Source organism: Methylobacterium sp. P1-11 (assembly GCF_008329595.1).
In the GTDB taxonomy this organism is placed as follows: domain Bacteria; phylum Pseudomonadota; class Alphaproteobacteria; order Rhizobiales; family Beijerinckiaceae; genus Methylobacterium.
Genome location: NZ_NPKS01000036.1, coordinates 1 through 48,854, shown reverse-complemented (window position 1 = coordinate 48,854; position 48,854 = coordinate 1). Strand labels below are relative to the sequence as shown.

Sequence of the window (48,854 nt, the reverse complement as noted above, 5' to 3'; positions counted from 1 at the left end):
CATTGCCGTCGTGATGCGGCCCGGGAGACTCGTTGTGCTCGTCGGGATAGCGCCTAACAATCTGTCAGGCTGGAGCAGCCAGAACCCGTCCACTTCCGCAGTCCCGGCGCCAGCCGTGGGGGATCCCATCTGCATGGTATCGCCCGTGTAGCCGTGCAGCCGGGTGATGACGGCCTTCTGCACACCGCCGACGCTTCTCAGCTTAGCGTTGGGCGGTACGATGATCGGGCTATTCTTCGCCAGGATCGGACCACGACCCTGGCCACTCGGCAGAACCTCGGCGCCGTTGAAGTCGCTCAGCATCTGGTTGAGCAGCGGTTCGTTCGCGGTAGAGCCGTCTCGGACAGCCCCGTCGAACATATCGAAGATCGGCACCTGCCCACGCGCGATCTTCGCCAGCGACGGCGAAGGCAAGCTGGAGCCGATGCCGATGGGCAGCGAGACGTTTGGCGCCTGCGCTGCGACTGCGGCAGGCAAGTCCGCAGGCTTGGTGACGCCCGTCAGCCTTGATCCGTCCCCCACCTTGTCCAGTTTGGCTAGATCAAGGTAGGTCGCGTTATCGTTGGTTTTTCCGAAAGCGACGGAGGGGCTGTCTCCCGTGCCGTCGTTCGGGCGCGTGCCCGTATTGACAGGAACGATCGGCATGGCGTCAGCTCAGCGCGGGCCAGGAGATGGCGTCGACAACCGCGCAGGCGTCCGCGATGGTGGCGGCCTTATCGACCGACTGCTTTCCCTTCAGCCGCGCACCCCTAATCGGCGCACCGATCGCAAGCCATGCCTTGGCTTCCTCGCTAGCTGCTCGCGCTTCGCCAGCAATGTCCGACGTCGGCTTGCCTGTGTTCGGGTCTAGGTTCGTCCCGATAGAAGCCGACAGCATCGGAAAATCAGATCCCGATGCCTTCGTCGGGTCGTCTAGCGCTAAGACGGCTTTCGCCTCATCTCGCACCTCTTGATATTCCATGGCCTGACCGGCGCCAGCGGTCATCACCTTCTGGCGCAGGGCTTCGGCCTGCTCGTCCACCCAGCCCTTCAAAACGCTCTGGATTGCAGGAAGAACCTGCGCCTCAGTCAAAGAGCGTGGCGGCGCCATAAGCTGAGCCAGCGTGGTGCCGCGATAGCCGATCCCGTCGATATCCACGGTCAACGCAGTCGCGTTCAGCCGGTCGAACGTGCTCATAGGTGATCCCTCGTCCTAATCGCGACCGGTCAGGCCGAAGTGACGTTGCTGCGGTACTGGAACAGGGTGTTGGGGTTTGCCCCTGCGATAACCCCACGGAACAGATGCCCGGGAGCCCCAGCGTTCAGCCCGATATCGAGGAAGCTATCGAACGGGACCGTCGCCGCAGACGCTCCGAGAAGAAAGCCGGCGTTAGTTTCTGCCACGTTGAGCGTCGAGCCGACGATCAGCACGCCCGTTCCGTACTCGGAACGGATGTGATCGTTATAAGTCTGGCTCGGAGCCTGGGTCGGAATAGACCAGATGATTTGATCGGTAACGAACGTCGGACCGTCGAGCCAGAACCCTGAGCCGAACGTTGAGCCGTCAGGGAGAGGGGAGTTCGTTGCGGTTCCGATAAACTGGATGACTCGCGGCGTTGCCGTCCAGCCCTGCGCATTCCCAGAGATTTGCGCACCATATATCGCTAAAAACGCATAGACGTTCCGTCGCCGGATAAGCTGAGCGTTGTTCAGAAGAATGATGGCTGTTCCGACGTTCTTCTGCTCGTCAAGTACGGTGTCAAGATCCTTGCGGGCTTTTGATGACGTGGTTCCGTCATTGGTTTCGGACCCGTTGACTGGGTCTACAAAAATCTGCTGGACGGGAGGCATGTTCTTGTAAACGGTCGTCGCCACCGAAGTAGCAAGACCGGTCAAAACCGCCTTCAGCCCAAGAATGAAGTTGCCTTCAAGCGTCGCGATGCTCTGGCTGTCGTTCGCGTCAACGGCCGCATTATCGACGATGAACTGGCCGATCATTGAGGCGATGACCGAGGTCTGTCGGTTCACCTTGTTATAGTATTGTGGCGGCAGTTCGCCGACCTGCGCTCCCTGCGTGATCGCATCGCTTGCGGCATAGTCGGCATCATTGAGGACGACGGCGCCGACGCCGGTCGAGTTGGGCAGAAAGCCATTGGTGGGCATGTGTGGATCTCACGCGCAGGCAGCCGCGCGCCGCGGATGAGCGCGACGGCGAGCGGGAGGGATGAGGAAGAGGCTGGTTAGGCGACCAGCGTGGCGGCGACGGTCGCGGGATCTCGGCCCCAGGCCCCGACGCCAAGGCCGCCGATCTGGCTGTTGTTCATGCCGAGCCCGAAGACGGGAGCACCGTCGGTCGAGGTCACGGAGATGCGGGCGTCAACGCCCATCGCCTTCACCGGCAGGAGATCGTTCGCGAGAATGTAGAGATCGGTTCGCGACGGCAGCTTACCGGAGATGCAGATGCTATAGGCCATGCCGACGCGCTTGGGCGTCGCAGGGTATTCCATCTTGCCGAGCCAGCGGCCCTGCCCAAGGCCGGCCCCTGGAACGCCGAGCGAGAAGATCACATCGCCTTGGTGAGGTACGATCGCCCGCGCCCCGTCATTCGCGAACACGATGGTGGACGGGTCCGTCAGGTACGTGCGGACGATCTGCACCGCCATGGTAGCGGTTCCGTCCCACCGGTTCGCGAGGATCTTGGCGTAGAGAAGCGGGCGGTAGAGGCTGTCGGGAAGGGACGAGATGGCATTCTCGCCGTCATAGTTGGTCCGCCAGTACCCTTGCCCGAGACCGCGGCCTTCAATGCCAAGAGCAAAGGTCGTGTCAGGTAGGGGGATAGGCACGTAGCGGTCGCGCCCGATCCACTGCCCGTCGATGTCAAGCTGTACGCCGATGGCCTCGTCAACGTCGAAAGCCTGCGGTAGGCCTGCGACGAAAGCCTGAACGTCAGCCTGAGGCTGCACGTTCGCCCGGACCGTCGCGAGGAAACGGGCCTTGACCGAGTTGGCCTGCCAGGGCGTGATAAGCCCCATGTAGGCATCGGCCGTTTTCGTAATGGCCGGCGGGAGCGCGTAAGGATTGGCATCAGCGGTCGGGAAATCGCCGTTGATCGCGACGAGCGTCGAGTCCGCGGTGATGTTGTAATTGGCCATGTCGGAACGCCTAGGCCTGGACCGTCACGGCGATGTTGGCCGCCGAGCACATGCCGGCCTCATAGAAGGCAATCGGCACATCGGCCTCCGTTGGCGTGCCCCCATCCCTCGCCTGCTTGAACGAGATGATCTTGAACGTCTTAGATCCGAGGCCGTCGAAGTTCTTGGCTGCCGCGAAGGCCTGATCCCATTCCACGTCTTCGCCGATCGCCAGGCCGTTCACGAAATCCGCGAGCGCTGCTTTCCAGATACCCTCGGCCGAGGCCGTATATCCGCCGAGATTGCGCACCGTGACTTGGTACGTGATCGGAACTTGGGTCAGGTAGAAGAACGCCACGTCCTGCGGGATCGTGCTGTTGTCGATAGGCTGAACGGTCTGCACCGTCGTGCCGAACGTTGAGACGCCCGGCCCCTTCTTCAGCTCAATCACGGATGCGATGGCCGCAGGGTCGCCACCATCGACCACGGCCGCGATCATATGGCCCGGGATGCCGTTGACGTCCCGAGCATTGGTCGGGTTCTCGTGGACCTTCAGGCGGTTGACGCCTGCAATGGCGGCCAAGGCGCCGGTCAAGCCGTCGATGAGGCGCTGGGACGGCAGGGCCGTAGAGATGGCTTGGCGCTGCCGGAGTGCGCTGTCCGTCTCTACGGCGAGGCCGACGGAAGCTGCCGCAGTGTTCGTGGCTGTCTGCCAGCCGCGGGTGATGGTCGCGATGGAACCCTTGCCGTTGGCGGTGTCGACGGCGCCTGCAGAGAGGGTGATTGCTCCGATGGTCTGGCAGGTGGCCGTGACGGTGATCTGCCCGATGTCGGGAATGACAACAACAGACGGTAGAGCCCACTGATTGCCAGCCGCATCGGTGACGATGCCGCCGTCGATCTCAATGCCGGCCTGCCCAACGATGAGGAAGGGAGCAGTGGAATAGGTCGCCCGCTTGCGCCGGATGCCGTTCAGCTTGACGTTGCGGTCAAGCCCCGTACCCTGCGCCGTGCTGGGCGAGAACGAGTTATAGGCCGCCAGCGTCTCGCCGTTGGCGTCATGGATTGCGTAGGCGAGAAGCGCGAGGAATTGGCCGTCCTGCGTGGCCGGGTCCAGGTTCAAATCCTGGCCGTAGATCGCCCGATAGGACGTCTGGACGTAGGCGAGGCAGTCCGCGAAGGTCGGGCGGACGCAGCCGGCAGCCGTGATCTGGCAGACAGGGGTAGCGCCCATTAGCGACCGTTCTCGACCTTGACGGTGATGTTGGCGGTGTTGGCGCCCTGCCCCGCGAGGTAGGCGCGCGAGTAGACGGTCTGGATGGTGGCCGAGACGGCCAGAGCGCGGGTCTGGCGATCAAGAACGCTGCTGTAGGCTTCGATCTCGACCACGCCGGGGGTGTCGAGGATGCGAGCCTGCAGGGCGGGATCGCGCAGGCCTTCGGTGCGCTTGCCGAGCACCTGTTGCTCGTAGGGCGTGCCCTCAGAGCGATCCAGCCACCACTGCTCCTGCCAGAGGTTCAGCCGGGCTTCGACGAGGACGCCGACCGCGTCGGGAACGTCGCGCCAGATAGAGGCTTGGTCGCCACCGAAAATGGCGTCGCCTGTCGCGTCGACCTTGCGAATTCTCATCGGTCAGTCCAGCGAGGTCATCGCGGCCACGTCCACCGGGGGCGGCACGACGTGGTCGATCTGAGCCGCCACAGAGGCCGCCATGGTTGCCGCAGGGTCTGGCTGGACGATGGAGGCCAGAACGCCCTGAAAGCCGGTGGCGACCCCTTCCTGACGATACCCGGCGGCATCGAAGGTCGGGGGCACCGCGAGCGCACCCGCGACCGTTGCAACTGTGGAGATCAGCGGGTGCATCTGCTCGCCGTAGGCCAGAGCCGCAGCTGAGCCGGAGGTGATGCTGCCGATCATGGCGATCTGGCCGAGAACGTAGTTGGTCGCGTCGGTCGGGTTCATCGTGCCGGCGACGACCTGCGAGACGACCTGCGGCAGGACGGTGTTAACGCTGCCGAGGAAGCCGCCCTGTGTGAGCGGACCGGTGACGACATCCATCGCGGCAGCGGCTGGCAGGCCAGCGCCCGCCATGTCCGCCGTGTTGGCATGGCCGATCATGGCGAAGAACCCAGTCGCGCCGTTCGTCAGGCCAGCGAGGTTGTCGCCCGACGCCTGTAACTGGCCGAGTGCGTTGCCGAGCCCTGAGCCTCCGGTCAGCGCGGAGATGAGCCCCGCTGGCCCACCGCCAGCCATTCCCTGAAGCTGCGAGACCATTCCGCCGAGCTGGCCTTGAATGCCCTGCGTCAGCCCCGCCATCGGGTTCTGCATCACCGACGACAGGTTGCCGTCCTGCAGCACCTTCTGCATTAAGCCCTGAAGGCCGGGGCCGCCGTCGAGCCGCTTGGTGATGCCGAGCTTTTCGACGAAGACCGTCACGGCCTTCATCAGCGGGGCGCCCCCCTGAAGCTGGAGGTTCTGCCCGAAAGGTACGAAGCCGCCGGCCATCAGCAGTTCAGCAAGATCTTGGAGGCAACGTGCTGGATCGTCTTGGCATCCACCACGTGGCTGGAGCCGTCCTTCTGGCTCTGCACGGCCATGCCGTTGACCTGATGGGCGCTCTGCTCACGGACAGCGGTCACAGCCGCGTGGCTCACGTCGTGGACCGTCTGCTTGTCGTCGGTCCGCGTCTGCGTAGAGTTGGTTGAGACGCCCTTCAGCTTGTTCGGGTCCGACCGGACACCTGGGACGAAGACCGCATCCCACATCGCATGCTGGCGGGTGTCGCCCGGCGACTGCACGCCGCCGTTCTGATGCCACCCGTCGATGCCGAGCGCGGCAGGGACGCTGAAGCCTTCGTCGCCCTGCTTGAGGGCCAGGGTCGTCGTGATGCCGCCTGCGCCCATGAAGTGGACCGGCACATCCGGCATCACAGGCAGTGTCACCTCCTCCGTCGTGCCATCGGGCTTGCGGGTGATCGCCTTGGTCGTCGGCTGCAGCTTCGCGGTGTGACCGTCCGCGCTGTCCTCGGCCAGCGTGACCGGCCCCGCCTTCGGCAGACGCGACAGGACGCCATCAACGACGGTTTCCAGCAGCTCGGTCTCATCCGCAAAGCGCTCGCGGATATCAATTGAACCGTTCGCCATTTGAGCCCCTTTGAAAGGCGTAGGCCGGCAATTATTTTGCCGCAATGCGCTACGCTCTCATCGCCGCCGTGACGGCCTGTCTGGCCCTGCCTTCAATCGCAGCGGCTGAAGGTCTGCCCGTGCCGCCTCACGATGTGGACCGCGCATGCGCCAGCCTGAGGGACAAAGGGCTGATCGCCAGTTGCGTGCGCGATGAGCAGTTCAGCTACGACGTCGTGACCTCGGTGTGGGGCCGGCTTTCACCGGCCAGGCAACGAGAGAGCTACAAGTTCGCCAGCGAGCAAGGCTCAACCTATCACGCCTTCTACAAGTCTCTGTCTCTCTTTGTGACGACGCAGGCCCAGATGCAGCAGCAGGATGACGATGCCGTCCGTCCTGTGCCGCGGTTTCAGAGGTAGCCTCCGCTATGCGCTACGCCCTTGCCGCTGCGATTTTCTTACTTGCCACCGTGGCGAATGCCGCTGGATCCGTGCCGCGGGTGCCAAAGGGCGCGTTCTACTACGAGGCCCGCAACAGTCTGACCGCGCTTGGCTGGCAGCCCGCACCGCTCCCCGCCGACAAGCGCGGTTGCAGTGATGGTCGGGAAGATGTGTGCGACCGATACCCTGAAGCCGCGGCCTGCTCTGGGACAGGGCTCGCGCTCTGCACCTTCTTATGGAAGCGAGGCGAAACCCTTGCCGAGGTGACAACCTACGGCGAGGAGGTCGACATGATCCGCGTCCGATCTGTGCAATGTCGGGCCGGTTGTTAGACCGTCGCCGACTGAGCATTCGCCAAGGCCAGATCGTGCATCCGGCCAAATGCGTTCTCCATGATCCCAGCTGCCTGTTTCGGGTTCTCGGCGCCCGTGATGGTCGTCTTGTTGTGAAACGTCTGCGTGACCGTCTTAGTGGAGTTCCCGCCGCTGTTGACCACCGAGGATGATGCTTCCGGCGCGGGCTTCATATAATCCCTGGCGTCGAAGCCGGGCATCTGCATCATGCGCGGCACCCCTGGGACATGGATCTGAGGCGGTGCGGCCGAGCCGTCCGCACCCTTGACCTCGATTTTAGGCGCCTTGATCTCAATCGGCTGCCGCTCAAGCGGCATGGTGGATGCCTTCGGATCCACCTTCTGCATCAAGGCGACGGCCGTCGCGTTCTTCGCACCGACAAGCGAAGCCCACTCGTTTTTCAGTCCCACAGGGTCGGCGCCGCGTTGCCGGGCTAAATTGGCTCCGATGCGGTCCTGAAGCTTCTCATCATACAGATCTGTCCCCTTCAGGCCCAGCTTCTCGCGCTGCGCTCGAAGGGTTGTCCGCACGACCTGATACCTACCGATGGCGCTGCTGTTCCAGCTGTTTGCAGGGTTCCGAAGCATGCCGGTCTGCAGGGCGTCGATCTCGTCAAGGGTGAGCTTGGTCAAGTCCTGCTCCTTCCCACCAGGGAGAAGTAGGCCGTTCGCCAACGAGGTATTATAACCCCCGCCAGGCCGGTGCGCAGTGCCCTCAGACCGAGCGATGTGATCCAAGACGTCTTTGTAGGCGCCAGGATTGGCCGCGACGCCGCCAGACTGGTCGCCTCGCATGGCACGAGCTGCGCGGGCGCGAAGGCCCCCACGGGTGTCCGTAGGCGCGTTCGGATCGGGCTTGCCGCCCAAGATTGTCGGAGCGTATCGCTGATAGATTGACCGGGTGTCCCGAACCGGACCCGCGGTCGCGCCCGGCGTGACGACGACACCGGGGCCACCGTTGGCTCGTTCAAAGGCGGCAGGCCCGGCTAGGATGCTCGTGATGACCTTGTCGTAGCCGCCCAGGATCGTCGAGAGCTGAGTGACGCTCGCTATCTTTTTCAGCACCCCAAAGATCGTCTCGAACGCACTGGCGATGGCTTTGACGCGATCCGCGAAGGCGTCCCAGCGCTTCATGAACGCATCGCCCTCATTGCCCGCAAACCACGTCACCATGGCGCTGAGCTTTTCAGCGAGCCAGACGACGGCGTCCGAGATGCCGCGCATGATGCGCTCGACCTTCTCGGGGTTTGCCGAAATCCACTCTTGAAACCGCTTGACGATCTGCTCCAGAGCCGGGGCGAGGCTGACCATCAGCTTGTCGCCCAGTGCCGACACCGTCGCCTGAAGGCGCGTCAGCGTGCGCTGGAATGCCATGGAGGCATCAGCCGCCTCCTTGCTGTTGACCCCTAGCGCCTTGGTCGTGGCATCGTACTCGGTCCGGTACTCCTTCACCTTGGCCGCGTACTGCGTCAGGAGCTTGTAGTCCTCCTCCGAGATGCCGAGCATGCCGGCTTCGCGGCTGCCAACCTGGTACTCGTGCTTCGACAGCGCATCGACCGTGTCGAGGAGCTGATCGGCCATGTCCTTGGTCGTGTCGACGCCGAGGCTCTGAACGTAGGCCTTGAGACCATCGTTCTGCCGAAGCGCTTGGGCAAATTTCTCAACCGCGCTGATCGCCTGCCCGGAGGAACCACCAACCTGCTTGAACGCATAGCCGAGTGAGTTCAGGCTCTGCACCGAGGCGCCGGTTCGCGCCGATACGAAACCGAGGTTGTCGAATGCCTGCGTGACCCGGTTCACCGCATAGCTGATCGCTGTCGCAGCGGCTGTGGCGGCGAGTGCCAGCCGGCTCATGCCGGCCATGAACTCCTTGTTTCGCTCCTCGCGCTTGCGAGCCGTTTCCTTCTCGGCCTTCTCCCGCTCCTGCGCGGTGGCGAGAGCGGCGCGCGCCTCTTTCAGGTTCGCTTCGCGGGTAAGCTTGGCGATTTCATCGGCGGTCTTCGCGCCTTCCCAGCGCGCATCCTCAATGCGCTGCTCGGCGTCGCGAACCGCCTTTTCATAGTCGGCGACCGACTTCTTAGCGGTGTTGAGCGAGCCCTGGTTCACATCGAAGCCGAGGGCCACGAGGAACGAGGCGATGGTATTATCCATTCGGCGTGCCTATGCCGCGCGCTGCCATGGCCGGCGAGATGGAGCCCGCCGAGGTGGCGACCGCCACGAAATTGGTGAAGAACGGCTCGCCGCGCGTGTCGCCGAGATGCCCGACGTAGAAGACCTTGTAGGTGCCGTCCGCCGAGATGCCGAACCGCTGGAGCTGGGCATTATTCGGGGCGCCCGTGATGCTCGGATCGAACTCGGCTTGCTGGATGGCCTTCTGGTCGATCTGAACCGTGCAGCCCGGCACGATCTGACCGTTGAGCAGTGCGACCCCCTCAATGCCCTGGATCGTCTGGACCGGCAGGCCAACCAGCCCGGTCCGGCTGTTCAGGACTATGACACCGCCCGGAAGCGGTTTGTCGTTGGCGAGGATCTGCAGCTTGCCGTTCTGGATCGACCACGAGGTTTTGGTTGCTTGCGCCGTCTGCCGCAGCCAGTCCTTGGCGTTGCCGAACAAGGCGCAGCCCCGCGGGAACTTGACCTTGGAGAGCGCGTCATTGTCGATATAGCCGAGGCCGATGCCGAGCGCCTTCATTGGCTCGTAGCAGGCCATGGCGCGGTCGTAATGGGTGTGTCCGCTGGAGAGCGTCTTGTTCACCACCGCGTAGTTACGGGGCGTGCTCCCGTCCGTGGCTAGGATCGCCAGAACCTTGTCGGTCACGTCCGCCCGCAGATTGCGAGCCTGCCGGATCTCCCCCTTGAACAGGACGTAGATCGGCTCGCCGACGTAGCCAGCCGAGAGCGTCACCGTCTTACCGACGAAGAAGGCCGGCTGCGTGCTGCTGTCCGCCAGATTGAAGATGCCGATGCGCGCCACGTTCGGCGTGCTGGCATCCTTCTGCGTCGTCTCGAACGTGATCCGGAGGCCCTGGCCGCCGTTTTCGTCGCCGACATAGGTGAAGGTCTTACCGCCCTCGATCTCGACCGAGACGGTGCGGAGGTACTGCTCACCCATCGGTCAGGGCGCGACGTAGTAGAGGTGGGACGTGACGCCGAGGCCGTCGAAGGTCGGCACCTCGCCCGCGCCCCGGTCCGTGGTCACGAGCAGCGCGCCGGGGATACCGAGGTAGCGGTACTGCGAGAGCAGATCGACACCTGTCACCATCGGAATGCCGCCGACGAGCATCGCTCCATTCGCGTCGCCGATGTCGAGCACCCAGCAGCCATCCTGCGCGACGTTGTAGGTGAGCCGCATGTTGTAGAGCGTGCCGCTCAGCGTGATGGTGAAGCGCTGAGCCTGCGACGGCTTCAGTGGGATCTCGACAGCCGTTGTCACGTCAGAAACCGGGGTTTCCGCCACCGAAGACGTTGAGCGGCAGGGCTGGCTCCGGACCCTGGTTCAGGATCTCGCCTGTCTCGCCGTCCTGAATGGTCATCTCGCCGACGTCGACAGAGTAGTTGGATGCGCTGAGCCCGCTCAAGCCTTCACCGACCGCGCCGCCGAGGCCGAGGTCGCCGGGCTGAGCCGTGCTACCGGGGCTGAAAGCGCCCGAGAAGGCCTGCGGGCCGACATCTACGGCGGAGACGCTGCCGCCGTTGGTGATGCTGCCGGTAGAGGCCGGGTTAACCTGGTCGGCGTTGCCGCCCGGAGTGCCGCTGCTGCCTCCTTGCCCTGACCCCGCACTCGTCGTCTGGGTCGAGACGATGACGATCTCCTGCAGGGCGACGGTCGCCATCAGGATGTTCTCGGAGTGCGGGTCCGTCACGACGGACAGGCCTCGGATCAGCATGTTCCGGTAGCGGCGCTTGCCGGTGTAGACCGTGAACGGCTGCCGAGCGAGCTGCAGCGCCAGCAGGGCGCGGTACTGCTCCTGCACGTAGCCGACGTAGCCCGCCGACGAGTTGGAGAAGCCGCAGCGGATCTCCAGCTCGGCCGGTCGCTTAAAGGCATGGTCCGTGATGACCCCGCCACCCTCGACCGGGTGCTGGGTGATGATGACCTCATCCCGATGGCTCTCCTCGACCGTCACATCAGCGTAGATCTGACCGATGGCGCGGGCGCTAGGCTGGATCAGCGCGTAGGAGAGTTCGCCGAGAAGGGACATGCACCGCCCTCCCCGGCCGGTAGCGTCAGGTTCGTCGTGGCTTCAGCAGATCGCGCAGTGTGTCGGGCGCATCGCCGATCGGCAGCAGGGGCTTGGCGAGGGCCAGAGCCTCGGCAGCGACGGCTTTCGGATCGTCTGCGCCGGCCGCGATCTGGCTGAGCGCGGCGCCGTATTCCTCAAGGGCCTGAGCCGCCTCGCCGCAGACGGTCTCCTGCGCCGGAATGCCCTTCAAATCTTGGGCAAGATCCTCGGCCTCATCGCGCAGTTCCTCAACCAACTCGTCAACAGAGCGTCGGTCGGGATGGCGCGGCGGCATCGGCATTCAGAAGGCGTAGCACCCAAACGCGAGACACGGAAGCATCACCCGCCGCTGGGCTTGTTGGCTTCGTGCAGCCGCCAGCGGTTCTCCGCGTTGGCGCGCATCATGTCATTGATCTCGGCGATGTCCTCAATCTGGATGACGCCGGTCTTCAGATCCGCGTAGCTGTAGTATCCGAACTCGATGGGCTGGAGATACCACTCCTCGCTGTCCGGCATCTGGACTAGTTCGGTAGCTGGAACTGGCCCCCGCCGCTGAAAAGCAAGGGGGCTTCGAGAAAAAGCGGGTAGTAGTTGTCGTAGAGGACGTAGGCGCTGATCGTGAGCATCAGCAGGCCGTTGCGCCCGATCTCGTCGAACATGAACGCCATGCCGTTGGTCGATTTGATCTTCGCCCAGCGCTGATCGTCCTGCTTCATCTCCACGACCGCAAGCGTGTGGTCGAGGATGTAGTTCATCTTCTCGTCGGGCAGCTCACCAAGCCCCTCAATGATGGCACCGGCCACATCAGGGGTCATGCCGGTCGCCATGCCGGAGAACAGCGGCTTGATGACGGGGGCGGCGCGGCGCAGGACGTGGATCTGCGTCAGGCCGACCATCTTGCCAGAGCGGTAGGTGACGCCCTTGATGTCGAACTCAGCCATGGGTCAGGGCCTTAGACAGCGGCCAGGGTGCCATCACCGAGCTGCGGGTCGATCTCAATGAAATTGAACGCCCACTCCATGACGTTCCCGTCCTTGGCGTTGACGTTGTCCGGCAGCTTGACGAAAGCGCCGTACTTGCACTGGAAGTCGTCGCCCCAAACCGGGTTGGCGATGGAGATGACGTTCTGCCCGGTATAGGCCGAACTGGTCGTCTGGTAGTTATAGAGAGCCTGGAGCTGGCGATGCTTCGGGCTGTTCTTCAGATAGCGGACCGTCACCCGACCAGACTTGGCGGCGTGCAGCGAGTGCATGCCATCGCCGCCAGCGCCCGTGATCATCGTGGTCTTGTCATCGGTCATGGCGATGGTGATGCCTTCGTCGGCAACACCGCCATCCGACAGGGAGAACGAACCACCTGGCCCCGAGATGGAAGCCACAATGTCAAGAAACGAATAAGCGATAGGCCCGGCCATAGTGTGCCCCTAGATCAGCGGTCGAGGTCAGCGGAGATGGAGACGCGCATGACGCCGCCGCGAAGCTTTGCGCAGATCTGGAAGGGCACGCTCTTGCGCGCCGCGCGATCCGCCTGTGATTGCGTGGCGATATCCGGAACGAAGATGTAGAAGCCGGACGGCAGCGGGTCATTGGTCTTCAGGATGCCGGTCGGCGGACCCAACCAGATGCCTGGCCCGACCGAACCGTTGCCAACCGCGACCGTGCAAGAGCCCGTGATCACGCCCTTGATGGTGTTCATACCATCGTTGTCCTGCCCGATCTTCGTCTGGGTCTCGTAGAGCAGGTTATAGACGTCGGTCTGGATGCGGTTCTGGAACCAGTCCGCGATGACACGTTCGTCGATATAGTCACCGTTGGACATGACACCCGGCCAAACGATGGAGGTGCCATTGCTCACGATGATGTACGAGTTGCAGTTCTTCGCGACTAGCGTGTTGAACTGGTTCTGATTGATCCGCTCGGCTGCGATGCCCGGCTGCTGCTTGTAGGCCAAGATGATCGCGGTCTTGCTGCCTTCCCAATCCACGGTCGCAATGCGGGCAAACAAGGATGCCGCGGCATAGGGATTGTTGGAGGAGTACTGGATGAACGTGCGCGAGAGGTTCAGCGACTGAAGCTGGCTCGCCAGATCAGCCGACTGAGTGCCGTCGAGGGCGTTGGCATTCTGCGTCGTGATGCCGACGATGCGGCTCTGGCTGGTGCTGATACCCTCAATGAAGGAGGCGACGGCGATCGTGTCCGCGTCAGCCGCCGGGGTCACCGGGGCGAGGATCAGGGCATACCAAGCCGTTGAGATGCTCGCGAGCGCGGCAACTGCGGTCAGCATCGTCTCTGCGACTTGGCCGACGACAGGCGCCGAAGCGTCTACGCTGGTGAGGTGCAGCAGCGGCCCGAGATCAGTGCCGCTCGGGGCCGTCGTCGCATATCCCACCGACGACGTAGCGCCAGTCGTTCCCGACGTGACTTCAAAGCGGCTGTAGACGCTATTCCAAGTCACAACGGCGCCAGTCGCCCCGCCAGCAACCAGCGCGGTCTGAATGAGGCTCGCCACCCCATTCAGGTTCAGAGCCGTGCTGAGGTTGATGCCGGTGATATTCTTTGCCGTGCCATCAACGCTGATCGACAATGCGCCAGCCGTGACGGCCGTGAAGTTGCTCAGCAACTGCTGCGCTGGGGCTAGCGTCGCCCCACGGATGTGGCCGTGCGTAGCCGTCTGAGCCCAGCGACCGATGTAGACCAGCGAGGGCTGCGGTGATTGGCTGAAGTAAGCCAACGCGGCAAGGTACTCGGGCGAGTTCGTGCCGAAGTCCTCTGCGACTCCGGTGATACCGGAATAGGCGCGAAGCCGCTCGTTGGTGTCGATCACGCCCGGCGTGGAGCCGAGAATGAGACCGACGCCAAAGTTGCGGTAGAGCGCAGCCAACCTATCAAGGGTGACGATGACGTTGACGAAGTTGTTGACATCGACGCCGTAGTTCAGGCCAGCAGCCATGGCAAAGCGCCGACGAACGGCGTCCCTAGTGAGAGGTGCGGGGGTTGAAGGACGCGGGTAGAGGCGTCAGGCCGGCGGGAGCGGCGACAAGAACGGCGTAAGCTCGATCTTGCCGGAGGCGTCGGCCCGGATGGTGCCGTCCGCCTGGAGGACGTTGAGGATCTGATACTTGCGCTCGACGGTCTGCGTCAGGCGAAAGGCGAGGTCTGTGCGGCGCCGCGTCTGCGTGGCGACGATCTCCGGGACGCGCCGAAGCGGGTCAACGGAGACGAAGTTGAGGCTCTGCGCTCGCATCGCCTCTCGGTTCTGCCCGATGAACAGGCCGTCCCGCAGGAGCTTCGCGTACCCGTCGCTCTTGGGGCCGTAGAACATCGCCATCACGTCGAGGCGGTAGAAAGCCCGCAGGATGGTGTAGCCATCGCCGTCAGGGTGGTGGATCTGGGAAGGCGTGTCGTCGCCAGTAGAGACCGTGACGCCAACCGAAACCCAGTTGGTGGTGACGTCGGGGATGCGCGGCTGCGAGGGCTGATCCCGTGGGATGACGAGCGCCGCAGCCAACCCGGTGATGCCCGCGATCACGCCAGCGATGGCACTGTCTAGGGCTAGGTCGTCAAGCGGCTCAGCGGAGACCGGGCCGAGATAGCCGCCCGTGGCCGAAGTGTTCGGGCTAGCCAAGGAAGCCCCCGCCATCTGTCGGGGTGGAGGGCGTCTGCGATCCCGACCCGTCCGGCGGATCGTTGGCGTTTACTGTCGCCAGCTTGCCAACCGCATGCGTGAAGCCGGGGCCGTACAGGAAGGGCTTGGCGACGATCAGCCGGTATGTGTCGTCGTTCCAGATGATCACGTCGGCATCGCGGGTCTTGCCGCCCGTGCTGAGCGGGTAGCGGGTGTAGATGTCGATGTCGCCCTGAACGCTGTTCCCGGCATCATCCTGGATCAGCACGTAGCCCGTGTTGGGTACGACCACAGCTAGGGTCATCACGCCGCCGGGCGTCCTCGTGGTGACAGATGCGATACCACCCGCCCCCACAACGACGGTGGACGACAGCACCGTGATCGGCGCGTTGAAGTCGGGATCGTCCAGAGCGTCAGTGACATCCTGGCCGGCATAGAAGGGCATTCACGATCCCTTCTGCTTGATCACATAGGTCACGCTGGCGCGTAATTGCCCGGTGTCGATAAGGGGCTTCTCGCCTGTCCGACCCCGCGCCTTACGGGCCTCAAGGGTTCGCTTGGCGAGCGGTGCGAAATCGCCGTCCGTGATCCGAGCCCGCACCGCGTTCTGAGCAATGAGCCCGATGGCGTTGTAGGCCTGATCGACAGCAGCAGCGCCGCCACCAAACAGGGCTGCTTTGCCCGCCTTGCGGAGCCGCGCGCCAATCTCAGGTGCGAGGCCTTGAACAGCCGGCACAAGGAACGGGCGAGCCGGCAGGTTCTGGTCCGGTGCTCCCGTCTCTTGAATGTAGCCGATCACGGCGTTGCTCGGCGGCGTCTCGTCGCCTTCCTCAGGCTGCCGAGCCGGCGCGCTAGCCGGGATGCCGATCAGCAACTGGCTCTTGGTGAGGGCAAGCACGCCTTTGGCAATCAGGCCAAGATCGTTCTTCACGACGACGACGGGCATGGCTCAGAACAGCCTGCGGAAGCCGTACAGGCCCGCAACGGCCTTCGGGGCTACTCGGTACACCGGACCGACCGCGAAGCGCTTCAGGAGGCCGTAGAAGCGCACGCCGTAGGGGGTCGCGTTCCAGTCCCCGGCTCCCGCGAAGCTCGTCAGGCCGGCATCCATGCTTTTGGACACGGGGCCAACCGACTTTGACGTGACCGGGGCGAGGCTGACGCTTGTGGCTGACCCGCCTGAGGCGACCGCGCTCGTGACCGCGGCCGACAGGCTAAGCTGATGCGCCACGTACAGCATGCACGCGAGATCGTAGGACATGCCGAACCGCGCCGAGCTAAGCTGGTTCACAGCCTCGCCAATCCAGAAATCCACCTGCGTTGCGGGGAACGTGGCGAGTTCTGGAAAGGCGACAAGCAGATCGGCGCGGGTGATGGTCACGGCTTAGGACGCGCTACGACCGCGGCGACCGACCTGGGAGCGGGGCGAGTCGTCGTTGGGCGTGTCGGAGGTGGCAGCCATCTCCTCGGCCGGAACCGGGTTCGACTGATCCTCGCCCGTGCCTTCCTTGGCGAGCTTGCTGTTGTCCTTGTCGGACGACAGGGCTTCCAGGGCCGGCTCGTGGCCGAACGACATGGCCGGCGACTCGTAGTCGTCCGGCACCTCACGCACCATCTCGTCGCGAAGCCACGGATGGCTGTCGTTGGCCTTCTTCCAGGCGCCGAACGCCTCGGCATCGATCTCAGAGATGGTCTCCTGACCGGGATGGTCAGCGCCAGCGAGCGTGAAGCTCGGCGACGGCTCACCCTCGCCGGGACGCTCCGGGTTGACAGGCTGGCCGCCGAGAGTGACCGCCGTGTGCAGGCGGCTTGCGATCTTGATCGTTTTGGCCTTCGCCATGGCGTTATCTCCTCTCGTCGGGCTTCACCGCCTGAAACTCAGCCGGCAGGTTGCGGGGGTTGATCGGCTCCAAGCCGCAAGGCCCCGCCTTGCCCTCACGAGCGCGCCCCTTGACGGTGTCGTCACGCTCGGCCGCGAAGATGAAGCCGTTCTTGACCGCGTCGAGTTCGGCGTTCTGGGCAAGCCAGCGCTCGAAGAAGTCCTTGTCCACGTTGGGCGTGAGGCCGTAGCCCCCGACCATCGGCGCGAACTCGACTTCGCCTTCCGGGTTCACCGGCCGGGCGGACCCGGCCAGCATGATCTTCTTGCCGAAGCGCTCGGCCTGCTCGAACTCGCGGTAGCCGCCACCCATGACGGGCTCAGTCCGCTTGGTCATGCGCTGCTCCTGAAGCACGAGACCGTGCGGGAGCTTGCAGGCGACGGTGACGGTGCCCGGCATGCTCAGACCCCGATCATCTGAGCGACGGCGAGCGGGTAGCGAATGATTGCACCCCAAGTGCCGCCGGTCTTCTTCTGAGCGTAGGCCGAGAGCTGACGGACGATGCCGTGATCCCGCATCTTCTCATTGAAGGCGCAGTAGCCGGTGTCCTGGCCGCCGTAGCTGCGCGCCCAAAGCTGGACGACGTTGCCGGCCTGGGTGGCGTACCGATAGCTGACCTTAACCTCCAGATTGGGGAAGTTCTTCTTCAGCAGGTCGTACACGCCGACGCCGAACGAGTTCACCGCCGAGAGGCCGACCTGAGAGCCCGGCGAGACGACCAGAACCAGCGGGTCGGTCATCTTCACGCGGCCCGCGGTCTGAGCCACGAGCTGCGAGAACAGGGTCTGGAAGTCGGCGTAGACTTCGTTGGCCGTCGCCACCGGAGCACCGCCGGTCGTGACCCAGCGGTTGCCGCCGGCAGCCTTGGCGCTCGGGGTGAGCGCGGCCGACAGAGACGGGTCGTTCAGCAGACCATAGTTCTGCATCCCGGCCACACCGAAGTGGTAGGTGTAGTCCTGGAACTTATCCATGGTCGAGGCGGCCGAGGTCTGAAGCTCGGCAACCCAGTTCAGCTTGGCGAGGCCGGCGCGCTCGATCTGAAGATCGCCGTACTCGATGATGGTCTGGTACAGATACGACTGACGCTGCGGCCAGTTGGCGTTCACATTGGAAACGCCGTTGTTGTTCCAGTCACCATAGGACGAAATCTCGCCCGTGTTCTCGATGACCGAGAAGAAGGCAGTCTGGGTGGTCCAGTCGCCGTTCTTGCGCTCGCCGAGGATGTCGGCGCCCTCGTTCGGGGACTGCAGGATGCGAACCACTTCCGGGTCCACATACTGGGTCAGGAACGCGGGGATGCCGGCGTTCGGCGTCGTCACCAGCGTGGGCTGAGCGTCGAGCGCGAGATTGTAGTTATGCCGGAACTCACGGGGCAGGAAATCCTGCGCCATGACGTGAATGCCAAACTCTTCGAGTCGGGCACGATGGGCCTCTAGCTTCATAATGCGGCTCCTCTGCCCGAATTACGGAATGGTCGTGGAGATCTTGACGAGTTCGCCGGCCGCCGCAGCGGTGTGGGCGTACCATTTGGTCTCAGTGGACCCGGCCACGGTCGCGCCGGTTGCGGCGAACGACACGGTGCCGTTGGTGTTGTTGGCGTAGGCCTTCATGCCCTTGGTGACGGCGCCAGCGCCGGCATTCTTGGCGAAGAAGTCGCCCGAGCTGAACATCTCGCCGACGTACTTGCCCGGCATGATGGTCATGCCGAAGCCGGCCGCCTGCGGGTAGAAGTCCGCATTCAGCTCGCGATGCACGAAGCACGACGGGACGCCCGTGCCGGCATTCGACAGGATCGTGCCGGTGGAAGTATCGGCCCACGCGAACAGGCCAACGGTCAGGCCGTTGGTCAGATCGGCGACGAAGCCACCGGGAACCGACAGCAGCGAGTGCCGCGGGTTGGCCGACGCGAAGTCACCCGCGACTGCGGGGGCCTGCGTGACCTGAGTGGAGGTCTGGAAAGTAGCAACCATAGCGGTCTAGCCCCTCAGTTCTTGAGCCGGTTGGCGTGGGGGAACATCGCGTCAAATTCCTTCGACGCGGCGGCATCCTGGGCGACCAGAACCGGCTTGGAGCGCTGGGGCGTGGCTTCAGGAATGGCGTTGAACAGAGCGCGGACGCCCGTGTCCGGAACCTCAGAGTGATCGACGCCCATGTTGGTGAGCGCGGCACGGTAGACGCTCGCGGCGCTGTCGTTGGCGTGGATCACGTCGCCGGCACGCGAGCGCACAGCCCGCTCGGCATCACGGATCTCCTGCTGGGTACGAAGCACGCGCTCGGTTGCGCGCTTCTCCGCGGCGTTGACAGCAGAACGGATGGCAGCATCCATCGCCTGCGTGGTGACGGTGTTGCGATCCATCGCGGGCTTGTCCTTCTTGTCGTCGTCGATCTTCTTGTCGTCCTTGTCGGCGTCCATCGCCGGGGCCGGATCGTTCATCTCGCCCATGACCTTGGCGATGATCGCCTCGGGCACGCCAGCCGCAGCCAGCTTGGCGGCGATGTCGTCGTCGCCGTCCTCGTCGGTGGTGACGCCGGTCTCTTCCTCGGTGCCGCCCATCTCCTCGACGACTTCCGGCACCTCCTCGGGGAGGATCTCGGACAGGGCCTCGATCACCTCGGCCACGTCGTCGATGCTGGCGTCGGCAGCGAGTTTGCCGGTGGTCAGCTTCTTCACGTCATGGGCGAGCTTGCCCTGACGCGCCTTGAAGTTCTTGGTGGTCAGGCCGGTCACCGCAGGGCGAAGGTCAACCTTCGCGTCGGCGGCCAGCTTGCCCATGAGATAGACAGCGAGCGCGCCCTGCGTCTGTGCAGCCGCACCCGACAAAGCGTGCTTTGCCATCGTGATATTCTCCAAGGAGTCGCCGACAACAACGTCTTTGCCCGCACGACCTTCAGCCACTAAACTGACGTGGTTCCCGCGGATATTCCGCATGATCCCGTCATATCGGACGCCCTCATAAGTTCCGGACGTCATGTCCGCCGTGTAGCCGTAGCCGCACGACAACTCTTTTTGCGTCTCGTCTTCAATTGCCTTGATGGCTTTGTCGGACCAGACTGCAAGATTAGCTTTGAGATATGGGTGGTCATAGACGACACCGCTGACCGATCCGACCGTAACCGCGTGGTCGTGATCGGCAGCAAACATCGGCTTGTGAATTTCAAGGAGCGGCTTGCCGTCAAAGCTCTGCGCGGCCTTCGCCAACTCGTCGGGGTGCCGGAGCAGCATGTAGATGCGCTCGGGATCCAGCCCCATCTCGTCGGCGCCGTTGATCTCGCGCCCGAGGTAGGGGTTGACCGTGGCCTTGCTGATGTTGGTCAGCTTGACGTGGAGGTGACCGGAGAGCGCGTCGAACGAGCGAGAAGACGCCCGGTCAAACGCGATCACCGTGAAGGTGTTGGCAGGGGGCATAGCGCCTCAGTCGAGGTCAGGCACCACCACTTCTGGGTAGCACCGGCAATTCCAGATGCCGCCGGGCAGCGCATGGTGGCCGGGATCGCACTCGGGCGGCTGATCCCAGCGGAAGGTCTTGCCGTTCAGCACCTTGTGCGTGGAGCGGACATCGCTGTCGCCGGCAGTGCGCCAGATAAAGTGCGTGGATCCGATGTGCTCGGCCCGCGCCTTGGTCAGTTCGGTCGCAGTGCGAGACACTTCCGTGCGGGCTATGAGCATCGCCCGACTGCGCGCCACATCACCGCTCGCCATGATCTCGTCGGCGATCTCGGCGGCCCTGCGACCCTGCGTGATGCCCTCTTGCGTGAGCTTGTGGACCCGTTCAGCGGCATCCAGCGGTAGCGACTTGATGAGGCCCACCTGACGCTGCATTGAGGCGCGCATGGCCTCGCCTGTCGGCGCCGTGTCGATCTCCCGGTGTAGCTGCCGCCCCATGTCGGAGGACAACTTGCGCCAGGACACGCGATCCGAGGCGGCAACCTCTGCCACCATCCTCTGCGCGACCGCATTGGCCCAAGGGTCCAGCGTGTCGGCGTAGCGTCGCAGCAGCCGCTGCGCGGGCTCAGAGGACGCGGCGATCTCCTCCAGTGTCTCCCAGGCGAAGCCCTTGACGATGTCGCCGATGTGCCGGGCGATGCCGCGAAGGCGCTGCGCGTAGGATCTCTCCAGCTTCAGCGCCCGCTTGAACGCGGATCGGGCCGATGTGCCTGCCCGATCCTGGGCGAAGCGGTGATGGTAGGTCACGAGGCTACTTGCTTCCGCGTGGTTTCACATAATGCGAAAACAGGTCTTGTATTTCCTTGGGATAGGTTTTCCCGTTTTCCGTGCCTGCGTGGTACTCGGCAGCGAACTCGTTTGGGTTTTTCGAGGCGTATTCCGAAACATGCTTCTTTACGAGTGCTGCATGGTCATCGGATTTCCAGTTATCCGGAGCCTCGTATTTATGATGTCCGACCTCGTGGTCGAGCACATGCGAAGGGCTCGGCGAAGATGTCCACCCGGAGGAGTGCTGTTGAGTGGCCCAAATCTCAGGAGACTGCCAATAATGCATATCCCCGTTCTTTCCAAACAGGGATTTGTTTAGATGCGCAGTCCCGCCAACTTTGGCGTTCTTGTTAATGCCGATCATATTCTGCGTTGGGGAATAGGAGGCGCCCACGCCCTTTTCATTGCCGGCATACGAAACGGCCTTAACGCCCTTTGAGTCCAAATATTTTAGGGCGGTCTTGATGTTCTGCGCCGGGCTTGATCCGAACGACACCTTTGGCTTCTTCGGGCTTGCAACATTGCCAGCCGCAAACTCGCCATTGGCATCGCGGGGATGATCCCCCTCGTTGAACTGAGCGTCTTCGGCTAGCGCATCATCCTCGGGCGCAGTCTCGCCGCCGATCCCAGGCTTGGGCGGCTCGGGTAGATCATCGTTCTCGCCGGGAGGCGGGGCGATATCGACCGTGAGGTCCAGACCCTGATAGATCGTATCAGGGTCGCCTGCGATCCGCTTGCGGGCTTCTTCGGGGAGGAGGATCCCGCCCTCAACCAGCACCACGTCGGTGTCGGCTTCGATCTTGCGGACCTCGGCGAGTTCCTTGTCGTCCAGCGACCAAAGGGGCTCAAACGAGAAGTGAATGTCCGGGTCGACGTCGCCGAACTCGCTGAGCTGAATGATGTCCAGCACGGCTTGCAGGTTCGGGCGATAGAACCGCTCCTGATAGGAGTGGATCATGTCGTAGAAGGTGCGGATTTCGCCTTCGCTGCTGGCGTTCAGGCCAGCGGGAGAGATACCAAGCAGCTTGACCAGCGGAATACCACTGACGGCCGCCATATGCTCCTGCGTCTGCGCTTGGAGCACGTCCAGGGTGCCGAGCGGGGTCGAGACGTTGAAGAACTCCTCGGCCGGGTCGCTCGCGGTGGCCTTATTCAGGACCATCGCATTCCGGTTGTCCCGGTAGTTCATGAACAGGGCGATGCGATTGTCGAGCGTCGCGCCGGTCGCATCCGAGGCTAGCAGGTCGGCCATGTTGATCTTGAAGCCCGACACCGAGAACGACGAGATCAGGTCCGCGACGCTTTGCCGGGTTCTCAACCAGTTATCGACGTAGGGCTTGGCCATCTGCGACATGCTGAGGCCGCCGAACGAGTAGGCGGGCTTGAGCAGATCGGGCACTTCTCGGCCGACGAAGGTCAGCAAACGCGAGCTGTGAACCGGACGGCCGAGCACCGTCCAGGTCTGCGGCTTGTACCAGTCGCTGCCGAGCGGGTTGCTGGTGTTGTACCCCTGCGGATAGCACCAGACAGCCTCAACGGCACGGAAGCCCTTCAGCGAGTTCTTGGCGATCTTCGTGCTGGCCGCGTTCCCGCCGATCGGGGTGCGCAGTTCCACGGCATCATCGAAGCTGGCGCCGAGGTCCACGTACAGGTGCGAGCGCCCGAAGAACCCGTCCTGCTCTGCGATCTCTCGGAATTTGTCGCGCACGCCGAAGCGCTCAAGCGCGGCGTTGATCGCCGTGATGCGATCAGTCTTGTCGTCCTCACCCGTGGCCGTCACCCGGATCCACTTCCGGGTCATCTCCGTGGCGATGGTCTCGCTGATCCGGCGATACTCAGGGCGCTGGGCGAGTTCGGTCAGGTAGGGGTAGCCGAGGAAGAACAGCCCCTCACCGGCCAGACCGAGATCCTGATAGCCACCCGCAGACCAGCCGAAGTCGGCGCCGAACGTGGCCCCGAAGGCATCATCCATCGCCAATCCAGCCGGGGCAACGCCCTTGGGGTGCTGCGCGGGCTTGAACGGGTTGACGGCGGGCGATGTCGTCCGAGGAACGCGGGAATGCGCGACGGCCTCATGCGAGACGCGAAAGGCAGGCTTTGCCGGCGCCTGTGACTGCGCGGCGGTTGCGGTCGGTGTCGGTTCGGGCTGCTTGGCCTTGAACCAGCGAAGGAAGTTCAAAACCTGCGCCCACCCATGGCCGAGCGGCGCAGAGCTTCGGGCGTGATGAGGAGCGGCTTGGCGCCCCGCAGCAGTTCCACGGCGTAGCGCAGCGCGTCGATGACGTGATTGGATTTGTCCGCAAGCACTGGCATCACCTCGCCTGTGAGCGGGTCGGTCTTGTAGGCGTACAGGGTCAGCTCATCGATGGTGTGCCGGCAGTCCGGATGAACCACGATGTCGTAGGACTTCAGGAACTCGATCCCGTCCTCTACCGACCCCTGCCCTTTCGTCGCCGGCACCAGCTTGGGATAGCCGTGCCGCTGCAGGTACGAGATCGTCTCGGGCCTGGCGCTGTCCGCCCGGATCGGCCACTTGCGGGCCTGCCCATCGTCCAACGTATCGAACAGGGCGGGCGTGCGATCAATCTCGCAGCCGACCTCGTAGACCTCGCGGTCCACGTAGAGCGTCCGACCATCGACGAAACAGCGAACCAGCGTGGTCGGGTCCACCGAGAAGCCCCAATCCGCCCCGTAGTAGAACCGCGCATCGGCTGGCGTCTCGAACGCCTCGATCCGCCAATTGCGGAAGACGCGGGCTTCGCTGTTGCGCTGGTACTCACCGAGCCAGATGTGGCTGTACTTGTCCGGGTCTCGCCGCCGGTCGTACTCCATCTCGTCGCGGAGAACGTCGGGAAACCACGGGTTGTCGTCGTAGTTCACTCGACGAACGATGGAACGCGGTGGGGGCTCTGGGCCGCGCAGCAACGCGTCAATCGGATCCTTCTGCGACCGGGGGTTCCAAGTCACCCAGATCTCAGAGCTCGGCTTGCGAAGCGTCGGGATCAGGATGTCCAGCGAACGCTGGGAGACGGTCGCTGCCTCCTCGATCCAGGCGTAGTCGAAACCCTCTTTTGATTTAACGCTGTCAGGGTTGGTGCGCAGACCTGAGAACATAAACAGCGAGCCATTGGCCCCGCGGATCTCGCTCTCAACGGCTGTGTAGAAGCCAGACAGCCCGCATTCCTCGATCTTGTCGAGCAGCAGGCGTTGAACCGAGTCTTTGATGCTGTTCTGGATTTCGCGAGCGCAGAGGATGCGCTTCGGCTCCATGGCTGCCTTGATCACCAAGGCCTGAGCGAAGCTGTGTGACTTTGCCGAACCCCGACCACCATACGCCGCGCGGTAGCGTGCCTCGCCCTCGTACAGGAACTGGAAGGCTTCAGGAGCCGTGATCGTCGGCACGTTGGTCGCCCGGCTTCATGAACACGAGGCGCAAGGTATTGTCCGTCTTGATGGCCTCGCCATCCTCGCCTGTGACCTGCATGGGCAGAACCTTGCCTAGCAGCGCGAGAAACGGCCCAGGCGTGTCGATGGCCCGATCAGCGAGGTAGTTAGCGATCCCGTCCTCACCGCCGCCACCGGCCGTTTGTGCGGCCTTCAGGATGGCATCCTTGAGCAGGGCGGTCGTCTTGTTGACCGAGCCCTTGGGACGGCCAGGGCCGGGCTGGATGTTGGGATTGCCGGCCATTGTTTCTGACAGTTAGTTTAACGCCCCTGGTACGGGGCTTGTGCGTCAGACCGGCAGGGCTTTCGACCGCTTCTCAGCGGCGGCAGCCTTCTGCTCCTGGTTCGCGGCTTCCTGCTCCTGACGGACACTGTCGCCCATGGCCACGTTCGCATCGGAGATGGCCGACATGTGGGCTTCCACGGCATTGAGAGCCGCCATCTGACGGGCGTTGAGGCCGGAGGCGCGGAGCTTCACGATCTCGGCGTGCAGAAGGCCGGTGGCCTGGGCCATGGCGGTGCTGTGGTCGAGAAGGTCAGTGTTAGCCATGGGAGGGCTCCTGTCGGAGGATGTCAGAGTTCGGCGATGCGCTGAGCGAAGCCGCCGTCAGTCTCTGCGAGAGAGCGGAGACGAAGGATGGTGGCGCCGACGCTGTGACGAACAGCGATGGGATCAGCCTGAGCGGTGCGGGCCATGTGCTGGCGATCGGTCAGGGCTGTGAGCTGTGTGGCTCGGCGAGGGCCAGCGGCAGCAGCACGGGCGATGCGAGCGTGGCTGAGGGAGAGGAGCGTGTCGGTGGGGTGCATGCCAGCGCTTCCGTCACTCTGATGGCTTGAGGCCGTACATGAGGTAGGTGAAGATCTCGTCAGCAGCGGCCATCACAGCCGCACGGTTCGCTGTCGTCGGCAACTCGGCCTTGGCCAGTTCATATGCGCGAGCACGAGTCTCAGCCAAAATGTTGGCGGGGATCGGCTTACTCCCGATTGGGCCACCAGACGGCGGCATCGGGATGCGCCAACGGGTTGCGTCTGGCTCGCGGTACGGATGAACGTGCGAGCTATCGAACAGCATCACCGCGCTCCCGTCATGAGATCGAAGCCGGCGCAGATCCAGGCTGCGTAGAAATGGCTCGGCAGGAACAGCCAAGTCAGGACAGCGTCAGGGTTCGGCATCGTCAGAACCCTGCGGTCTCAGCGAGGATGGCGATCAGGGCACAAACCAGCCCGGCAGAACCGATCACAGCGCCGAGGGCGAAGCCGGACAGCGCAGGATGCTCAAGCACCCAGGCTTCCATCAGGCGTACTCGGGGCTCTCAGCGATAACCCGGCGCGTCAGGTCGGCGATCTCTCCGTCCGCGACCTCGTCCCAATCCTCGGGGAGGAGATCGTCGGGGTCCCGGTCTAGCCGGACGTCGGAGAGATCGTCGGGGTTCACGCGGGTTCGTAGGTTGCCGCGAAGATGTCGGGCTTGCAGGGGTAGAAACGACCTTCCTTCTGCTCAGGCAAAATCCAGTCGCCGGGCTCTAGGAACGCCTTCTGCTCGTGCACGGTGATAACGTGCGGCCGGTCATCCTGCTTAAAAGTTTGAGCGCCGTGGCCTCGACCGCCGATAGTGGCATAGCCCATATCGTAGTGCACGCCAGGGTGCTCCACGCCGGGGAACCACTGGACAGCCTCGACCTCGACAGGCTTCTTGCGGAAGCTAGGCAACTTTGGCCTCTTCGAGCGTCACCAAGAATGGCTCCGGCCGCCTCGGATTGGCCTGCCAAAACTCGAACTTGTCGCGGTAGTCCTCGCCAAGGACGAACTTGACGGCCATGTCTTGGTCAGTAACGCAGGCGGCGAGCGCGCCCTCCAGGGTCGCATAAACGCCGTTCAGCTCCCAGGCATCCGGGCCTTGTTCCGGTAGGAGCGTACACAGCGCCCAAACCACCGGCTTCGCTTTATCGGCCATCAGGCGCCCCCGCTCGTGATGGCGTCCATCGCAGCCTTCAATCCAGCATAGCCGCGGAGGTGGGCGCTGATTGCCCGCTCCAATCGCTTACGGGCTTCACTGGCGGCTTTCTCAGCCTCAGATGAGGCTTGGGAGCCAATTCCAAGCCGGCCCTGCCGTAGGGCTCTATTTTGGAAAATGTCGAGCGCCGCAGCGATGTCGGCCGGGATTGTCTCGGGCATGAGAGGATCCGGCTGAGGGTTCAGAACGGGCCACCCGGTATGAGCGGGGCAAAACCGGCTGATCAGGTCCGGCCGAGGTCTCAGCCTCTGGCGGAGCGCCACCGCGCCCATCCTGACTTGACGATGCCGGCAGTTGATAAGCTCGCGACCAGGATCGCTGCGCCTATCGCCCATCCAAGACATCGAACTGATTGCCCGAGCGCTCTGCGCTCAAGGGCGGAATTTGAAGACAACAATCCCGACGCCTCGATCGCCTTCGATCGTGGGCCGGGGTCCGAAGTGGGCCAGACTGCCGTAGCTGTCGCCGCGGTTCGGAAATGTCCTGCCGCGTAACATGCATGCCGGAAAGAAAATGTCAAGCAGCCTCCACCTGTTGAACCTCCAATTCTACAGGTGTCGGCCGCCCAAAGATGTCTACTGCGACCTTAAGCCGGCCAGTTCGCTCGTCAATGCCCTCGACGGTAGCGTTGAACGAGGCGAACGGACCTTCGGTGACACGGACCACGCCACCGATCTGATAGACGATCTCGCTGGCAGCATCGTCATCGCCGCCGAAACCCGTGATACAGTCCGCGAAGTTCTGCAGATCGTCGGCACTGATCGTCATGTGCCCGCCGCCAGGACGCTGCACGACACCGGAGCGACCATAGCCGGTCAGGTCATCGTAAACGCCAGGGTGGCTTTCGACGTGGCGCAGCTCCTGCCAGTCTCGCACTCCGACGAAGATCAGCCGGCGCAGAACCGGGATCAGGGCCAGCCGCACCTTGCCGATGTCGGACACTAGCCGGATCGCCTCGCGGGCCTCAAACACAGGCGTGCCGCTCGCGGTGATCTGCTCAGCGGCCTTGGTCGCCCAGCGCGGCAGGGTGCGGATCACGTACCATGTGCGGGTCGGATCGACCTCGAAGCGCTCCTGGCGCTCACGGGCAGCCATGTAGGCGCCGGCCCGGACCGACTGCATGTTGACGGCCACCGTCCGCTTGACGGCCTTCTTCCGCGACCGCTCGCGGGCCTTCTCGCGACGGAGGGCTCGACGCTGCTTGTTGGTCACGCGGCAGTCTCCTGGGTCACGGGCTCTTCCTCGTCCTCAAAGGGCGACTGCTCTTCGTAGGGGTAGAAGTGGTGGTGATGGTTCACCGTCAGTTCGAAGCTGGTCGGTAGATCGTCCAGACTCCAACCAGATCGCCCGAAAAGCCATTTCGCGATGCAAACGGCCGCGACGACCCAGAACACGAAGGTGAACGCGTTCTCGTTGATGAACTTAAGGGCTTCGACGCTCACGCCTTCACTCCCTCAATCTCTTGAGATTTCGCTTTGGCTTCGGCTTCTCGAAGGGTGGAGAGAGCTTGAAGACGGTCGGCATGGGCGGTGCCGGCTTCTCGGGTTCGGTTGCCGGCGCTGGCCTCGGACAGCTCGGCCACGATCTCGGCGAAGCGGCGGGATACCTCGGCCCGCTCCTCATCGGTCGGCGGCACGTAGATCTCGGCATCCAGCACCGCGTTGATCTTCGCGCGCTCGTACTGGGCTTCCGCGATCAGGCGGCGGCAGACGGTGGCGATCTCGCCGGGCTTCGGGGCGTGGATCCCCTCCCCTTGAGCAGCTTCTAGAAACTGCGCACAGGCCGCCTCGACGGCCCAGGCCGGGTACTTGGTGAGCGTCATGAGGAACGCCGCCTTCTGAAGCTTGCGTGTCTCCTCATCCACGTTGGGCACGGCCATCACGGAGCGGAGCAGGCCAACCGAACGCAAAACCGTGGCACCGTCACAGGGCTGAAGCTGCTCGTCGAGGTGCTGCCGACGCTCAACCAAAGCCTGACGCTCCTCAGCGCTAGGCTCGGCCGCCGCCGACAAGGCGCAGCGGCGCCACTCGCCAGGGATCGGCTCCAGCTTGTTGTGCAACCTGCTGGTCAGATCGGCGACCGCCCGGCTCACCGGGACGATCCCACGGGTCTGCGTCACCGTTGAAAGGGCGGTTGTCATAGCGGCCTCCGGTCAGTTCGGCATTCGCGTCGATGGCTTCGCTTGCCCAGAAATCTGCGCTCTTCGGCGGCGTCCGCTGCCGTTGGCCAGCGCCTCTCGCCGAGAACTTCACGTCGTTCCGGCACCACGTCCGCCAAGCGGCTAGCCAGTCGGCCATGATCGTTCCCTTGCCGGCATGGTAGTCGACGAACTGCGGCCAGATCACCGCGGCGCGGGCGGGTTCAACGCCGGCCTTACGGGCTGCCGCGATCTCATCCTCTGCCAGAACCCATGCCGGCTTGATCTTCGTCCGCCTCGGGCTCGGCGCCGCAGGCGCGCTCTCCGAACGAAGTGAGGAGATATCTTGAATGAGTTCAGTGCCTTTAATGTCTTCTTCTTTGCGTCGCTGGTGCGTCGTAGGTGCGTCGCTGGTGCGTCGCGTCTGCGTCGGTACGTCGGTTTCAGGTAGGCTAACCCTTTGAAACCGGTCGTATTTTAGGATCGTGATGTGCGTCGATTTTTTGTCAGCCGACGCACAGATAATTTCACGCGAAATCAGGCGCCCCAGGTAACGGCGCACGCGAGCCTCAGACCAAAGCCATTTCTCGGCGAGGAAGCGGGTAGAGAAGGCGCACTGACCGCGCGCGAGGTCGATGGTGCCGCTACCGACACGGATGCGCATCGGCTTCCACGCGGCCTGCCCAACGAGCCAGATGAACGCCTCGCGCTCGCTGAACTCGCCATCAGCAAAGTCCGGATCCGACCAGATGCCGCGGTCTACCGCAAAGACGCCGCGCTCGCTCATGACGGCAGTCCGATCTGCCAACACGTGTGAGCCCAGTTCATTACTTCGCGGGCGCACCCCAAGGGGTCGCGGTAGATCTCCGAACCCGTGAACCGAAACACACGATATCCGGCTTCCTGCAGCCTCCTATCGCGCGAACGATCCCGTTGCGCCTGCTCCTTGGTCCGCTCGTGGAACTCGTGCCCGTCGCACTCGACGACAGCCATGTGGTTCTTGTCCGCGAAGTCCCTAACGATGAAGAGAAAATCGACTGGCCAATCGAGGCAGCGGACCTGATGGCCTTCATATAAAACAAGGTACTCGGCCGCAAAGGACGCGAGATCCTCGTCCGGCAATATCGGCATCGAATACGACGATGTCATATCCGGGGGCTCAAGTTTCACGATTGCCGCGATGGCGCGAGCGAACAGCGCCTCTATGGGACTTCCGAAGTGCGGCAGATGCAGGTCGTGAGCGCTGGCTATCTGCGCGCCAAGGATCTCCTGAGCATCGGAAATCAGACGATCAATGCCGCCTTTTTTCATGCGCGCTTCCCCTTCAGAACTTCGCTCACGCGACCTTGATTGATCACCAGCTTGCGGGCGATCTCGACCTGGGTCATGCGCGGGTTGGAGGCCTTGAGAGCCCGGATGGCTTCTGCAAGGTCTTCCGACATGGGTTGGGAGACTGTGGGTGGTCTTGGGCCAGCCGGACGGCGCCGAAGCTCGTCAGCAAGGCCCGCAAGCTCAGGAAGGCCACGCTCAGCCGCTACCTCGCGGAGACGGTCGGCTATCTCGGGGATCCTCATGCGGCTCTCCCGAACAGATCCAAGGTGGGTGCAGCGGTCTCGTCGCTTGGCTTGGCGAGAGGAGACGGGCAGAGACGTCGTGCGATCTCAGCCTCGGCAGAAGACCGGCAGGAGGCGTCCGCACAGGTCAGAATGCCCGCCGTCGTCAGCGTCTCTCCGAAGCCGTAGCAGGAGCGCTGGCCGCAGAAGTGACACCAGCGCTCTAGAGCCTCACGAGCTGCACGCTCGCCAGGGATCGCAGCGATATGCGCGTTCCGACTGAGAAGACGGAGGTTGAAGTAGAGGCCGGCTCTGCCCGGCACGGTCGGATCAATGATGCGATCTGCCATCGCCATCACTCCGCAGCCACGGAGGCGAACATGCCGCCGTCACGCGCGAGGCGGTCACGGGCCATCGTCGCGTAGGCGGGGTTCAGTTCGATCAGGATGGCATCGCGTCCGAGGCGATCGGCAACGAGGCCAGTTGTGCCGGCGCCGCCGAAGGGATCCAGAACCGTGCCGCCAGCCGGGCAGCCCGCCTTGATGCATTTCTCAACCAGATCGGGCGCCATGGTCGCGAAGTGCGCTTCGCCGTATGGCTGCGTGCAGATGCTCCAGACCGACCGCGGCTGCCGCAACTCTGTCGGCATCCAGCCCTTGGCGGCGCCTCGACCACCTCTGACAACCTGCTCCGGCCGGGCGTACCCATTGCCGGATGGGTGTTCGCAAACAGCAGGCTCTTTGATCGCATCAAGATCGTAGGCGTAACGCGCCGAGCGCGTCAGCATGTAGACCATCTCATGCGAAGGCGTCGTGCGATCCTCGACGCTCGACGGCATCACGTTTGGCTTGTGCCAGATGATCTCGTCGCGGATCCACCAGCCGTCCGCTTGTAGGCCCAGCGCGACACGAGCCGGGACCATCATCCGGTCCTTAGCCTTCAGTCCGGCAGGCACCCGCTGCGCATTACTCTTTCCGAAATCGAGCGCCTGATGCTTAGACTGCGGGACCTGGTAGGATCGATTGGCGGCGTAGCTGTCGCCGATGTTCAGCCAAAGTGTGCCATCCTTCCGGAGCACGCGCCGCACTTCGCGGAAAACCGCCACCATCTCGGCAACGAACGCCTCAGGCGTCTGCTCAAGCCCGATCTGGCCGTCAACGCCATAGTCACGCAGCCCGAAGTACGGCGGGCTCGTCACGCAGCAGTTGACGCTCTCGTCCGGCAGTGAACGAAGCACGTCGCGGCAGTCGCCCGTGAGGATGCGCACGCTCATGCCTCCCTCCGGACAATGAGGCTGTCGTTGGAGGGAAGACGCCAAGATGCGATCAGCTCGCGCGCTTCCTCAATGCTGCGGGCGACGCCGACAAAGCATCCAGCATCGGCAAGCGCATCGTGGCAGCGCTCCTGATGCGGCTCGGGATCTTCGCCGGGCGCCTTGACCTCTATGAAGGCCGAGTACGGGCGGTCATCGTCCATCCGCCCGAACCATTCGATGTCAGGCCAGCCGGGCTTCGTACCAAGGGCTGCCGAGCGGATGCGCTCAGAGCGCAGCGCCCCTTCATTGCGAGCGTGGTGCAGGTTCGCTGCGGCGCCGCGCGGCAGCGACCAGCGCAGGTACGACAGGATGGCTTCATGCACCGTGTCCTCGGCCACAGAGCGACGCGAGGCGCGACGCTTGCGGCCGGTCATGATCTGCTGTGCGATGGAGGGCACCGGCATCAGGGCGCCCCCACCAGCGACAGGTGCCCTTGATGTGACGGGCGCGTGCGCTGAGCCTTCTTGCGGCGCTGCCGATCAATCTGATTGCGGATCTGCTCCGCGCCGAGCTGCGCGCCGAACAGCCACTCCGTCCCCTTCTCACGCGGGAAGCGCCAGGGCATCGACGGGTTGAGGTGAGCGGGCGTCTTGAAGCAGCCGTGGCCGGCGGTGAAGGTGAGGACGCGGCCAGTAACGAAGGCCGAGGTGCCACGGACGCGCTGGCCGGGCTTGATGCCTGCGAGGCTAATCAGATCGTCAGAGGTGACCGTGGAGGCGAGATCGACGGTCGGGGCGAGCTTGCCCATCTCGATCCGGCCGGCAGCCTCCAGCGCCAAATCTGCGGCAGCCTCGACGTTGGCGAGCTTGGCCGACAGCTCCTCAATCTGCCGCATCAGCGCGGGATCGGAGGCGTAAGCGCCGTGCTTGCGGATCGTCGGCAGCACCTCCTCAAAGACCCAACGCTCAAACCGCAGGGCAGCCGGGAGATTGCTCTTCACGATGAGCCGAAGCACATCGGGCTCAGACAAAACCCGGACCTCCTGAACGCCGCCGGAGGTCGAAAGGGGGTACCGTTTCGTTACCCCCTTGCAGTGGTCAGCCATGGCCTTGCTGGGATTGGTATATCCAAGCTGCTCGGCGACATCCTTGCCGACGAAGAACATGCTGCCATCAATGTCGATGACGCGGATGGGTGCGTTCTCGAAGAAGAGCGCGAGCGCGGGGCCGGCGGGCTGGGCAACGGTCATCGGGGCCTCCTGATCAGCGGCGGTCTCTTCCTGGGCTTGGCGGATGATCCGTCTGACCTGCGAGGCGCCGTTCAGAGCCGCCCGGTGGTCACTCGGCGTCACAGGCGCGGTAGTGCGGCAGCGGCGGCCGTTCACTTCGAAGTCGATACGGTGATGCTTCCCACCGCGGCCGACCGCGTAGGCAATGCCAAGCTCGTCCAGCACGGCCGTGACAGCGTCTAAGCAATCGTTCTTCACGGCTGGCCTCGTGCTGTGAGGGTTAGAAGGGGCTGGGCGCGGGGCAGTGGTGCCGAACGAGCGCAGCGACATGCTCTTCGGGCGTCCGGCCGGCAGCGCGCGCGGCGTGGCGCAGGGCAAACGCCACGTCTTCCGGCAGAGCTATGGTGTGAGGCTCAACGAGCGTGATGGACTGCCACTTGTCGGGCAGTCGCCGGACCAAGCCGCGCGCCTCTAACTGGGAGATCAGCCGATGCACGCCGGACTTGCTGTTCAGCCCGACCTCTTCAGCAAGCTCGGCATAGGTGGGTGTCACTCCGCGAACGAGGATCCATTCGCGGAGGACCGCCAGCAACTCTCGGGCTCGGGTCGTCAACCCGTAGGCGCGGGCATCAGTCATTGCCGGTCCTCGCCCACCATCTCAGCCATTTCCGAAGCCACCACGGCAGAGGTCGTCCCTGCGCCTGTAACCGTGCTGCTCGCCGCCATCCGGCGCGGCTTAGCTTCGCTTGAAGCCATCGCATCGAGCCTCCCTCCCAGCGCGAAAAACCGCGCCCGCTCCAGTTCAGCCTCTGCCTCAATCCGCGCGCACTCGCGGTCGTAGGCGGCCCGAATTGCTAGGTACGTGTCGGCATCCAGCCTGACGGCGTGGCGGCCGAGGAACTTGCGGACCCAAGATCCGCTCTCGCCGATGGCGCGACCTACGTCGTCGTAGGCGACCATTCGCGAACCCGCGCGCCTCGACGCACGCTCAACGAGCGCGCCGAGGATCGGGAAGGTGACGCTAGCTGCGCTTTGCATTGTCCGTTTCCGAACACAGGCTGTCCGCCGCAAGACTGATCTCCGTGTGAGAAGGGTTCTCGACACGGAGGAGCCGCAGATGGCCGACCTGGATGGGAAGGGGGTACGCACACAGAATGCGAGTGACAGCGCGCCGTCTTGGGATGACTACCTCGACGCGCTTCGGATCGAAGGAAAGCGCTACAGGCCGGCAAGCCTTCGCGCAGTCCTTGAGGAACGCGATCGAAAGGGCGGCAACCCGATCGAGCGCAATGGTGATGGCAGCCCACGCGGCCGAAGTGTTCGGACGACCGCGGGGCGCCTCCGCCCAACCGCGATTGGCGGAAACGGCGGGACGGAAGGATGACGGCCTCAAGCACATGGCAGAAGCGCCTTCGTCCGGATAAGGCTGGCAGAGGCCGCAGGAGAGAGCCCGGTCGCCAGTTCGATCTCTTCAAGCGTGAGACCCGCATTGAACATGGCGGGGACGACCACCGGCCACGCGGTGCGCGGGCAGATCTCAGAGACCGCCTCAACGGCACGACGCGGCGAGCGAAGGCCGAACCGAACCTTCCGAAGCTCCGCAGATCTCCGGCCGGCATCGATAGTCGCAAGAGCCGACCTCAGACGTGGCCGATGCGACGGTGCTCGAATGCGCTCCGGGCGAACCAGCGCAAGTGCCCGGATGCGACGCCTAACGGTCTCAGGACAGACATCGATCGCTATGGCGATATCTTTGATCTGTTGCCAGTCGTTAAACCGCCGCGTGATCTCAGCATCGAGAGCGGTTCCAGCGCGGAAAACGCCGGGGCTCAGCGCTTTGCGAAGCCCGAGAAGAGCAACCCTGTGCCGAACAGCGTCAGTGCTGGTTCGAAACTCCTCTGCCATCCCACGGGCAGTCATACCCGCCGCGACGCCCTCGGCGACGAGCCGGGTGAGGACATCGCCATAGCGGCGACTGCGAGCGGGAACGCTTTCCAGAGCAAATAACGGTGACGGAGCAAGCATGTCAGTGCCTCCCCGGCCATTTCGCCGCCCAAAGCCTCTGCGCCATCGCAATCGGGCAGTCGCTGGGCTCGATATTCAGTCGCTTAATCACCGACTGCACACGGCATTCGTTGTGACGAACCGTGGAATGGTCTCTGCCACCGACGAGGTTGCCCGTCCGGGTGAGGCTGAGATCGGAGAACCGAATAGCGAGCCAGCAGAAGATCTGACGCGCCTTGACGGTGCTGGGGTCCCGACGCTCGGATTTGATGTCGAACACCGCCACCCCCGTCGCACTGGAGCAGATCTCCATCAGGTGACGAGCGGTGCGCGTCGGGCTTTGCTCGATGTCTTCCGGGCGAACGGGCTTCGGCGGGATGAAGCCCTTCTCGCTTATCTTCGGCTCCGGCCAAGGCTTCGCAGCGGGCGCCTGGATCGGGCGTCCCAGCTTGGTGGCGGCATTCAGATGAGGACCGCGCACCAGGGCGATATCGACGACCGGCGCCTTTGGGCGATTGTCGCCGAAGCTCACGCGGCTGGTCTCAAAGGTGCGGAAGCCAGACATTCAGCCGATCTCCGATCCGTTGGCTTCAGTCACCGCGCACAGCTCATCGAGACGGCGGGCGAGGAGGCGAGCGCGCTGAACGGGAATGGCGGTGCTGACGTAGTGGCGGCCCCGGTTGCCGAGCTTGACGACGTAGATCCGGCCGTGAGCGGCGATGAAGCGGACCTGACCGCCATCCGCCGTCTCCAGGACGTGCTTAAAAGTCGTGTCAGCCGCGTCGGTGAGTGCGGACATGCTAAGCCGCCCCATGAGTAGCGCGCTGCGCAGAGGCGGCCGCGAAGGCGACAGAGTTGCCGCGCTTCAGATCCCGGACGATCCGAGCCGCAACGTGCTCGTCCTGCGTGCGCGCCGTGTGCTCGTAAAGTTCGAACAGATGATCCGGCACCCAGGCGGGGACCTCGACAGGCTCCCACGTCTTGAACCGGATAAGGCGATCGTTCTCCAGATCGTTGCGCTGGCCCTGGAACGCGGCCTCGCCTCGGGTCGTCTTCACCTTGACGCCCTTCGGAGGACGCAAGCCAAAGCAGGCGCGCTCGACGATGTTGACCGAGGTGCCCAGACGCTCGGCGATGATCGGGTAGGACACCCACTCGGTCTCGCGGATGCGGCGGATCTGAGCGCGCAGAGCCACGGAGCCCGGAACTACGGACCGATGGGTGTTGATCATCTTGGCGACGTCAGAGCCCTTGAGGCCCGGCGCACGGCCGAACCGGCGGAACTTCTCAGCGACCCGTGTCGGGTTGTAGCCCTCGTCGTAAAGGGCCTGCGCTTCGGCGATATCGGAGGGCGACCAGTTCATCACTCAGCCGCCTCGCGCGTATACGCATGCGAGAGGTAGCGCTGATAAGCGGCCCGATAGGTCTCAAGGACCTCCTCGGCCTCACGGGCCGCGGTCGGGTCCTTGGCGAGTTTCCGCTGCTCATTGACGAGGCCTCGAATGGCAGCCTTGTCGAAGCCCAGTCCATGGGCTTCTTTGTAGACCTCAGACACGTCCTGCATGCGCTCGTCGGCTTCCTGCCGAAGGCGCAAGATGCGGTCGACGTAGGAGCCGACTTGCTGGTCTGCGCCAGCGTCGTTGATCGCGTCAGCCATCACCCGACCCTCTCAGCAAGGAGAAGGAACAGCAGGCCAATGCTGGCGAAGCTGAAGAAGAGATCAGAGCCGGCGGCTAAGCCAGCCGAGTACCTGCGCTTCACGACGTAAGCCGTGGCAGTCAAAGCCGATGCGAGGCACCAGCAGCCGATGAAGGTGAGGACTAGCCAAGTCATGCGCGTTTCTCGCGAAAATTGAGGACGGCAAATTGACGATGGATATCCGACGCGAGACGGTCTCGTGCCTTCGCGGCCTCAGCCGCCGCAGGAAACCACGCAGTCTGATAAGTTCTACCTTCGAACATCACTCGGCCGCGGAACTTCCGATGCTCATTGCACCAGAACACGCCGCGGAAGCCCCATTTGTTTGGTTTGGCGGCTCTGTTCGCATTATTCTCCGAAGGAGAACAAAGTCGTATGTTGGACCGACGATTGTCGGTTCCGTCGCCATTGACGTGGTCAACGTACTCGCCTCTCTTCGCGTTAAGCAAGAAGCGGTGCAAGTAAACCTTGTCTCTCTTCACCGGGCATCGGCCGTAGATATAAAAACCGCCGGATGCGCGCTTTATGGCTTCACGGCGCCAGACGATGTGGCTCACGGCCGCCTCGTCACACTCATCAATGGTTGCAAACGTGCCGTCGGAAAGCTTCAGGCGAACGCTCATCACGCTGCCGCTCCCGAGCGAGAGGCGATGACGACCGACACCGGAACTGACTTCCAGAGCATCGGCGAAACGGTATGACCGAGAGCTTCGACGGCAGCCGTGATCGGCTCGAACGTGGCCGGCGGGAATGTGCCCCGCGCGATCCAGTTGAAGACCCTCTGCTGAGAGGCGCTGAAAAGCTCCTGGACCTTCACGCGTCCGCCGAGCGCTTCGATGACTTCGGGGACTGTCGCGAGGTGAGCCATACACACCGAATTAAAACGGTGCGTTGTGATAGTCAATACCCCAATGCGTCGTTAGCGCACAACGGATCGTTTTGGCATACATCCGCTATGCAGATCGAAACGCATGAAGCTGACAGCATGTCCGCCATCGGCGAGCGCCTGCGGCTGCTGCGCACAGTCCTGGACCTAAGTCAGGGGCAAATGGCCGAGCGGCATGGCGTGGAGAGCCAGCAGGCTTGGGCGAACTACGAGCGAGCCGAGCGCCCGTTGGACTACCGGATCGCTCTCTCCGTCGCACAGAAGGACGGCGTTTCACTCGACTGGATCTACCGCGGCCTCGTAGGGACGCTGACGGTCGATATGGCCGAGAAGCTGTCGCACGCGAAGCCGACTCGCAGGGGTAGGCCCCGTAGGACCGCCTAGGTCAGGTCACGCACCGAAGCGGCTGCCGAGCGTCCTCCGACTTCCTATGAAGGAAGCCATTCAGCAGCTCGCGCGCCAGTTCCAGCGTGTAATTGGCCTCGCGCTGGTCGGCGGGTAGCTGGCCAACGAGCTGTATGGCGAGCATGCGGAGGGCGCGCTCGCGATCCTCAATTCCTTCGCTACGCTTGTCGGGCATCGATGCTACCTCTCGACAGACGCTAACACGGACGGCTTTTCAACCACAACATAGGAGAACGAACCATGAACAGGTTTGTTCTCCGGGCTTGCCCTTAGCCGAGAAAACAACGCACTGTTCAAATTAGCGCTTGCCATTAAAACGGAGCGTTGTTAGAAAGGGTCATCGCAGCCGCCCTGGAGCGAAGCCGATGACCCCGCCTCCCGCCGACCACATCATTCTCGCTCTCGGCATCATCGCCCCCTGTCTGACGCTCGTCGGGGTGTGGGCTACCGTCGATACGGCCCGGCTTCTGGCCGAGTACCGTCGCGACTGCCCCCAACTTACGGGTGGCAAATTCGGTTGCACGGCTACTGAGGGTAGAGTTTACGACTCATCCGATCTGTACGCCATCAAATGTGAAATAAGCGAGCGCGGGGAGGTGCTGTGATGGCCTCCATGCGGTTCCCTGACGGGTATTGGGCCGAGGAAGGCCTCAACGAGTATCGCGAACCTTGCTTCATTCTTCACAACGTCAGGTTCGGTGTACTTTCCGACCATGACTGCGAGGCGGAAGCTGTCTTCGCCGCCCAGGACCATGCGGATGAATTAGCTGACGAAGACTCGGCTGAAGCGGCGGATATTGCCGAGACTGCTTATAATAAGAGCCTCGACAGTATCCACGCCATGATTGCCGGGCTGATCGTCCAGCCGCTTCCCGGCGACGATGAGGCACGGGGTGAGCAGCGTGCGGTTCGGGCTGCCCTGCTCGCCATCGATGCAATCGGCAAGGCGCCGGCTGCTCAGCAGATCGCGAGGGCCGCGTAATGGCTCAGATCTGGAAATTCGACGTCAAGCCTTCTCTGGAGCCGATAACCTTTAAGGCTCCCGGCCTCGGTAAGGCGCTGTTCTTCGGCCTGCAGGACCACCAAGCGCGCGTCTGGATGAAGATCAAGCCGGGCCATCCAGAGGTCGAGCGCCGCATCCAGGTGGTCGGCACCGGGCACGATATTCCTGAAAACTGGCGCTACGTCGGCAGCGTTCAGGATGGCCCATACGTCTGGCACTGCTTTCAGGAGGGCATGTGATGCCCTTCGTCATCTGCGAGGATGTCGGCACGACCGCCCGTAAACGCCTTAGCCCCCGCGACGTTCTCGCCGCTTGGGAGCGCACCAAGGGCGTCTGCGTCACCTGCGGCGAGCGGATCGATGGCGTCCGCCAACGCTGGTTCGTGGAACACGAGATCGCGCTTGAGAACGGCGGCTCCGACACGGCCGGCAATCGCGGTCCAGCCCACTACGAGACATGCAAGCGGGTGAAGGACGCGGCCGACCACTCGGCGGCTGCCCAGGCCAAGCGACGCAAGCGGGTTCAGCTCGGCATCACTGCCACTGCGACGAAGCCGAAGATCCAGAGCCGTGGCTTCGCGAAGGCTGAGCCCCAGCGCCGAGCATCAAAGCCCCTCGAAAAGTGGTTTGGCCCAGCTTTCCCCTCTCGCTGATCAGGAGACGAGCAATGCTCACCTACCTCGGCTCCTGCCCAGCCCATCATGCAGCTTTGCTCTGCGGGATTGCGGTTCCGCTGATCACCTTCGGATCGGCACTTCTATTCATCGGCGCTTTTGAGATCGCCCACCAGCTTTTCGCCCTCACCTCGTCGGAGGATTGACCATGTGTTACCTCAATTCGGCTTCCGATGACACGCCCGAGCCGCGCAGCCGGGCGAACCGGATCAGCCCCATTCGTCTGCGCCGCGAGCGTGACGATCTTCACAACCTGACGGGCGATGTCGTCCGCATGCTGGAGGGCCATCAGGCCGGCGACGTCGGCTTCACGGGCGCTGGAACCCGTCTGACCCTGGCCGCGACGCTGAACGCCCTTGAGGGCTTCATCCAGCGCGTCCGTGATGTGGAGGCCGAGGTTCTTCCGCGTCCTGTCGCTTCTGACCGGCTGCCGGCTGTCGCGAGCGCGGAGGCGTTCTGATGGACAAGATCAGTCTCTCCGACCTGAATGCCGCCAACAAGGCTCGGCAGACCGAATGGTGCACAGGCGGCGACCCGGAGCCTGATCTGGCCTTCCGGGGCAACGAGCTTGCCGGCGAGACAGGCGAGGCCTGTAACGTCATCAAGAAGTTGGAACGCGAGCGCCACGGCTGGCGGGGATCTCGGGCGACGAAGGAACAGCTCGCCGAAGAGCTAGCTGATGTCGTGATTTGCGCGGATCTTTGTGCCGTGACCGCTGGCATTGATCTCGCCGCTGCGGTCGTCGCAAAGTTCAACGCGACTTCCGAGAAGCAGGGGCTCAAAACCCGCCTCGTGATCGTGGAGGCGCGGTCATGAGCGCCTTCAGCACGGTAGAGACCCAACCCGACTACCACGCGATCTACTTCGGTGATCGCAAGGTGGCGATCCTGACGCCGGCCTTCCCCGCCAAGTCCTGGCTCGGTATCCCGATGTTCCCGGCCGAGCCGTGGACGATCCTTCCCGATCCAGAAGCCTTTCCGGATGCGGCCTGCACGGGCCTGCCTCGCCCGTTGAGCCCGACCGGCAACACGTTCGCGACCTTTGGGGCGGCTCTGGACTTCCTCGGCATCGAACAGCGTGCGGAGGCGCAGGCCGCATGACGCCCGTGTGGTGCTCAGACTGCGATCACGTGCACCCCGCCAGCCGGGATGAACAGAAGCCGTGGCGGTGGCGCTGCTTAGCGAGGCCGATTGAGCCCGGCTTCAAGTTCGTCAGCCCCGGCTTCTCGCCAAACCCTCCTTACGCTCGCTGCGAGGACACCAACCGCGATGGCGAATGCGCGCTGTACGCGCCTCGCCGAGCCCCAGCAGAGGATCCGGCACCATGACCGCCGCTGCCAAGATCAAGGAAGTCCTAGAGCGCTACGGCGAGACCTACGACGCCCGCAAGGGCGGCACCGTCTGGGAGGTTCAGGGTACGCCGGTCATCTCGCACAAGTGCCTTGAGCGGGTCGCCGCGAAGGCCGGCATCGCATTCGAGAAGCCGACAATCCTCCGCGCCGAGCGCGACGAGGCGGTCATCATGGTCGCCGGCAGCCTCGACAAGCGATCCGAGTGGTCGATCGGCGAGGCCCTGGTCAACGTGAACTACCGCGTCTCGGGCAAGCAGGCGGCCTATGTCTACGCCATGGCCGAGAAGCGCGGAAAAGACCGCGTCATCCTCAAACTCGTGGAGCTGCACGGGCTCGCCTACTCCGAGGAGGAGGCCGACGAGTTCAAGAAGGCCGGTCGCCAGCAGGACGACACCGTTGATCCTGACGTGGCCGCCAACGAATTTATCGCGTCCTGCAAGAAGCGGATCGCGGATGCCCCCGACACGGCAACGCTCGCCGGGTGGTGGAACACCGACGAGCGGCGCCAGGCCTTCCGCGACTTCGACCTGAATGACGATGAGTGCCGCGAGCTTCAGCAGCTCGTCACGGCCCGCGTCGAAGCCCTCAAGCCGCGAGCTGTGTCATGAGCGATCATGCTGATCGGTTCTTTGCCGACCAGAAGGTCTGCGAGCACTGCGGTTCAATCTACCGCCGCCCGCGGAACCAGTCTCGCGGCTTCTGGGGTCGTCGCCGGTTCTGCGGCGTGAAGTGCGGCGCCACGGTTCACTCGTACCGTGTGAACACGCTGGATGCCTTTCGTGCTGAGATCCTTCCCGAGCCAATGAGCGGCTGCTGGTTGTGGACCGGCACACTTCATCATGACGGGTACGGACAGATCCGCATTGGCGGCGTGACCGAGCGCGCGCACCGCCTGTCGTACCGTCTGCACTGCGGCGAGATCCCCGACGGCCTTGGTGTTCTGCATCACTGCGACACGAGGTGCTGCGTCAATCCAGATCACCTTTACGTCGGCACAGCGCAGCAAAACAACGCCGACATTGATCGTCGTGATCGCAGGCTCAAAGGAGCCGCGAACGCAGCGTCGAAGCTCTCCGAGAAAACAGTCCGGGAGATCCGCGCCAGCCTTGAGCAGCACACCGTGATCGCCCGGCGATACGGCGTCACCCGCCAAGCCATTGCTGCCGTCAGATCCGGCAAAGCATGGGGGCACGTGCGATGAGCGATTTATCCGCCAGATGCTTCATAAAGCGCGGCACCAGCCTTTGGGCTGCCGACATGCACGCTGACGACTTCCTGCGCGGCATTAAGGACGGCTCCGAGGTGCTGGTCACCATTCGCCGTCCGAGATCCGTCCAGCACCACCGCAAGCTGTTCGCCCTGTTCGCCGTCGTGCTGGAACAGACCGATCGGTGGGCCGACAGCACCATGCTGCTGGAGGATCTGAAGCTCGCCACCGGCCTGTTTGAGACCCGCGTCTCAGCGCTCACCGGCATGCCCTACCCAGTGCCGGCCAGCATCAGCTTCGCAGCGATGAGCCAAGACCGTTTTGCCGCTTGGTACGAGAAGGCCATCCGCGTCCTGTCGGAGCACCTTGGCACCGACGTGGAAACGCTGAGCCGGGAAGTATCTGCCGCCGATGCTGCCAGCACTCGGAGGGCAGCCTGATGTTCTGGCTCGGCCTCGTCTGCGGCATCGGCCTCTCCATCATCGCCGCCCTCTGCATCGGCTTCCGGGATGCTCGTCGAGATCTCCGAGAGCAGGACGCGATGCTTGAGGCGGATCGTCTGTTTCGTGAGGGGCCGGACCAATGAGTGCGCTCCTACTCATCGCCTTGGGCGCCGGCATCGTCCTTCTGCCCTCCCTTCTCGTGATCGCTCTGATCACCATCGCCACGCTGCGTCGGGATCTGAACGCGGGCAATTCCCAGCCGGCTGCGGATGAGGTCGCGCCTGTCGTGGTGGGACGAGCCGAGATCGGCTGCCTGGTCGCGGCGAATGATCGGGAGGCCGCGTAATGGATCGACCCATTCTCTTCTCGGCGCCGATGGTTAGAGCGCTTCTGGAAGGCCGGAAAACGCAGACCCGCCGGCCACTGAAGGAGCAACCGCCTTTAGGCTCCGGCAAGCGGTGCGTGCGCGTCCTGCGCCGGCCGCTCGACGCGCCTCAGGAGCACGCTTTTGAGTGGCGCTCGCTGTACAATGCCTATCTGGGCGATGCTGTCGTTCGCTTTGCCGCGGGCGACCGCCTGTGGGTCAAGGAGACGTGGCGCGCGACCGAGGAATGGGACAATCGCCCGCCTCGCGAGATCCAGCCCAGCTACGTCCGATATGAGGCCGATCCGTGCGTGGCGCACAGCTATGGCAAGCTGCGGCCGTCCCTGTTCATGCCGCGCTGGGCTTCGCGGCTCACTCTGCTGGTGACAGACGTCCGGGTTGAGAGGCTGCAGGACATCAGCGCGGCTGACGCAGAGGCGGAAGGCATTCACGGCGAGCTGTCGCAGTCGCTCGGATCAAAGATCTGGGGTGTGCCTCATGCGCCGGTCCAGGGATGGGAAGACCCCGTCTCTGCCTTCCGAGACCTATGGAACGGCATCAACGGCCCCGACGCCTGGGCTGCCAATCCATGGATTTGCGCGGTGAGCTTCACCGTCCAAACGCGCAACATCGATGATCTGCCGAGGGCAGCATGATCGCCGACCTTCCTTACCTCGCCCTGGCTCTGCTCGCCTACGCCGTGCCGACCAGCATCACCGTCTGGATGGACGAGGGCATTCGAGAAGCTGGCAAGTGGAGGCTGCGGAAATGAGCAATCACGAAAACATCCAGAAGATTGCCGCACTGTCCTTCGCTGAGCACATCATGCAGGACGCGCCAGCCAAGTCATGGCACCTCGGCAAGCCGGGAACCAGCGCCTATGCCTTCCGGATTACCTGGGCGGTCGGCGTCGTGGCGGTCAGCGGCGATATTGGCACAGCCGTATATGAGGTTTGGCCGGCATTCCAGACCCTTGAGGGCGCCATCGACCTGATCGGCAAGGCTGGCTTCGACTACCTGACCAGCAAATCCGAGTTCAAGGAGGAATATGATCGTGAGGCCACTGTCGAGGCGCTGATCGAGAGCGCCTACGAGGCTCAGCGGCGCAAGTGGCAGCCACAGTTGTTCAAGCAGCTCTGCGACGAATACGGCGGCGATGAGAACGACCCGGCTGACCGGAAGGATGCTGTCCGCCAGTTCCGCGACGACGACAGCATGTCGGCCGAGCGCATCTACAACCTGACCGGCGACTTCGAAGATCCGCTGTACCGGCACACGGCAGCAGCCCGCTGGGCATTCGAGGCCGTGAAGCTCTGGGCCGCCAAGATGAAGGCCGAGGCCGCTCAGGTGGGGTCGGCAGCATGAACGCCCCGATCAACCTTCACGGCGTCATCGCTGCCCTCCGCGAGGAGAACGACATCCTGCGCGAGACGGTCCGGCAGCTACGGGAAGAACTCGCGCCGCAGATCGCCTTCCCGAAAGCATGGCGCCTGACGCCACAGCGCGCAGCCGTCCTGTCGTGCATCATGGCGGCAAGCCCTCACGTCGCCAAGCACAGCCGGATCTACGCCGCCGTCTGGGGCAGCGGCGACTTACCTGAAGACCCTCGCAATCAGGTGCAGATCCTCGTCTGCGAGATGCGGCGGCGCATGCGTGCGGCAGGCGTGGACCCCGGCTTCGTGAGCGTCTTCTGCGTCGGCTACCGCATGACACTGGCGGACCGAGATCGGCTGCAAGCCATCATTGACCGCGCAGATCTCGGTAAGGCCGTCACCGCCCGCCGCTGTGTCTCCGCCACCGATGCCGCTGACAAGCAGGAGATCGCGCGTGGCTGACCGTCCCATCATCTTCTCGTCGCCCATGATTGCGGCGCTGCTCGCTGGCCGGAAGTCGCAGACCCGACGGGTTCTGAAGAAGCAGGATTGGCCGGAAGCCATCGTGCAGCGGTTCCCAAACCAGAAAGCCGCCGTGCCATCCCTGCCGGGAGATCGGCTCTGGGTGAAGGAGCCAGTGCGACGCTCACCTGCCATATGGCTGTTCGCAGAGGCAAACTTAAGAGTGCGCCGTGTGCCTGTGGATCAACGGAGGTTGAGGCTCATCACGCCGATTACTCTCGGCATCTTGATGTAAAATGGGTTTGCCGACCCTGTCATGATGCTTTGCACCAATAATAGGAGGCGACAATTCCCGATATATCAATGTGTCCCAGCGAGGACTGCCCGCTCCGGCGCGACTGCTACCGGAACGAGGCCAGCGGGACCAAGCCGCGATCCACTTGGCAGTCCTACAGCGCCTTCACGTGGCAATCCGTAGCCGATGGCGATGCCGTCCTCTGCGACGACTACGTGCCGGCCCGCGCCGCCCTCGCGACGGGAGCAGACCGGAATGGCTGACGAGATCATCAAGGCCGGCACGGCCATCATCTTTGATCACGGCGAGTATAGCGACAGTTCGTATACCGGACCGTTCCGAGTTGAGCGTGACATCGACAAATACCCACTCGCGGAAGCCTATCGCGAGCAGTGGAAGCCCAGCGAGGATGGCTGGCAAGAAGAGCCAGACTATGATGGATTTATCATCTGGCTGCACAAAGAAGGCTACATTTCCGATCTGCAAGCCACCTCATGGCATATCGGATCTTACGGGAGATTTGAGCCATGACCACCACCCCCACGAACACCGCTTCCTCGCCGGCTGGAAGGGGCGGAGAACCAGACAAGCGACTGGACTTCCCAGGCGGCCGGTTTGAGGGCGAACTGACGCTGCGGGAAGCCGCGCTGAAAGTCGTCAACTGGTTCGATAAGGACGGGGCCGCTGGCACCTTGCCGGACTACATCATGGACCTACGCAGCGCTTTGAAGGCCACCGCATCTCCGGATCCAGCCGGAGCGGGCGGGGATCTGGGAGAACTGGAAAGGCTGAGCAAGGCGGCTCCCAAGGGGCCGTGGCACCCGGACGAATATGAGGCCCACGATGAAGATGGTGGGCCGAGCGAGATTGCTTGCGACGGGATCTGCGTGCCGAGCGACTACTTCGACCCAGAGAGCATCGCATCGTGCAATCGCTCTGTCGCTGCCTTCGTCTGCGCCTTGGTCAACGCCTTCAGAGCCGGCAAGCTCGTCGCCTCTTCACAGATACAGACAGACGGGGGAGGGACGGGCGAGCCCTTCGGGACAGGCTACTCATCAGAGACCACGCCCTCCGGTCGTGGCCCTGCGGGTGAGTATCCTTCTCGCATCCCAGCTTATGCGACCGATTTTGACCGGATAAGCTGCATGTGCTCTAGAGGCGACGTTGAGGTGTTCGCCAGAGAACTTTCAGAAAAGCACCGAGGCAATGAAATCTACGCGCTCGCTGTGATTGATGTCTATCGCAACGGTCAGCGCGTCAGCGATGAGCACTCGCAGAGCGAAGACCCGAAGGGGCTGAGTCCGAAGGATGCCAGCGCGGCCCCGTCAGGGGAGACGCCCGACCCCTCCCCCCAGTCTTCTCCCACCCTCAAGACCGGAGGCATGACGGTCGAGGAGGCGAGCCAGCTTCTTGACGGCATCCGAGATCCGAAGGCGCTTGCTGACTACTACCGGAACATGGCCCGGCTGGATGGCATCCCAAGACAAGCCGCGGTCTGGTCTGAGCACGCTGCCAACATCGAAACCGCGCTCCGTATCCTTCAGGCTGCCGGTGAGGTGCGGTGATGGGCGAGATCATGCAGAGCCCGACCGTGCGCCGCATCGTTGGCCCAACCATCCTGCTTGCCAGCGGGAACTACTTCGACTTCCTCACGCCCGAGCAGAGCGCCTTCACGATTGAGGACATTGCCCATGGGCTGTCCCACATCTGCCGGTTCGGCGGCCAGTGCAGCCGGTTCTACAGCGTCGCCCAGCATAGCGTGATCGCGTCGAAGCACGTGCCCGCTCCGGACGCCTACGCTGCGCTGATGCACGATGCGGCTGAGGCCTTCGTCGGCGACATGGCGAAGCCGCTGAAGGACCTCTGCCCCGAATACCGCGAGGTCGAGAAGCGGGTCGAGGCCGCGGTGTTTGAGCGCTTCGGCGTTCCGATGCCCCTGCCGCCTTCGGTCAAGGAGATCGACACGGTGATGCTCGCCACCGAGCAGCGCGAGCTGATGCGCAACCGTGACGACTGGAATTACACGCGGGGCCGGCAGCCGCTCGACATCGTCATCCCGCCCATGACGCCAGCCATGGCGAAGGCAGCGTTCCTCACGCGCTTCGCCGAGGTCGCGCCCTCCGATCTCATTCTGGGGGCGGACGATGTCTGAGACCCCCGCCGCCGACCCCGGCCGGACGGCCGAGACGAACGAGCCAGCCATCTACGTGCTCATCAAGCGCGGTCTCTACTGGAGGCCGGAAGCGCAGGGCTACACCGGAGTCTTGGCCGAAGCTGGCCGGTACGCAGAGGCTCAGGCGAAGCCATACCGAGAGGAGCCGCGGCTTGGCACTAAGGTGATGCTCGCCAGCGAGGCGCCCGAGTTCGCGCCTGCGTGCTGGGAAGAGACCAAGATCGCCGTTCTGAAAAACGAGATCGCCCAACTCCGCTCCCGTCTCCAGGAGGCTGAGAAGGGCGCCGAGGCGTGGAAGCGCGTCGCCCTCATCGCAGCGATCCCGCTTGAGGCCATGCGCATGGCCGGCTCCTACCGAGCGCTGGCACCGTCGACACAGACCTGCGTGGACGAAGCAGTCGTCACGATCCGCATGGCCGTTACCGGTCACAGCCTACCGCCAGACGGCGATCTTGACGCCAGCCTAGCGCCAGCCCGCGCCGCTCTCGCCGCCAAGACCGCCCCGCTTCCCAGCCCCAGATCTGACGATGGAGGACAACAGTGAGTGTCTACACGGCTGCGCAGGTCGCTGAGCGCTGGAAATGCTCGGCGTCACACGTTCGCAAGATGGCCGACAATGGCCAGTTGCCCAGCTTCCGCGTCGGCGGGAAGTTGCTACGGTTCACAGCGGAGGCGGTAGAGAGCTACGAGCGATGCCAGAGTTCAAACTCCAACGTTTCCGCGGCGGCTGGGCCGTCGCTGTCTACGAGGACGGAAAACGGATCAGCCGCCGCCAGCTTGTCGCTCGCGATGCGGCAGGAGCGGCGCAGGAGTTCAACCGCGTCGTCACGGTCGCCAGCCGGCCAGTAGACCCGACCGTCCGCGATGTCTGGGAAGCCTACCTCGCGGACCGCGCCGGCCGGAAGATCGTCCAGAACATGGGTTGGACCGCTGGCAAGGTGCTGCCGTTCTTCGGGCACCTGAAGCCCAACGAGATCACCGCGAAGCTCTGTCGGGTCTATGCCGCAGAGCGACGGAAGGCGCCACGCGGATCTCAGGCTCAGCAGGAGCGGCGCGCCAAACAAGGCAAGGCCCTCGTGATCGGCGTGACCGACGGCACGATCAGGACCGAACTTAACCAATTGCGGGCCGCCATGCTTTGGGGCGTCAAGCACGGCATGGTGGCTAAGGCGCCGCCGATGGACATGCCGCCAGTCAGCAAGCCGCGAGAGCGGCACCTGACACACCGCGAGTTTGAAGCGCTGCTGGATGCCGCCGAGGCTCCGCACCTCAAGCTCTACCTGCTGCTGGCCATCTCGACGGCCGGCCGCAACGCCGCCCTATTAGAAGTGACGTGGCGGCAGATCGATTTCGAGCGCGGGAACGTCCACCTGGGCGACCCGTTGGCGCTTCGCCCCCGCAAAGGCCGGGCGACGGTGCCGATGACGAACGAGCTACGCGCGGCGCTCTCGGTAGCCAAGGCACAAGCGCCGACGACCACCGATCGCGTGATCGAGTACGCCGGGCGTCCGGTCGCGAGCGTGAGAACGACCCTGACCAAGGCTGCTAAGCGGGCCGGCGTCAAAGGCGTGACGCCGCACGTCCTGCGGCACACCGCGGCGGTGTGGATGGCAGAGGCCGGGCATTCCATGTCTGAGATTGCGGCGGTGCTCGGCCACTCGGACGACGCGATCACGCAGCGCGTCTACGCCCATCTCTCACCGACGCACCTGCGTGGCGCCGTAAGCGCCCTGGAAAACCGAGGCGGCAAGTTATGAAGTGCTCAGGGGTTCCGGTGAACCTGGAACCTCTTGCGCAGGGCGCGCTAGGCGCCTCTAATGCGGAACACATCGCGCACAGCGCGCAAACGGAGTCGGAACATATGCCGGCACGCTCTATTGGTAATGAAGAGGTCGAGAGTTCAATCCTCTCTCGCAGCACCA

Annotated in this window: 78 protein-coding genes (1 of these 78 running past the window's edge); 25 read left to right on the top strand and 53 right to left on the bottom strand. The window is 63.7% G+C overall.

What is annotated here, in order from left to right; genetic code table 11:
- From CIW48_RS27240 to CIW48_RS27205, 8 genes are all read right to left on the bottom strand, one after another.
- Window positions 1-645, bottom strand: partial view of a hypothetical protein gene (locus CIW48_RS27240; RefSeq protein ID WP_149313551.1) — the 5' end (the start) only. It extends 1,074 nt beyond the left edge of the window; 645 of the gene's 1,719 nt are visible here — the first part of the coding sequence; its start codon is at window positions 643-645; its stop codon lies beyond the left edge, outside the window.
- 4 nt (window positions 646-649) lie between these two features.
- On the bottom strand, window positions 650-1,177 hold the full coding sequence (locus tag CIW48_RS27235) for a hypothetical protein (protein ID WP_149313550.1): 528 nt from the start codon (window positions 1,175-1,177) through the stop codon (window positions 650-652).
- A gap of 29 nt (window positions 1,178-1,206) precedes the next feature.
- The gene (locus tag CIW48_RS27230) at window positions 1,207-2,142 is read right to left on the bottom strand and encodes a hypothetical protein (protein WP_149313549.1); all 936 of its coding nucleotides are present in this window, start codon (window positions 2,140-2,142) and stop codon (window positions 1,207-1,209) included.
- A 77-nt stretch (window positions 2,143-2,219) separates the two neighbouring features.
- Complete coding sequence (locus tag CIW48_RS27225) at window positions 2,220-3,131, bottom strand: DUF2612 domain-containing protein (protein WP_149313548.1); 912 nt, start codon at window positions 3,129-3,131, stop codon at window positions 2,220-2,222.
- Between the two features lie 10 nt (window positions 3,132-3,141).
- Complete coding sequence (locus CIW48_RS27220) at window positions 3,142-4,233, bottom strand: baseplate J/gp47 family protein (RefSeq protein ID WP_207105494.1); 1,092 nt, start codon at window positions 4,231-4,233, stop codon at window positions 3,142-3,144.
- A gap of 110 nt (window positions 4,234-4,343) precedes the next feature.
- Window positions 4,344-4,739: a hypothetical protein gene (locus CIW48_RS27215; protein ID WP_197739379.1), complete on the bottom strand. Its 396-nt coding sequence runs from the start codon at window positions 4,737-4,739 to the stop codon at window positions 4,344-4,346.
- A gap of 3 nt (window positions 4,740-4,742) precedes the next feature.
- Entirely contained in the window at window positions 4,743-5,615 is an 873-nt protein-coding gene (locus CIW48_RS27210; RefSeq protein ID WP_149313546.1) for a hypothetical protein, read from the bottom strand.
- Entirely contained in the window at window positions 5,615-6,298 is a 684-nt protein-coding gene (locus CIW48_RS27205) for a Gp138 family membrane-puncturing spike protein (RefSeq protein ID WP_149313545.1), read from the bottom strand. The genes CIW48_RS27210 and CIW48_RS27205 overlap by 1 nt, the downstream gene beginning before the upstream one ends.
- Here CIW48_RS27205 and CIW48_RS27200 point away from each other — a divergent pair.
- A complete protein-coding gene (locus CIW48_RS27200) occupies window positions 6,298-6,651 on the top strand; it encodes a hypothetical protein (protein ID WP_149313544.1) in 354 nt (117 codons plus the stop codon). The genes CIW48_RS27205 and CIW48_RS27200 overlap by 1 nt on opposite strands.
- Window positions 6,652-7,000: 349 nt before the next feature.
- On the opposite strand, the gene CIW48_RS27195 is transcribed toward CIW48_RS27200, so the two are convergent.
- The 39 genes from CIW48_RS27195 to CIW48_RS27020 form a co-directional block, all read right to left on the bottom strand.
- Complete coding sequence (locus CIW48_RS27195; RefSeq protein ID WP_149313543.1) at window positions 7,001-9,175, bottom strand: hypothetical protein; 2,175 nt, start codon at window positions 9,173-9,175, stop codon at window positions 7,001-7,003.
- Entirely contained in the window at window positions 9,168-10,136 is a 969-nt protein-coding gene (locus CIW48_RS27190; RefSeq protein WP_149313542.1) for a hypothetical protein, read from the bottom strand. Before CIW48_RS27190 ends, CIW48_RS27195 begins: the two co-directional genes overlap by 8 nt.
- A 3-nt stretch (window positions 10,137-10,139) precedes the next feature.
- Window positions 10,140-10,457, bottom strand: coding sequence for a hypothetical protein (locus CIW48_RS27185; protein WP_149313541.1), 318 nt, complete (start codon window positions 10,455-10,457; stop codon window positions 10,140-10,142).
- Between the two features lies 1 nt (window position 10,458).
- Window positions 10,459-11,226: a phage baseplate protein gene (locus CIW48_RS27180; protein WP_149313540.1), complete on the bottom strand. Its 768-nt coding sequence runs from the start codon at window positions 11,224-11,226 to the stop codon at window positions 10,459-10,461.
- A 25-nt stretch (window positions 11,227-11,251) separates the two neighbouring features.
- Window positions 11,252-11,542: a hypothetical protein gene (locus CIW48_RS27175; protein WP_149313539.1), complete on the bottom strand. Its 291-nt coding sequence runs from the start codon at window positions 11,540-11,542 to the stop codon at window positions 11,252-11,254.
- 44 nt (window positions 11,543-11,586) lie between these two features.
- The gene (locus tag CIW48_RS33540; protein WP_173009418.1) at window positions 11,587-11,763 is read right to left on the bottom strand and encodes a hypothetical protein; all 177 of its coding nucleotides are present in this window, start codon (window positions 11,761-11,763) and stop codon (window positions 11,587-11,589) included.
- Window positions 11,764-11,768: 5 nt separating this feature from the next.
- Window positions 11,769-12,188, bottom strand: a complete 420-nt coding sequence (locus tag CIW48_RS27170) for a phage tail assembly chaperone (protein WP_149313538.1) — start codon at window positions 12,186-12,188, stop codon at window positions 11,769-11,771.
- Window positions 12,189-12,199: 11 nt separating this feature from the next.
- Complete coding sequence (locus CIW48_RS27165) at window positions 12,200-12,661, bottom strand: phage protein (RefSeq protein ID WP_149313537.1); 462 nt, start codon at window positions 12,659-12,661, stop codon at window positions 12,200-12,202.
- Window positions 12,662-12,675: 14 nt separating this feature from the next.
- Window positions 12,676-14,196: a DUF3383 domain-containing protein gene (locus CIW48_RS27160; RefSeq protein ID WP_149313536.1), complete on the bottom strand. Its 1,521-nt coding sequence runs from the start codon at window positions 14,194-14,196 to the stop codon at window positions 12,676-12,678.
- Window positions 14,197-14,262: 66 nt separating this feature from the next.
- A complete protein-coding gene (locus tag CIW48_RS27155) occupies window positions 14,263-14,871 on the bottom strand; it encodes a hypothetical protein (protein ID WP_149313535.1) in 609 nt (202 codons plus the stop codon).
- The gene (locus tag CIW48_RS27150) at window positions 14,864-15,316 is read right to left on the bottom strand and encodes a hypothetical protein (RefSeq protein WP_149313534.1); all 453 of its coding nucleotides are present in this window, start codon (window positions 15,314-15,316) and stop codon (window positions 14,864-14,866) included. The genes CIW48_RS27155 and CIW48_RS27150 overlap by 8 nt, the downstream gene beginning before the upstream one ends.
- Window positions 15,317-15,817: a hypothetical protein gene (locus CIW48_RS27145; RefSeq protein ID WP_149313533.1), complete on the bottom strand. Its 501-nt coding sequence runs from the start codon at window positions 15,815-15,817 to the stop codon at window positions 15,317-15,319.
- A gap of 3 nt (window positions 15,818-15,820) precedes the next feature.
- On the bottom strand, window positions 15,821-16,252 hold the full coding sequence (locus CIW48_RS27140) for a DUF4054 domain-containing protein (protein ID WP_149313532.1): 432 nt from the start codon (window positions 16,250-16,252) through the stop codon (window positions 15,821-15,823).
- 3 nt (window positions 16,253-16,255) lie between these two features.
- Window positions 16,256-16,711 (bottom strand): hypothetical protein, encoded by a 456-nt coding sequence (locus CIW48_RS27135; RefSeq protein WP_149313531.1) that lies wholly within the window; start codon window positions 16,709-16,711, stop codon window positions 16,256-16,258.
- Between the two features lie 4 nt (window positions 16,712-16,715).
- Window positions 16,716-17,150 carry a hypothetical protein gene (locus CIW48_RS27130; protein WP_149313530.1) on the bottom strand — a complete coding sequence of 145 codons (435 nt, stop codon included), beginning with the start codon at window positions 17,148-17,150 and terminating at the stop codon, window positions 16,716-16,718.
- 2 nt (window positions 17,151-17,152) lie between these two features.
- On the bottom strand, window positions 17,153-18,193 hold the full coding sequence (locus CIW48_RS27125) for a DUF2184 domain-containing protein (protein ID WP_149313529.1): 1,041 nt from the start codon (window positions 18,191-18,193) through the stop codon (window positions 17,153-17,155).
- Between the two features lie 21 nt (window positions 18,194-18,214).
- A complete protein-coding gene (locus tag CIW48_RS27120) occupies window positions 18,215-18,721 on the bottom strand; it encodes a hypothetical protein (protein WP_149313528.1) in 507 nt (168 codons plus the stop codon).
- Window positions 18,722-18,735: 14 nt separating this feature from the next.
- The gene (locus tag CIW48_RS27115; RefSeq protein WP_149313527.1) at window positions 18,736-20,157 is read right to left on the bottom strand and encodes a DUF2213 domain-containing protein; all 1,422 of its coding nucleotides are present in this window, start codon (window positions 20,155-20,157) and stop codon (window positions 18,736-18,738) included.
- A 6-nt stretch (window positions 20,158-20,163) separates the two neighbouring features.
- On the bottom strand, window positions 20,164-20,943 hold the full coding sequence (locus CIW48_RS27110; protein ID WP_197739378.1) for a phage minor head protein: 780 nt from the start codon (window positions 20,941-20,943) through the stop codon (window positions 20,164-20,166).
- Between the two features lie 4 nt (window positions 20,944-20,947).
- Entirely contained in the window at window positions 20,948-23,143 is a 2,196-nt protein-coding gene (locus CIW48_RS27105) for a DUF1073 domain-containing protein (protein ID WP_149313526.1), read from the bottom strand.
- Window positions 23,140-24,366, bottom strand: a complete 1,227-nt coding sequence (locus CIW48_RS27100) for a PBSX family phage terminase large subunit (RefSeq protein ID WP_197739377.1) — start codon at window positions 24,364-24,366, stop codon at window positions 23,140-23,142. The genes CIW48_RS27105 and CIW48_RS27100 overlap by 4 nt, the downstream gene beginning before the upstream one ends.
- Entirely contained in the window at window positions 24,344-24,652 is a 309-nt protein-coding gene (locus CIW48_RS27095; RefSeq protein WP_149313525.1) for a hypothetical protein, read from the bottom strand. The genes CIW48_RS27100 and CIW48_RS27095 overlap by 23 nt, the downstream gene beginning before the upstream one ends.
- A 45-nt stretch (window positions 24,653-24,697) precedes the next feature.
- A complete protein-coding gene (locus CIW48_RS27090) occupies window positions 24,698-24,958 on the bottom strand; it encodes a hypothetical protein (protein WP_149313524.1) in 261 nt (86 codons plus the stop codon).
- 270 nt (window positions 24,959-25,228) lie between these two features.
- A complete protein-coding gene (locus CIW48_RS27085; protein WP_149313523.1) occupies window positions 25,229-25,480 on the bottom strand; it encodes a hypothetical protein in 252 nt (83 codons plus the stop codon).
- Window positions 25,481-25,702: 222 nt separating this feature from the next.
- Entirely contained in the window at window positions 25,703-25,843 is a 141-nt protein-coding gene (locus tag CIW48_RS33535) for a hypothetical protein (RefSeq protein ID WP_173009417.1), read from the bottom strand.
- Window positions 25,840-26,118: a hypothetical protein gene (locus tag CIW48_RS27080; protein WP_149313522.1), complete on the bottom strand. Its 279-nt coding sequence runs from the start codon at window positions 26,116-26,118 to the stop codon at window positions 25,840-25,842. Before CIW48_RS27080 ends, CIW48_RS33535 begins: the two co-directional genes overlap by 4 nt.
- Complete coding sequence (locus CIW48_RS27075; protein ID WP_149313521.1) at window positions 26,111-26,362, bottom strand: hypothetical protein; 252 nt, start codon at window positions 26,360-26,362, stop codon at window positions 26,111-26,113. Before CIW48_RS27075 ends, CIW48_RS27080 begins: the two co-directional genes overlap by 8 nt.
- Window positions 26,363-26,938: 576 nt before the next feature.
- On the bottom strand, window positions 26,939-27,634 hold the full coding sequence (locus CIW48_RS33690) for an antitermination protein NusG (protein ID WP_197739376.1): 696 nt from the start codon (window positions 27,632-27,634) through the stop codon (window positions 26,939-26,941).
- Window positions 27,631-27,864, bottom strand: a complete 234-nt coding sequence (locus tag CIW48_RS27065) for a hypothetical protein (RefSeq protein ID WP_149313520.1) — start codon at window positions 27,862-27,864, stop codon at window positions 27,631-27,633. The genes CIW48_RS33690 and CIW48_RS27065 overlap by 4 nt, the downstream gene beginning before the upstream one ends.
- Window positions 27,861-28,433 (bottom strand): hypothetical protein, encoded by a 573-nt coding sequence (locus CIW48_RS27060; RefSeq protein WP_149313519.1) that lies wholly within the window; start codon window positions 28,431-28,433, stop codon window positions 27,861-27,863. The genes CIW48_RS27065 and CIW48_RS27060 overlap by 4 nt, the downstream gene beginning before the upstream one ends.
- Entirely contained in the window at window positions 28,411-29,346 is a 936-nt protein-coding gene (locus tag CIW48_RS27055) for a hypothetical protein (RefSeq protein WP_149313518.1), read from the bottom strand. The genes CIW48_RS27060 and CIW48_RS27055 overlap by 23 nt, the downstream gene beginning before the upstream one ends.
- The gene (locus CIW48_RS27050; RefSeq protein ID WP_197739375.1) at window positions 29,343-29,870 is read right to left on the bottom strand and encodes a DUF559 domain-containing protein; all 528 of its coding nucleotides are present in this window, start codon (window positions 29,868-29,870) and stop codon (window positions 29,343-29,345) included. Before CIW48_RS27050 ends, CIW48_RS27055 begins: the two co-directional genes overlap by 4 nt.
- Window positions 29,867-30,001, bottom strand: coding sequence for a hypothetical protein (locus tag CIW48_RS34625; protein ID WP_281407393.1), 135 nt, complete (start codon window positions 29,999-30,001; stop codon window positions 29,867-29,869). The genes CIW48_RS27050 and CIW48_RS34625 overlap by 4 nt, the downstream gene beginning before the upstream one ends.
- A 128-nt stretch (window positions 30,002-30,129) precedes the next feature.
- Window positions 30,130-30,462 carry a hypothetical protein gene (locus tag CIW48_RS27045; protein WP_149313517.1) on the bottom strand — a complete coding sequence of 111 codons (333 nt, stop codon included), beginning with the start codon at window positions 30,460-30,462 and terminating at the stop codon, window positions 30,130-30,132.
- A 5-nt stretch (window positions 30,463-30,467) separates the two neighbouring features.
- On the bottom strand, window positions 30,468-31,385 hold the full coding sequence (locus tag CIW48_RS27040; RefSeq protein WP_149313516.1) for a site-specific DNA-methyltransferase: 918 nt from the start codon (window positions 31,383-31,385) through the stop codon (window positions 30,468-30,470).
- Entirely contained in the window at window positions 31,382-31,831 is a 450-nt protein-coding gene (locus tag CIW48_RS27035; protein ID WP_149313515.1) for a VRR-NUC domain-containing protein, read from the bottom strand. Before CIW48_RS27035 ends, CIW48_RS27040 begins: the two co-directional genes overlap by 4 nt.
- Window positions 31,831-32,853, bottom strand: a complete 1,023-nt coding sequence (locus CIW48_RS27030) for a Bro-N domain-containing protein (RefSeq protein ID WP_246695436.1) — start codon at window positions 32,851-32,853, stop codon at window positions 31,831-31,833. The genes CIW48_RS27035 and CIW48_RS27030 overlap by 1 nt, the downstream gene beginning before the upstream one ends.
- 22 nt (window positions 32,854-32,875) lie before the next feature.
- On the bottom strand, window positions 32,876-33,232 hold the full coding sequence (locus tag CIW48_RS27025; protein ID WP_149313513.1) for a helix-turn-helix domain-containing protein: 357 nt from the start codon (window positions 33,230-33,232) through the stop codon (window positions 32,876-32,878).
- Window positions 33,229-33,555 (bottom strand): hypothetical protein, encoded by a 327-nt coding sequence (locus tag CIW48_RS27020; RefSeq protein ID WP_149313512.1) that lies wholly within the window; start codon window positions 33,553-33,555, stop codon window positions 33,229-33,231. Before CIW48_RS27020 ends, CIW48_RS27025 begins: the two co-directional genes overlap by 4 nt.
- A gap of 420 nt (window positions 33,556-33,975) precedes the next feature.
- Between CIW48_RS27020 and CIW48_RS27015 the strand changes: the two genes are divergently transcribed.
- Window positions 33,976-34,602, top strand: a complete 627-nt coding sequence (locus tag CIW48_RS27015) for a hypothetical protein (protein ID WP_149313511.1) — start codon at window positions 33,976-33,978, stop codon at window positions 34,600-34,602.
- A 19-nt stretch (window positions 34,603-34,621) separates the two neighbouring features.
- Here the strand turns inward: CIW48_RS27015 and CIW48_RS27010 are convergent, their stop codons facing one another.
- The 5 genes from CIW48_RS27010 to CIW48_RS26990 all read right to left on the bottom strand — a co-directional run bounded on the left by CIW48_RS27010 (window position 34,622) and on the right by CIW48_RS26990 (window position 36,920).
- Entirely contained in the window at window positions 34,622-35,164 is a 543-nt protein-coding gene (locus CIW48_RS27010; RefSeq protein WP_149313510.1) for a helix-turn-helix domain-containing protein, read from the bottom strand.
- Entirely contained in the window at window positions 35,165-35,398 is a 234-nt protein-coding gene (locus CIW48_RS27005) for a hypothetical protein (RefSeq protein WP_149313509.1), read from the bottom strand.
- 1 nt (window position 35,399) lies between these two features.
- A complete protein-coding gene (locus CIW48_RS27000; RefSeq protein ID WP_149313508.1) occupies window positions 35,400-35,963 on the bottom strand; it encodes a hypothetical protein in 564 nt (187 codons plus the stop codon).
- Window positions 35,963-36,256 (bottom strand): GapR family DNA-binding domain-containing protein, encoded by a 294-nt coding sequence (locus tag CIW48_RS26995; protein ID WP_149313507.1) that lies wholly within the window; start codon window positions 36,254-36,256, stop codon window positions 35,963-35,965. Before CIW48_RS26995 ends, CIW48_RS27000 begins: the two co-directional genes overlap by 1 nt.
- A 172-nt stretch (window positions 36,257-36,428) precedes the next feature.
- Window positions 36,429-36,920, bottom strand: a complete 492-nt coding sequence (locus tag CIW48_RS26990) for an HNH endonuclease (RefSeq protein ID WP_149313506.1) — start codon at window positions 36,918-36,920, stop codon at window positions 36,429-36,431.
- Between the two features lie 74 nt (window positions 36,921-36,994).
- On the opposite strand from CIW48_RS26990, the gene CIW48_RS26985 reads away from it, so the two are divergent.
- Window positions 36,995-37,567, top strand: coding sequence for a helix-turn-helix transcriptional regulator (locus CIW48_RS26985; protein WP_149313505.1), 573 nt, complete (start codon window positions 36,995-36,997; stop codon window positions 37,565-37,567).
- 1 nt (window position 37,568) lies between these two features.
- On the opposite strand, the gene CIW48_RS26980 is transcribed toward CIW48_RS26985, so the two are convergent.
- Window positions 37,569-37,763 carry a hypothetical protein gene (locus CIW48_RS26980; protein WP_149313504.1) on the bottom strand — a complete coding sequence of 65 codons (195 nt, stop codon included), beginning with the start codon at window positions 37,761-37,763 and terminating at the stop codon, window positions 37,569-37,571.
- Between the two features lie 429 nt (window positions 37,764-38,192).
- Here CIW48_RS26980 and CIW48_RS26975 point away from each other — a divergent pair, with 429 nt between their 5' ends.
- From CIW48_RS26975 to CIW48_RS26880, 22 genes are all read left to right on the top strand, one after another.
- Window positions 38,193-38,570 carry a hypothetical protein gene (locus CIW48_RS26975; RefSeq protein WP_149313503.1) on the top strand — a complete coding sequence of 126 codons (378 nt, stop codon included), beginning with the start codon at window positions 38,193-38,195 and terminating at the stop codon, window positions 38,568-38,570.
- Window positions 38,570-38,830 (top strand): hypothetical protein, encoded by a 261-nt coding sequence (locus CIW48_RS26970; RefSeq protein ID WP_149313502.1) that lies wholly within the window; start codon window positions 38,570-38,572, stop codon window positions 38,828-38,830. Before CIW48_RS26975 ends, CIW48_RS26970 begins: the two co-directional genes overlap by 1 nt.
- Window positions 38,830-39,243, top strand: a complete 414-nt coding sequence (locus CIW48_RS26965; RefSeq protein ID WP_149313501.1) for an HNH endonuclease — start codon at window positions 38,830-38,832, stop codon at window positions 39,241-39,243. Before CIW48_RS26970 ends, CIW48_RS26965 begins: the two co-directional genes overlap by 1 nt.
- Before the next feature lie 14 nt (window positions 39,244-39,257).
- Window positions 39,258-39,410, top strand: a complete 153-nt coding sequence (locus CIW48_RS33530) for a hypothetical protein (protein ID WP_173009416.1) — start codon at window positions 39,258-39,260, stop codon at window positions 39,408-39,410.
- 2 nt (window positions 39,411-39,412) lie between these two features.
- Window positions 39,413-39,724 carry a hypothetical protein gene (locus CIW48_RS26960; protein WP_149313500.1) on the top strand — a complete coding sequence of 104 codons (312 nt, stop codon included), beginning with the start codon at window positions 39,413-39,415 and terminating at the stop codon, window positions 39,722-39,724.
- Window positions 39,724-40,080 (top strand): MazG-like family protein, encoded by a 357-nt coding sequence (locus CIW48_RS26955; RefSeq protein WP_149313499.1) that lies wholly within the window; start codon window positions 39,724-39,726, stop codon window positions 40,078-40,080. Before CIW48_RS26960 ends, CIW48_RS26955 begins: the two co-directional genes overlap by 1 nt.
- Complete coding sequence (locus CIW48_RS26950; RefSeq protein WP_149313498.1) at window positions 40,077-40,364, top strand: hypothetical protein; 288 nt, start codon at window positions 40,077-40,079, stop codon at window positions 40,362-40,364. The genes CIW48_RS26955 and CIW48_RS26950 overlap by 4 nt, the downstream gene beginning before the upstream one ends.
- 223 nt (window positions 40,365-40,587) lie before the next feature.
- Window positions 40,588-41,223 (top strand): trna delta -isopentenylpyrophosphate transferase, encoded by a 636-nt coding sequence (locus CIW48_RS34285; protein WP_246695435.1) that lies wholly within the window; start codon window positions 40,588-40,590, stop codon window positions 41,221-41,223.
- Window positions 41,220-41,816 (top strand): HNH endonuclease signature motif containing protein, encoded by a 597-nt coding sequence (locus CIW48_RS26940; protein WP_197739374.1) that lies wholly within the window; start codon window positions 41,220-41,222, stop codon window positions 41,814-41,816. The genes CIW48_RS34285 and CIW48_RS26940 overlap by 4 nt, the downstream gene beginning before the upstream one ends.
- Complete coding sequence (locus tag CIW48_RS26935; RefSeq protein WP_149313497.1) at window positions 41,813-42,262, top strand: hypothetical protein; 450 nt, start codon at window positions 41,813-41,815, stop codon at window positions 42,260-42,262. The genes CIW48_RS26940 and CIW48_RS26935 overlap by 4 nt, the downstream gene beginning before the upstream one ends.
- Entirely contained in the window at window positions 42,262-42,408 is a 147-nt protein-coding gene (locus tag CIW48_RS33525) for a hypothetical protein (protein ID WP_173009415.1), read from the top strand. Before CIW48_RS26935 ends, CIW48_RS33525 begins: the two co-directional genes overlap by 1 nt.
- On the top strand, window positions 42,405-42,611 hold the full coding sequence (locus CIW48_RS26930; RefSeq protein ID WP_149313496.1) for a hypothetical protein: 207 nt from the start codon (window positions 42,405-42,407) through the stop codon (window positions 42,609-42,611). Before CIW48_RS33525 ends, CIW48_RS26930 begins: the two co-directional genes overlap by 4 nt.
- Window positions 42,611-43,285 carry a hypothetical protein gene (locus CIW48_RS26925; RefSeq protein WP_149313495.1) on the top strand — a complete coding sequence of 225 codons (675 nt, stop codon included), beginning with the start codon at window positions 42,611-42,613 and terminating at the stop codon, window positions 43,283-43,285. Before CIW48_RS26930 ends, CIW48_RS26925 begins: the two co-directional genes overlap by 1 nt.
- 97 nt (window positions 43,286-43,382) lie before the next feature.
- Entirely contained in the window at window positions 43,383-43,994 is a 612-nt protein-coding gene (locus CIW48_RS26920) for a hypothetical protein (RefSeq protein ID WP_149313494.1), read from the top strand.
- Window positions 43,991-44,464, top strand: coding sequence for a helix-turn-helix domain-containing protein (locus CIW48_RS26915; RefSeq protein WP_149313493.1), 474 nt, complete (start codon window positions 43,991-43,993; stop codon window positions 44,462-44,464). The genes CIW48_RS26920 and CIW48_RS26915 overlap by 4 nt, the downstream gene beginning before the upstream one ends.
- A complete protein-coding gene (locus tag CIW48_RS26910; RefSeq protein ID WP_149313492.1) occupies window positions 44,457-44,759 on the top strand; it encodes a hypothetical protein in 303 nt (100 codons plus the stop codon). The genes CIW48_RS26915 and CIW48_RS26910 overlap by 8 nt, the downstream gene beginning before the upstream one ends.
- Before the next feature lie 68 nt (window positions 44,760-44,827).
- Entirely contained in the window at window positions 44,828-45,022 is a 195-nt protein-coding gene (locus tag CIW48_RS26905; RefSeq protein ID WP_149313491.1) for a hypothetical protein, read from the top strand.
- Window positions 45,015-45,290, top strand: coding sequence for a hypothetical protein (locus CIW48_RS26900; RefSeq protein WP_149313490.1), 276 nt, complete (start codon window positions 45,015-45,017; stop codon window positions 45,288-45,290). The genes CIW48_RS26905 and CIW48_RS26900 overlap by 8 nt, the downstream gene beginning before the upstream one ends.
- The gene (locus CIW48_RS26895) at window positions 45,287-46,324 is read left to right on the top strand and encodes a hypothetical protein (protein WP_149313489.1); all 1,038 of its coding nucleotides are present in this window, start codon (window positions 45,287-45,289) and stop codon (window positions 46,322-46,324) included. The genes CIW48_RS26900 and CIW48_RS26895 overlap by 4 nt, the downstream gene beginning before the upstream one ends.
- Window positions 46,324-46,911, top strand: coding sequence for a YfbR-like 5'-deoxynucleotidase (locus CIW48_RS26890; protein WP_246695434.1), 588 nt, complete (start codon window positions 46,324-46,326; stop codon window positions 46,909-46,911). Before CIW48_RS26895 ends, CIW48_RS26890 begins: the two co-directional genes overlap by 1 nt.
- Complete coding sequence (locus CIW48_RS26885; protein WP_149313488.1) at window positions 46,904-47,476, top strand: hypothetical protein; 573 nt, start codon at window positions 46,904-46,906, stop codon at window positions 47,474-47,476. Before CIW48_RS26890 ends, CIW48_RS26885 begins: the two co-directional genes overlap by 8 nt.
- A gap of 148 nt (window positions 47,477-47,624) precedes the next feature.
- Window positions 47,625-48,689, top strand: coding sequence for a site-specific integrase (locus CIW48_RS26880; protein ID WP_246695433.1), 1,065 nt, complete (start codon window positions 47,625-47,627; stop codon window positions 48,687-48,689).
- The last annotated feature ends 165 nt before the right edge of the window (window positions 48,690-48,854 follow it).

Bases quoted from the DNA above. Each gene is read 5' to 3' on its own strand.
- CIW48_RS33530 (WP_173009416.1), top strand. From the start codon at position 39,258: ATGCTCACCTACCTCGGCTCCTGCCCAGCCCATCATGCAGCTTTGCTC.
- CIW48_RS27130 (WP_149313530.1), bottom strand. From the start codon at position 17,150: ATGCCGGGCACCGTCACCGTCGCCTGCAAGCTCCCGCACGGTCTCGTG.
- CIW48_RS26955 (WP_149313499.1), top strand. From the start codon at position 39,724: ATGGACAAGATCAGTCTCTCCGACCTGAATGCCGCCAACAAGGCTCGG.
- CIW48_RS27160 (WP_149313536.1), bottom strand. From the start codon at position 14,196: ATGGCTGCTGGCCTGAACTACGGCGTCGATGTCAACAACTTCGTCAAC.
- CIW48_RS27230 (WP_149313549.1), bottom strand. From the start codon at position 2,142: ATGCCCACCAATGGCTTTCTGCCCAACTCGACCGGCGTCGGCGCCGTC.
- CIW48_RS26985 (WP_149313505.1), top strand. From the start codon at position 36,995: ATGACCGAGAGCTTCGACGGCAGCCGTGATCGGCTCGAACGTGGCCGG.
- CIW48_RS26935 (WP_149313497.1), top strand. From the start codon at position 41,813: ATGAGCGATTTATCCGCCAGATGCTTCATAAAGCGCGGCACCAGCCTT.
- CIW48_RS27050 (WP_197739375.1), bottom strand. From the start codon at position 29,870: ATGAAAAAAGGCGGCATTGATCGTCTGATTTCCGATGCTCAGGAGATC.
- CIW48_RS27005 (WP_149313509.1), bottom strand. From the start codon at position 35,398: ATGTCCGCACTCACCGACGCGGCTGACACGACTTTTAAGCACGTCCTG.
- CIW48_RS27125 (WP_149313529.1), bottom strand. From the start codon at position 18,193: ATGAAGCTAGAGGCCCATCGTGCCCGACTCGAAGAGTTTGGCATTCAC.
- CIW48_RS26905 (WP_149313491.1), top strand. From the start codon at position 44,828: ATGTGTCCCAGCGAGGACTGCCCGCTCCGGCGCGACTGCTACCGGAAC.
- CIW48_RS27225 (WP_149313548.1), bottom strand. From the start codon at position 3,131: ATGGCCAATTACAACATCACCGCGGACTCGACGCTCGTCGCGATCAAC.
- CIW48_RS27150 (WP_149313534.1), bottom strand. From the start codon at position 15,316: ATGCCCTTCTATGCCGGCCAGGATGTCACTGACGCTCTGGACGATCCC.
- CIW48_RS26915 (WP_149313493.1), top strand. From the start codon at position 43,991: ATGAACGCCCCGATCAACCTTCACGGCGTCATCGCTGCCCTCCGCGAG.
- CIW48_RS27145 (WP_149313533.1), bottom strand. From the start codon at position 15,817: ATGCCCGTCGTCGTCGTGAAGAACGATCTTGGCCTGATTGCCAAAGGC.
- CIW48_RS26930 (WP_149313496.1), top strand. From the start codon at position 42,405: ATGAGTGCGCTCCTACTCATCGCCTTGGGCGCCGGCATCGTCCTTCTG.
- CIW48_RS27055 (WP_149313518.1), bottom strand. From the start codon at position 29,346: ATGAGCGAGCGCGGCGTCTTTGCGGTAGACCGCGGCATCTGGTCGGAT.
- CIW48_RS26980 (WP_149313504.1), bottom strand. From the start codon at position 37,763: ATGCCCGACAAGCGTAGCGAAGGAATTGAGGATCGCGAGCGCGCCCTC.
- CIW48_RS27085 (WP_149313523.1), bottom strand. From the start codon at position 25,480: ATGCTGTTCGATAGCTCGCACGTTCATCCGTACCGCGAGCCAGACGCA.
- CIW48_RS26890 (WP_246695434.1), top strand. From the start codon at position 46,324: ATGGGCGAGATCATGCAGAGCCCGACCGTGCGCCGCATCGTTGGCCCA.
- CIW48_RS27200 (WP_149313544.1), top strand. From the start codon at position 6,298: ATGCGCTACGCTCTCATCGCCGCCGTGACGGCCTGTCTGGCCCTGCCT.
- CIW48_RS27235 (WP_149313550.1), bottom strand. From the start codon at position 1,177: ATGAGCACGTTCGACCGGCTGAACGCGACTGCGTTGACCGTGGATATC.
- CIW48_RS27035 (WP_149313515.1), bottom strand. From the start codon at position 31,831: ATGCCGGTGCCCTCCATCGCACAGCAGATCATGACCGGCCGCAAGCGT.
- CIW48_RS27175 (WP_149313539.1), bottom strand. From the start codon at position 11,542: ATGCCGCCGCGCCATCCCGACCGACGCTCTGTTGACGAGTTGGTTGAG.
- CIW48_RS33525 (WP_173009415.1), top strand. From the start codon at position 42,262: ATGTTCTGGCTCGGCCTCGTCTGCGGCATCGGCCTCTCCATCATCGCC.
- CIW48_RS27010 (WP_149313510.1), bottom strand. From the start codon at position 35,164: ATGTCTGGCTTCCGCACCTTTGAGACCAGCCGCGTGAGCTTCGGCGAC.
- CIW48_RS26940 (WP_197739374.1), top strand. From the start codon at position 41,220: ATGAGCGATCATGCTGATCGGTTCTTTGCCGACCAGAAGGTCTGCGAG.
- CIW48_RS27115 (WP_149313527.1), bottom strand. From the start codon at position 20,157: ATGCCCCCTGCCAACACCTTCACGGTGATCGCGTTTGACCGGGCGTCT.
- CIW48_RS26975 (WP_149313503.1), top strand. From the start codon at position 38,193: ATGGCCTCCATGCGGTTCCCTGACGGGTATTGGGCCGAGGAAGGCCTC.
- CIW48_RS27040 (WP_149313516.1), bottom strand. From the start codon at position 31,385: ATGAGCGTGCGCATCCTCACGGGCGACTGCCGCGACGTGCTTCGTTCA.
- CIW48_RS34625 (WP_281407393.1), bottom strand. From the start codon at position 30,001: ATGTCGGAAGACCTTGCAGAAGCCATCCGGGCTCTCAAGGCCTCCAAC.
- CIW48_RS27000 (WP_149313508.1), bottom strand. From the start codon at position 35,963: ATGAACTGGTCGCCCTCCGATATCGCCGAAGCGCAGGCCCTTTACGAC.
- CIW48_RS27170 (WP_149313538.1), bottom strand. From the start codon at position 12,188: ATGGCTGAGTTCGACATCAAGGGCGTCACCTACCGCTCTGGCAAGATG.
- CIW48_RS27190 (WP_149313542.1), bottom strand. From the start codon at position 10,136: ATGGGTGAGCAGTACCTCCGCACCGTCTCGGTCGAGATCGAGGGCGGT.
- CIW48_RS27075 (WP_149313521.1), bottom strand. From the start codon at position 26,362: ATGGCCGATAAAGCGAAGCCGGTGGTTTGGGCGCTGTGTACGCTCCTA.
- CIW48_RS34285 (WP_246695435.1), top strand. From the start codon at position 40,588: ATGACCGCCGCTGCCAAGATCAAGGAAGTCCTAGAGCGCTACGGCGAG.
- CIW48_RS26990 (WP_149313506.1), bottom strand. From the start codon at position 36,920: ATGAGCGTTCGCCTGAAGCTTTCCGACGGCACGTTTGCAACCATTGAT.
- CIW48_RS27165 (WP_149313537.1), bottom strand. From the start codon at position 12,661: ATGGCCGGGCCTATCGCTTATTCGTTTCTTGACATTGTGGCTTCCATC.
- CIW48_RS27120 (WP_149313528.1), bottom strand. From the start codon at position 18,721: ATGGTTGCTACTTTCCAGACCTCCACTCAGGTCACGCAGGCCCCCGCA.
- CIW48_RS27135 (WP_149313531.1), bottom strand. From the start codon at position 16,711: ATGGCGAAGGCCAAAACGATCAAGATCGCAAGCCGCCTGCACACGGCG.
- CIW48_RS26995 (WP_149313507.1), bottom strand. From the start codon at position 36,256: ATGGCTGACGCGATCAACGACGCTGGCGCAGACCAGCAAGTCGGCTCC.
- CIW48_RS33540 (WP_173009418.1), bottom strand. From the start codon at position 11,763: ATGCCGGACAGCGAGGAGTGGTATCTCCAGCCCATCGAGTTCGGATAC.
- CIW48_RS27095 (WP_149313525.1), bottom strand. From the start codon at position 24,652: ATGGCCGGCAATCCCAACATCCAGCCCGGCCCTGGCCGTCCCAAGGGC.
- CIW48_RS26970 (WP_149313502.1), top strand. From the start codon at position 38,570: ATGGCTCAGATCTGGAAATTCGACGTCAAGCCTTCTCTGGAGCCGATA.
- CIW48_RS27195 (WP_149313543.1), bottom strand. From the start codon at position 9,175: ATGGATAATACCATCGCCTCGTTCCTCGTGGCCCTCGGCTTCGATGTG.
- CIW48_RS27020 (WP_149313512.1), bottom strand. From the start codon at position 33,555: ATGGTCGCCTACGACGACGTAGGTCGCGCCATCGGCGAGAGCGGATCT.
- CIW48_RS26885 (WP_149313488.1), top strand. From the start codon at position 46,904: ATGTCTGAGACCCCCGCCGCCGACCCCGGCCGGACGGCCGAGACGAAC.
- CIW48_RS26880 (WP_246695433.1), top strand. From the start codon at position 47,625: ATGCCAGAGTTCAAACTCCAACGTTTCCGCGGCGGCTGGGCCGTCGCT.
- CIW48_RS26965 (WP_149313501.1), top strand. From the start codon at position 38,830: ATGCCCTTCGTCATCTGCGAGGATGTCGGCACGACCGCCCGTAAACGC.
- CIW48_RS26950 (WP_149313498.1), top strand. From the start codon at position 40,077: ATGAGCGCCTTCAGCACGGTAGAGACCCAACCCGACTACCACGCGATC.
- CIW48_RS26895 (WP_149313489.1), top strand. From the start codon at position 45,287: ATGACCACCACCCCCACGAACACCGCTTCCTCGCCGGCTGGAAGGGGC.
- CIW48_RS27090 (WP_149313524.1), bottom strand. From the start codon at position 24,958: ATGGCTAACACTGACCTTCTCGACCACAGCACCGCCATGGCCCAGGCC.
- CIW48_RS26925 (WP_149313495.1), top strand. From the start codon at position 42,611: ATGGATCGACCCATTCTCTTCTCGGCGCCGATGGTTAGAGCGCTTCTG.
- CIW48_RS27015 (WP_149313511.1), top strand. From the start codon at position 33,976: ATGACGGCCTCAAGCACATGGCAGAAGCGCCTTCGTCCGGATAAGGCT.
- CIW48_RS27215 (WP_197739379.1), bottom strand. From the start codon at position 4,739: ATGAGAATTCGCAAGGTCGACGCGACAGGCGACGCCATTTTCGGTGGC.
- CIW48_RS27180 (WP_149313540.1), bottom strand. From the start codon at position 11,226: ATGTCCCTTCTCGGCGAACTCTCCTACGCGCTGATCCAGCCTAGCGCC.
- CIW48_RS27025 (WP_149313513.1), bottom strand. From the start codon at position 33,232: ATGACTGATGCCCGCGCCTACGGGTTGACGACCCGAGCCCGAGAGTTG.
- CIW48_RS26900 (WP_149313490.1), top strand. From the start codon at position 45,015: ATGGCTGACGAGATCATCAAGGCCGGCACGGCCATCATCTTTGATCAC.
- CIW48_RS27210 (WP_149313546.1), bottom strand. From the start codon at position 5,615: ATGGCCGGCGGCTTCGTACCTTTCGGGCAGAACCTCCAGCTTCAGGGG.
- CIW48_RS27045 (WP_149313517.1), bottom strand. From the start codon at position 30,462: ATGGCAGATCGCATCATTGATCCGACCGTGCCGGGCAGAGCCGGCCTC.
- CIW48_RS26960 (WP_149313500.1), top strand. From the start codon at position 39,413: ATGTGTTACCTCAATTCGGCTTCCGATGACACGCCCGAGCCGCGCAGC.